Consider the following 56687-nt stretch of genomic DNA (forward strand, 5'->3'; position numbering starts at 1 on the left):
CCTCACCGAGTGGTACGAGACGGCCACCGAGCAGCATCCGATCGTGACCGCGGAGGATGTGCGGCGCACGCTCGACCCCGGGCACATCCAGCCGCGCGGACCGGAGAATCCCCGGCACACCGCGTCGGGCGATGCGTCGCTCACGGTGGGAGAGGAACGGCGCGCGCAGCGTCGACCCCGCCCGGAGGACAAGGAGGCCTGAGCCCGGCGGTCGCCGTCAGGCGGTCATGCGCTCCAGAAGCTCGCGGTAGCGCGCGACCGTCCGCTCGACGATCTCGGCGGGGAGCGACGGCGGCTCGCCCTGCTTGTCCCAGTTCGCGGCGAGCCAGTCGCGCACGATCTGCTTGTCGAAGCTCGCCATGCGCTCGGCGGGCGTCGTCCCGGTCTGCCACGACGCGGCGTCCCAGTAGCGCGACGAGTCGCTCGTGAGCACCTCGTCGGCGAGCCGCAGAACGCCCTCGTCGTCGAGGCCGAACTCGAACTTCGTGTCGGCGAGGATGAGGCCCTTCGCCTCGGCGGCTGCGGCCGCTCGACGGTAGATCTCGAGCGAGCGGTCGCGCAGCGCGGCCGCGCGCTCCTCGCCGACGAGGTCGACGGTCTGCGCGTAGGAGATGTTCTCGTCGTGCTCGCCCATCGGCGCCTTGTACGCCGGGGTGTAGATCGGCTCGGGCAGGCGGTCGCCGTTCTGGAGTCCCTCGGGAAGGGGGATGCCGCACACGGTGCCGCTCTCGACGTACTCGGCCCAGCCCGATCCGGTGAGGTAGCCGCGCACGACGCACTCGACCGGGAGCATGTCGAGCGAGCGGACGATCATCGCGCGTCCGGCGACCTCGGCGGGGATCTCCTCGGATGCGAGGTGGTTGGGGACGCGCTCGCCGCCATCCGCTCCCGCGAGCTGGTCGAACCACCACAGGCTGAGCGTCGTGAGGAGCTCGCCCTTGCCGGGGATGCCCGGAGAGAGCACGAAGTCGAACGCGCTGACACGGTCGCTCGCGACCACGAGCATCCGCTCGGCGCGTTCGCCGTCCGGTGTGTCGGCCGGCACGTACAGGTCGCGGACCTTGCCGGAGTAGACGTGCTTCCAGCCGGGGATCTCGAGGGCGTCGCTCACGGGAACCATTATCGCGGGTGCGGAGGAGGCCTCCGCACCCGCGTGATCGGCGTCACTGCACGGCGACGAACGCCGTGTCGGCGAAGAGCCCGGGGGTGACCGCGATCAGGCCCGACGCGGCGGTCGCGGACGGCACGGCGAGCACGACATTGCCGGTCGCCTGCGCGCCGCTGTAGAGGGTCGCGAGGGTGTCGAGCGCATCGGGCGCGACGGCGATCGTGTCGTAGCCGGCGATGCTCACGCCGTCGGGCGTGACGTACTCGATCTGCACCTCCGCTGCCACGCCCTCGTCCTGGCCGGTGTAGGTCGCGGTGACGCCGACGAGGATGTACTCCTCGCCCTCCGCGGGCGGCTGGTTGATCATGTTCTCCGCGAGCACGGCGTCCGTCGCGCCGAGCGTCACGCTGTTCACGGTGACCGTCCACTCGTCTCCTGAGACGGCGGAGCCGAGCGGGGCGGGATTCTCCCGGGTCCCCTGGGCCGGAGCGGCCTCGGCGACCGGCTCATCGACAGGCTCCTCGGCGGGCTCCTCCTCGACCGGAGTCTCCGCTGCCGGTGAGGCGACGCTCGTGGAGGTGCTCTCCTCGACGGCGGAGCCCACGGCGGCCGCGAGGGACCCCACGAAGACGACGACGCCGATCACGGTGCCCACGACCGACACGATGAGCGCCGCGACGCCCGCCGCCTTCCTGGCCTTCTGGAAGAGCGACACGATCGCGAGGATGAAGGCGATCGGCAGGAGGATCCAGCCGACGACGAGCGCGCCGGGGATCGCCGCGAAGACCGCGCCCACGACGGCCAGGGCGAGCGCGACGAGAGCGATCGTGTTGCGCGGCGGACGCGGCTCGCCCGTGCTCGACGGCGCGGACAGCGGATCGGGGGTCGCAGCGCCCGGCGCGGGCGGCGCGCCGAACGGCGCGGGAGGCGGGGTCGACGGCTGCGGTGCGGGGAGCTGCGGGCTGGACGGGTCGACAGGGGAGTGCGACATGACTGCTCATCTCTGCGATGCGGGTGCCGGTCACCCGGCGGGACCCTTTCACTGTCGAGGCGCGCACGGGCCGCGGACATCGGCCATCCGGCCGCTCGTGGCCAGCCGATCGGCTGGACATCCTCGGCCGCGCGGACGTCGCCCGGCGTCGGCGCCCACCCCTACGCTCGGATCATGCCCGAGACCGCCCCCGCAGCCGACGCATCGACGTCCCGCGCCTGGGAGCGGATGCGGCGGATCTTCACGGGCACGGGGCTCGTCGTGATCGGCTTCGTTGTCGAGACGGTCGGGATCGCCAACGTGCCGATCGCGACGGCGGATGGCCGCCTCACGCAGGCCGGGACGGTGCTGTGGCTCGTCACGACCGCGCTGTGGGCGACCGTGTTCGCGCGTCGCGCCCATCCCGTCCTCCCGCTCATCGCGGGCGCGGTTCTCGCGCTGATCGGCGTCGACTACCTCCTGCTGCTCGTCGCGACGCATCACCTGCTGCTGCGGCTCGACGGCGCCCGTGCCCTGCGTCTCGCGATCGGCGCATCCTGCGCCGTCGCTCTGTTCGTCGCGCGCGAGGTGCTGTCGACCTGGGGTGACGACGGTGTGCTCGCCCGCGGGCTCGCCGGCGACTCGGGCCGCGCGGATCCCGCGGCGCTCGCCGCGTTCGTCATCGTCATCGCGGTCGGCGCGCTCCTCGTGACATTCGGCGCCACGGTCATCCTGCGCTCGCGTCGGGAGAGCGACGTGCAGCGGGCCCGGGCGGACATCGCGCACGACCGGGCGGAGGCCCTCGGCGAGGAGGTCGTCCGGCAGGCCGAGCGCGAGCGGCTCGCGCGGGACATCCACGACGCCCTCGCGCACCGGCTGTCGGTCATCTCGCTGCAGTCGGGCGCCCTCGAGGAGGCATCGCGGTCGCAGGATCCGACGGTCGCGCGGGCCGCTCTCACGCTCCGCCAGCAGGCGCACCAGTCCCTCGAGGACCTGCGCGGCCTGCTGGGCGAGCTGCGGAGCGCGCCGCGCACCGAGCATCCGGAGGCGCCGCCCACGCTCGCGTCGATGCGCCAGCTGGGGCACCTCATCCGGAGCGTCCGCGAGTCCGGAGCGACGGTCGACGCGCTCGTGCTCATCGAGGATGCGGAGGGGGCGGGCGCAGCGCTCGATCGCACGGTCTACCGCGTGGTCCAGGAGTCGCTCACGAACGCGCTCAAGCACGCGCCCGGGGCGCCCGTGAGCGTCTACGTCGAGGCCTCGCCGTGGACGGGCGCGCGGATCCGCGTGAGCAACCCGCTTCCGATCCCGCCGTCCGGCATCACGCCTGGTGCGAGCCGCGGCATCGCGGGCATCCGCGAGCGCGTCGCGATCCTGCAGGGGACGGCGTGGATCGGCGAGGCCGACGGCCACTTCATCGTCGACGTGACGCTGCCGTGGCCCGAGGGGTGAGGCCGCGCGACCGTATCCTCGAGGCATGAGCGCCTCGGATCCGTCTTCCGCCGACGACCCTCGGGCCATCCGCGTTCTCGTCGTCGACGACGACGCGCTCGTGCGCCAGAGCCTCCGGTCGATCCTCGGCGCGGCGGCCGGCATCGAGGTGATCGGCGACGTGTCCAACGGGGCCGATGCGGTGGCGTTCGCACGCGAGCGGCGGCCGGACGTCGTGCTCATGGACGTCCGGATGCCCGGTCTGCCGGGCCCGGAGAGCACGGCCGCGCTCCTGGCCGAGGTGCCGAGCACGAGGGTGATCGCGATCACGAGCTTCGACTCGGAGGACTACGTCTTCCGGATGCTCGAGGCCGGCGCAGCGGGATTCCTCCTCAAGGACAGCGCGACGGCGCACTTCGCGGAGGCCGTCCGCTCCGTCCACGCGGGAGAGGGCTTCGTGTCGCCGCGCAGCACCGTCCATCTCATCGCGCGCTTCGCCGGAGGGCGCGGTCACGCCGTGCGCCGCGAGGCGCAGGAGCGGTTCCAGACACTGACGCGGCGCGAGCAGGACATCGCGGTGCTCGTCGCCGAGGGGGCCTCGAACAGCGAAATCGCTCACGCGCTCCACCTCTCCGTCGCCACCGTCAAGACGCATCTCGAGCAGGCGCGGCAGAAGCTCGGCGCACGGAACCGCGCTCTCATGTGCATCGCCGTCGAGCGTGCGGGGTTCGGGCCGGGCATGGCGTGACGGCTCTCCGTGCACGATGCTGAGGGGATGGCCCAGCATGCGCATTCCATACCGCTCACGATCGACTACATCGAGCTCTCCGTCACCGACATGCGCGCGGCGCAGGACTTCTACGGCGCGGCGTTCGGCTGGTCGTTCACGAACTACGGCGACAGCTACGCCGGCATCCGCACCGCGGCAGAGGCCGAAAGCGAGGCCGACGAGGCGGGCGGACTGCTGCGCGCCGATTCCGTCACTCGGGGCGGTCCGCTCGTGCTCCTGTACAGCGACGACCTCGACGGCACCGTGACGAGGGTGGAGAGCGCGGGCGGCACCATCGTCCGAGGCCCCTACGAATTCCCGGGCGGCCGCAGGTTCCACTTCCTCGACCCGAGCGGCAACGAACTCGGCGTCTGGAGTGAGCGCTGATCCACGGCCCGGGCGAGTGATTCCTCCGCGGCCGCGCCGCGGATCGGCCGATCCGCGGCGGGATCACGGCGAGGACGACGCGGAATCGGCCGGGGCCGCATACCGTGGACACATGGCTTCAACCGATCCGACCGACACGCCCATCGACGGCGAGGGCGAGAGCACGCCGACCTTCTCCGACCTCGGACTCGGCGACGCCGTCCTGAAGGCGCTCAAGGACGTCGGGTACGAGACCCCGTCCGCCATCCAGGCCCAGACCATCCCGCTTCTCCTCGGCGGGCGCGACGTCCTCGGCGTCGCGCAGACGGGGACGGGGAAGACGGCCGCGTTCGCGCTGCCCATCCTCGACCAGCTCGACACGACGCAGAAGACGCCGCAGGCGCTCGTGCTCGCGCCCACGCGCGAGCTCGCGCTGCAGGTCTGCGAGGCGTTCGAGAAGTACGCCGCGCGGATGAAGGGCGTGCACGTCCTGCCGGTGTACGGCGGACAGGGCTACGGCACGCAGCTCTCGGCGCTGCGCCGCGGCGTGAACATCGTCGTCGGCACCCCGGGCCGCGTCATGGACCACCTCGACAAGGGCACGCTCGACCTGTCGGAGCTGCGGTTCCTCGTGCTCGACGAGGCCGACGAGATGCTCAAGATGGGCTTCGCGGAGGATGTCGAGACCATCCTCGCCGACACCCCCGACGACAAGCAGACCGCGCTGTTCTCGGCGACGATGCCCGCGCAGATCCGTCGGATCTCGCAGCAGCATCTGAACGACCCCGAGGAGATCACGGTCAAGAGCAAGACGACCACCTCGGCGAACATCACCCAGCGCTACCTCATGGTGTCGTACCCCCAGAAGGTCGATGCGCTCACGCGCATCCTCGAGGTCGAGAACTTCGACGGGATGATCGTCTTCGTCCGCACGAAGAGCGAGACCGAGACGCTCGCCGAGAAGCTGCGCGCCCGCGGCTACACGGCCGCGGCGATCAGCGGCGACATCGCACAGGCCCAGCGCGAGCGGACGGTCGAGCAGCTCAAGTCGGGCAAGCTCGACATCCTCGTGGCGACGGATGTCGCCGCGCGCGGCCTCGACGTCGACCGCATCACGCACGTCGTGAACTACGACATCCCCATCGACACGGAGTCGTACGTGCACCGCATCGGCCGGACGGGCCGCGCGGGCCGCACGGGTGACGCGATCAGCTTCGTGACGCCGCGGGAGCGCCGCCTGCTCGGCGCGATCGAGAAGGCGACGCGGCAGCCGCTGACCGAGATGCAGATCCCGACCGCCGAGGACGTCAACGTCACGCGCCTCAGCCGCTTCGACGACGCGATCACGGCCGCGCTCGCCGACCAGGAGCGGATCGCGGAGTTCCGCGACATCATCGCGCACTACGTCAACCACCACGATGTCGTCGAGTCCGACGTGGCGGCCGCGCTCGCGGTCGTGGCGCAGGGCGACACGCCGCTCCTGCTGCCGCCCGACCCGCCCCGGCGCGAGCGGGCGCAGCGCGAGGATCGCGAACGCCGCTTCGACGACGACCGCGGCGGACGCGAGGAGCGTCGCCCCCGCGGCGGCGGCCAGTACTCCCCGTACCGCATCGAGGTCGGGAAGCGCCAGCGGGTCGAGCCGCGCCAGATCGTGGGCGCCCTCGCGAACGAGGGCGGGCTGCGTCGCGACGACTTCGGTCGCATCGACATCCGCCCCGACTTCTCGATCGTCGAGCTGCCGGCCGACCTGCCGCAGGAGACGCTCGACCGCCTCGCCGACACGCGCATCAGCGGCCAGCTCATCGAGCTCAAGCCCGACCCGCGTCCGTTCCGCAGCACGGGCGGACCGCGTGGCGGCGGGCGCTTCCGCGACGACCGCGACGGCGGCGGGCGCGGCGGCTACCGCGGGGATCGGGATGGCCGCGGCCGCGGATCGCGCGACGGCGGCTTCCGCGACCGCGACGACCGGCCCCCGCGCAAGCCCCGGCACTGACGCTCGCGCCGCGGCGGCGACGGCCGCGGCGGTGGCGGCGCGGTGGCCGTTCAGGTCGCGGTTGGCGGCCTTAATCGGCCGGTTGGGGCCGCTTTCTGCGATCTGGGTTGGGCGGCGTCGTTCGGGTCGCAGTTGGCGGCCTTGATCGGCCGGTTGGGGCCGCTTTCTGCGACCTGGGTTGGGTGCCGGCTGTTCGGGTCGCGGTTGGCGGCCTTGATCGGCCGGTTGGGGCCGCTTTCTGCGACCTGGGCGGGGCGGTGGCTCCGCCTGACGTCCGACGCGCGTGCTTCGATGGACGCGTGAACGACGTCGACCCCCTCCGCTCCGAGTCCGCCGTGACGGCGGCGTCGTGGGTGTGCTTCATCGTCGGCGCGCTCGCGGGGTCGTCGCTGCTGTGGGGCGTCGCGCGGCCGCTTGCCGGAGAGGGGTCGATCGGCTTCCCCGCGGCGGCCGTGACGGCGCTCGTCGCCGCGGGTGCGTTCGCGATGAGCACCGTGCGCTTCCGCGGTGCGGAGACCGCGGGCATGCCGCCGTGGCAGACCGCCGTGTCGCGTGTCTCGGATGCCGCGGTCGCCCTCGCTGTCGCAGGCGTGAGCGCGCTGGCGGTGCTGTGCGCGGGGGAGGTGCTCGCGATCGGCCTGCACGGGCTCGAGGTGCCGCCGCTCGGCGGAGGGCTCCTCACGGGCATCGCCTCGGCGGCGAGCGGAGGCTTCGCATATGGCCTCGGCATGCGCCTGCGCACCCGCGAGCTCGTCACCCTGCTCTTCGCGTTCCTCATCACGGGGACGCTGTTCTCGATGCTCACCGCGGCCGACCCGCGGTGGTGGGAGCGCAACTTCTCCCAGCTGGGCGCGGGCGGGCAGACGTCCTGGGCCTTCAACGGCACGCTCGTCGTCGGCGGGCTCCTGCTCGCGACGGTCGGCTCGTACGTGGGCCGCGACCTCCACCGGATCCTCGGCGACGACGCGCTCGGCCGCATCGGATGGATCGTCGTGCTGTTCGCGCTCGCCGGCGCCGCGCTCGCGGGCGTCGGGCTGCTCCCGGTCCACCGCGCGCAGCTCGCCCACAACGTCGCGGCCTTCGCCCTCCTCGCACTCCTCGGCGCGCTGGCGGTGGCGACCATCCGGATCATCCCCGGCCGCCCTCGCGCCCTCGCGGTGACGTCGGCGGGCGTGGCCGGGGGCCTCGTCGTCGCGGTCCTGCTGTGGCGGCCCCTTGCGATCTACTCCGCGACCGGTCTCGAGGCGGTCGCGGTGGGGCTCGCGTTCGTGTGGCTCACGACGCTGCTGCGCACGCTCGCTGCGCTCGCACCCGAGGGCTCGAGGCCCTCCGCGCGCGTGCGTCTCGCCGTGCGCTGAGCTGCCGATCCGCGGATGTCGGCGGTCGGCCGTACGGTCTGCGCATGGAGACGAAGGATGTCGGCGATGAGGCCGAGCAGATCGTCCGGGCGCTGTCCGACGGCCTGACGACACCACGCGAGGTCGAGTGCCTCGTGTGCTACCTGAACCGGATGATGACCGAGTTCGGATGCGACGGGACGCTGCGGTTCGCGCGACGGTTCCGAGACGAGCGAGCGCCGCGGGCGACGGGGCTCGAGGCGCGTCTGGAGGGGATGGGCGGGTTCTGCGACTGCGAGGTGCTCTTCAACGCGTACGCGCCTGCGCGCCATCTCTGGACACCCGAGCACTGGAGCATCGATGACGACGGCGAGCCCGTGCTGATCGAGGAGGCGGAGCCGGAGACGATCCCCGCGTGCGCGGGCGTGACGCGAGGCTCCTCGCAGCCCTGCCGCAACTGGGAGCGCGCCCGGCGATGGTGACGCGCACCTGCCGCGAGCAGCGCGCGCCTCCCGCCGCGGGCAGCGCGCGCCTCCCGCCGTGCGTCTCCCGCCGCGCGCCTGCCGCGTCTAGTGGGCGACGCGGGCCGCGATGTCGGTGCGGTGGTGGGAGCCTTCGAGACGGATCTCCGCGATGCCTCGGTAGGCGCGCTCGCGCGCCTCGCGGAAGTCGGCGCCGCGGGCGACGACGTTGAGCACGCGGCCGCCGGTCGCGATGAGTCCGCCGTCGTCGGCCTGCGCGGTCGCGGCGTGCGCGACATGCACCCCGGTGATGGCCTCGGCCTCGACGATGCCCGTGATCGGCCGACCCGTCACGGGCGACTCGGGGTAGCCCTCGCTCGCGACGACGACCGTCACGGCGACGTCGTCGGAGAACGCGGGCGCCGGCTCGTCCTCGAGGGTGCCGGTCGCCGCCGCCAGGAGCAGGCGCGAGAGCGGCGTGACGAGGCGCGGCAGGACGACCTGCGTCTCGGGGTCGCCGAAGCGCGCGTTGAACTCGATGACGCGCACGCCCGCCTCGGTCACGATGAGTCCCGCGTAGAGGAGGCCGATGAAGGGGGTGCCCTCCTCGTCGAGGCGGCGGATGACCGGCAGTGCGACCTCGTCGGTCACGTGCTGGACGAAGGCGTCCTCGCCGCCGAAGCGCTCGGCGAGCCACGGGAGCGGCGAGTAGGCGCCCATGCCGCCGGTGTTGGGGCCCTCGTCGCCGTCGAGCGCGCGCTTGAAGTCCTGCGCGGGGCTCAGGGCGCGCACGGTGTCGCCGTCGCTGAGGAAGAAGAGTGAGACCTCCGGCCCGGAGAGGAACTCCTCGACGAGCACGGGCCCCGTCGGCAGGTACTCGGCGGCGTGGTCGAGAGCCGCCTGTCGGTCGGAGGTGACGATCACGCCCTTCCCGGCGGCGAGCCCGTCGGCCTTCACGACGTGGGGCGCTCCGAACGCGTCGAGCGCTGCGGCGACCTCGTCGAGCGAGCGCGCGTGCGTGGCGCGGCCCGTGGGGACCCCGGCCTCCTCCATGATCCGCTTCGCGAAGGCCTTCGAGCCCTCGAGCGCGGCGGCGGCCTTGCCCGGGCCGAAGACGGGGATGCCGTGCTCGCGCAGCACATCCGCGACGCCGGCGACGAGCGGAGCCTCGGGGCCGACGACGACGAGGTTCACTCCGTGCTCGTTCGCGAACTCGGTGACCGCCGCGCCGTCGAGCATGTCGACGTCGACGATCTCGGCGTCGCGGGCGATGCCGGCGTTGCCGGGGGCGGCGAGCAGCTCGTGGCCCCCGTCCTCCGACTTCAGGGCGAGGATGATGGCGTGCTCGCGCGCACCGGAGCCGAGAACGAGGATCTTCACGCGCAGAAGCCTACCGAGGCGCTTCCGGGCGCGGAAACGCGATGACGCTCACGGCCCCGCGCGGTACTCCGACGGTGTGAACCCGAGGACCGACGAGAACTCGCGCGTGAGGTGGGCGTGGTCGGCGAAGCCGAACTCTGCGGCGATGTCGCGCAGCGGGCGATCCGGCGCGAGCCGGACGGCCTCGGCCGCGTCCTGCAGACGGCGGCGGCGGATGATCGCGGCGGGCGGCAGGCCGAAGCTGCGGCGGGCGAGGCGGTCGAGCGAGCGGACCGAGCGGTGCATGCGCTCGGCGAGGTCGGCGACGCGGAGCAGCGTCGGATCCCCTTCGACCGTCTCGAGGAGCGCGTTCGCCGCGAGATCGTCGTCATCGAGCCGCTCGAGCACGTGGCGGAGCGCCTCGATCAGGGCTTCGCGCGCGGTGTCCGGACGGTCGACCGCTCCGTCGACGGCGACCGGCTCCCACGCGTCGACCAGTGCGGCGAAGGGGCGGGTCGCGAGGTGACGCCCGGCCGCCGGCGTGAGCAGCGCGCCCAGCGCCCAGCCCGTGCCGCGCAGCTCGCGGACCCCGTGCGTCGTGGTCGGACCGTACAGCAGCGCGGCGCCGTCCTCCGCGACGAGATTCGCGACGGGGTAGCCGAGCACGTGCTGCGCGCGCACCTCCCCGTCGGGCAGATCCCACGAGGGCTGCCACCACTGGCGCATGACCGGCGCGAGCTCCGCCGACGCCGCGACCCGCACCATCCGCACGTCTGGGCGCGGCGTGAGATCGCCCTTCCGGAACAGGGGGTCGTCGGCCACGCGTCCGAGTATGGCGCGAATCTTCAAGCGCGGCCTCGAGCCCCCGACCTAGCGTCGGGGCATGGCAGAGAACACGATCGCCGCGAACGGCGAGCACACCGACAACGGAACCCCTCGCACCGTCACCGCGCTCACGCCCTTCCTCGCGCTGCGGGATGCGCGCAGTGCCGTGCGCTTCTACACCGAGGCGCTCGGCGCCCGGCAGCTGTACGCGGTCGAGATGCCCGGCGAGAGCGGCGAGTCCGTCGTCTCGCACGCGACGCTCGACTTCGGCGGGCGCGGGCGGCTCGAGGTGGGGGAGGCGATGGCGGCCTTCGGCACCGTCCCGCAGCCGGACGGCGACGCGGCGCACTTCTCGATCGCCCTCTACGTCCCCGACGTCGATGCCGTCGTCGCGCGCGCCGTGGCCGCGGGTGCGACGGTGCGCGAGGCGCCGCAGGACTTCGTCTCGGGCGACCGATTCGCCTCCATCCGCGACCCGTACGGCGTGCGGTGGTCGATCATGACGCGCATCGAGGACCTCTCCGACGAGGAGAGCGCCGACCGCGTGCTGACCTGGGCCGCCTCCTACGCGGAGGCGACCGTAAGCTGACGGGATGGCACGGAGGATCCCGACGGGCGACGGCCGCGACGCGATCGCGGCCGTCCGCGCCGCCGTCGCGCAGGGGAGCCGGCCGCAGCGGACCGACCTCGCCACGGCCGTCCGCTACCTCCTGCAGCTGCTCGAGGAGCGCGCGCCCGGCGGCAGCGTCGAGGTGCGCGTGCCGCCGTTCGGCGCCGTGCAGGTGATCGAGGGCCCGCGCCACACGCGCGGCACCCCGCCCAACGTCGTCGAACTCGACCCGGTCACGTGGATCGCGGTCGCGACCGGCGAGCGCAGCTGGGAGGACGAGGCCGCAGCGGGCCGCATCTCGGCCTCCGGCACGCGCGCCGACATCTCGATGCTCCTGCCGGTCCTCTTCTGACGGTTCCCGGCTCGTCACCCGATGGGAGACGGTTCCCAGGATGCCGGGGGAGAATACCGACCATGGCCGAGACCTCCGCAGCGCACACCGACGCCGATGTGGCGAAGGTGCGCCGCGCCCCGAAGTACAGCGTGTTCGCCGCGCTCGGGGCCGCCGTCGGCATCATCGCCGCGCTCATCCTGTCGACCGTGTTCGACGGCACGGGGGAGGCGAGCCCCTTCACGAAGGTCGTCTACTCGCCGTCGCAGGCGTTCGGCTTCATCATGCTGTGGTGCGTGCCCGCGGGTGTGCTCCTCGGGATGCTCGTCGCGCTCGTGCTCGACTGGACGATCGGCCGGCGCACGCGCGAGGTGCACGTCGCGCACGAGCAGGTCGACGAAGCCTGAATCCGGGCACAGCGAGCGGCCGCTATCCTTGTCCGGTGGTCTTCGATCCCACCGCAGCTGCGGCTGAAACCCCCTCATCCACCTACGCCCAGGCCGGCGTCGACACGGCTGCCGGCGACCTCGCCGTCGAGCTCATGAAGTCGTCGGTGCGCGCCACGCACGGCCCCGAGGTCCTCGGCGGTGTCGGCGGGTTCGCCGGGCTCTTCGACGCGAGCGCGCTGCGCGACTTCCGTCGCCCGCTGCTCGCGACGAGCACCGACGGCGTCGGCACCAAGGTCGCGATCGCGCAGGCCATCGACAAGCACGACACGATCGGCCAGGACCTCGTCGGCATGGTCGTCGACGACATCGTCGTGGTCGGCGCCCGTCCGCTCTTCATGACCGACTACATCGCGTGCGGCAAGGTCGTGCCGCAGCGCATCGCCGACATCGTGCGCGGCATCGCCGAGGCGTGCGCGGCGACGGGGACGGCCCTCGTCGGCGGCGAGACCGCTGAGCACCCTGGCCTCCTCGGCGTCGACGACTACGACGTCGCGGGTGCCGCGACGGGCGTGGTCGAGGCCGACCGCGTGCTCGGCGCCGAGCGCGTGCGCCACGGCGACGCCGTGCTCGCGCTCTCCTCGAGCGGCCTGCACTCCAACGGCTACTCGCTCGTGCGGCACATCCTCTCCGGCGCGGGCATCGGCTACGCCGACCGCTCCGACGACCTCGGCGCGACCTGGGGCGAGGCGCTGCTCGAGCCCACGCGGCTCTACACCTCGCCGCTGCTGCGCCTCATCGAGTCCCTCGGCGACGACGTGCACGCGCTCAGCCACGTCACCGGCGGCGGCATCGCAGCCAACCTGGCCCGGGTGCTCCCGGTCGGCACGTGGGCCGAGGTCGACCGCTCGACGTGGTCGCCCTCGCCCGTCTTCCGCGTGCTGAGCGACATCGCCGGCACCTCGCTCGAGTCGAGCGAGGGCACGTGGAACCTCGGCATCGGCTTCCTCGCGGTCCTGGCCCCCGAGCGGGTGGACGCGGCCGTCTCGGCGCTCGCCGCCGACGGGATCGACGCGTGGCAGGTCGGAACGGTCAAGACCGGAGAGCGCCCCGAGGGCGCCTTCGAACAGGGCGCCAAGGGCGTCGACGGCGGTGCCGTCCGCCTGGTCGGCGCATACGCGGACGGAGCGAAGTAACCCCACATGTGCGGCATCGTCGGAGCGGTCGGGCGCGGCCCGGTCAACCAGGACATCTACGACGCCCTTCTCCTGCTGCAGCACCGCGGCCAGGACGCCACGGGCATCGCCACGGCCGAGCCGAGCGGCGTCATGCACATGAGCAAGTCGCGCGGGATGGTCCGCGAGGGCTTCCGCACGCGCGACATGCGCTCGCTCCTCGGGAACGTCGGCCTCGGCCACGTCCGCTACGCGACCAAGGGCACTGCCTCGAGTGAGGAGGAGGCCCAGCCGTTCTACGTGAACGCGCCGTACGGCATCATCCTCATCCACAACGGCAACCTCACGAACACCCGCGAGCTCACGCTCGACATGGCGCAGCGCGACCGCCGCCACCTCAACTCGTCGAGCGACACCGAGCTCCTGCTCAACGTGCTCGCGAACGAGCTGCAGGCGACGACGTCGCCCGTCGACCTCGACCCCGAGCGCATCTTCGAGGCCGTGGCGCGCACGCACAAGCGCATCGAGGGCGCGTACGCCGTCATCTCCGTCATCGCCGGGTACGGGCTCCTCGCGTTCCGCGACCCGTTCGGCATCCGGCCGCTCATCCTCGGGCGTCGCACGGCGGAGGACGGCGGCGACGAGTGGGTCGTCGCGAGCGAGTCGCTCGTCCTCGAGAACGCCGACTACGAGGTCGTCCGCGACGTCGAGCCCGGCGAGGCGATCTTCATCACGAACGACGGGCAGCTGTTCTCGAAGCAGTGCGCCGAGTCGCCGCAGCTGTCGCCGTGCTCGTTCGAGTACGTCTACCTCGCGCGCCCCGACTCGATCATGAACGGCATCTCGGTGTACGAGGCGCGCCTGCGGATGGGCGCGAAGCTCGCCGCGACGATCGAGAAGCACGTGCCCGAGGGGGCGATCGACGTCGTCATGCCGATCCCCGACTCGTCGCGTCCGGCGGCGATGCAGGTCGCGCGCGTGCTCGGCATCGAGTACCGCGAGGGCTTCTACAAGAACCACTACGTCGGCCGGACGTTCATCATGCCGGGCCAGGCCGTGCGCAAGAAGAGCGTGCGCCAGAAGCTCAACGCGATGTCGAGCGAGTTCAAGGGCAAGAACGTGCTGCTCATCGACGACTCGATCGTCCGCGGCACGACGAGCAAGCAGATCATCCAGATGGCGCGCGATGCAGGCGCCCGGTCGGTCACCTTCGCGTCGGCAGCGCCGCCCGTCCGCTACCCGCACGTGTACGGCATCAACATGCCGTCGAGCAAGGAGCTCATCGCGCACGGCCGGTCGATCCCCGAGATCGCCGCGGAGCTGGGCTGCGACCACCTCGTGTACCAGGAGGTCGAGGACCTCAAGGCCGCGATCCTCGAGGGAAGCACCGCGGGGCGGGGTCTCGACGACCTCGACATGAGCTGCTTCGACGGGCGCTACGTCACGGGCACCGTGTCCGAGGAGTACCTCGAATGGGTGGAGCAGACGCAGGGTTCCTGAACACCCAGCGCCCTTCGAGATATATCGTGTGGAATCCCGTCATGGAACGGGATGCGATTCAGGCGACCTCGACGGCGGGCGCCCACCTCGACGGGCCGGCTCCGCGGCCATCCGCCCTGGTGCGCGCCGGGCGCGCGACGCGCCGCGCGATCGGGCGCAGCCGCACCATCGAGCGCGCCTACCGGATCGCGGTCGGCACGGTGGGCGGCGTCCTCGCCGTCGGCGGCCTGCTGCTCGTGCCGTTGCCCGGGCCCGGGTGGCTCATCGTCTTCGCAGGCCTCGCGGTGCTCGGCACGGAGTTCGGCTGGGCGAAGCGCGCGGCCGGATGGCTGAGGCGGCAGCTCGAGCGGTTCTGGGCATGGTGGAAGGCGCGTCGAGAGCGGAAGGCCGCCGCCGCGCGCTGACCTCCGCCGTGCGGGGGATCCCCGGAACTCCGCCCCTAGGGGGAGGCGCGCCGGGCGCGCGGCGGGGCACGCTGGGGGCATGACGAGCGCAGAGAGCATGCCGGAGACCACCCGCGTCCCGTGGGGCGCGGTCGCGACCTTCCTCGTGATCGCCTTCGCCCTCGCCTGGGTGGTGACGCTGCCCCTGTGGATCGGCGGAGAGGGGCTCCGCTCGCCGCTCGCGCTGCCGCTCATGGCCGCCATGATGTGGACGCCCACGGTCGCGGCGCTCGTCGCGACGTTCTTCGTGCGGCGACCGCGGCGGCGCGCGCACTACCTCGGGCTCGTGCCCTTCCGGCCGGTGGGCCGCAAGATCGCGCTGTTCCTCCTGTTCCCCGTCGCCTGGACCGCGATCGCGGTGGCGTCGCTGCTGCTCGCGGCGGCACTCGGATGGGCGCACCCCGACTGGAGCCTGTCGCAGATCGCGCCGTTCCTCCCGGAGGGCATGACGGCCGACGTCTACATGGCCGTCACGCTCGCCGCCATCCCCGTCAACACGGTCGTCGCGACCGTGTCGGCGTTCGGGGAGGAGCTCGGATGGCGCGGGTTCCTCACGACCGCGCTCGCGCCGCTCGGATTCTGGCCCTCGGCCATCCTCATCGGCATCGTGTGGGGGCTGTGGCACGCGCCGGTCATCCTGCTCGGCTACAACTTCGCGCGCCCGGATGCCGCCGGCCTCGCGCTCATGGTCGTGTTCACGCTGTTCGTCGGCGTCATCCTGCAGTGGTCGCGGTATTGGACCGGCAACGTGTGGCCCGCCGCGGTCGGTCACGGAGCGCTCAACACGGCTGCATCGGTCGTCGTGCTGTGGAACGGTCCGGGCGACGACGCGGCGATCGCGACCGTGCTCGGCGCGCCCGGCTGGATCGTGATGGGCGTCGTCATCGCGCTGCTCGTCGTCACGGGCCTGCTCGGCCGGCGCACGCGCACCGCGCTCGAGGCCGTCCCGGCCTGACGCTCACGCGCGTTCGCGCCGCCATCCGCCGGCGTCGCGCAGGTACACGACGCGCACGTGGTCGCGATCGTGCGCGGCCTGGAAGAACTCGACGCGATCCGGGCGGATGGCCCACGCCTGCCAGTCGGGATCGACTGCAGCCCCCGCGGTCGGGCGCGCGAGCCAGTCAGCCGCCGATTCGTCTGCGGAGAGCGCGACGGCCTCACCCGACACCTCGACCTGACGGCCGAGCGCCCGCCAGAACACGTGCGCGCCGACGACCGGGCGCTGCGCGAGATGGCAGCCCTTCCGCGAGCTGCGCCGTCCCGCGAAGTGCACGCCGCGCGCGTCGACGTCCTTCATCACGAGCGCGCGGCTTGCCGGGCGTCCGTCGTCGCCCACCGTCGTGAGGGTGAAGGCGTGCGGTGCGCGCTCACCCGACGCGATCGCCTCGTCGAGCCAGGAGCGCAGCAGATCGAGCGGATCGGATGGCGTTGTGGCGGGGTCGAACGCCGGCAGCTCCGCGGGGAACGAGGGAATGGCCCGGAGCCGGTCGCGCAGGTCGCTCATGCCGTCCAGCGTACGAGGCGGGTTTTCCTCGATCGACCTCGCGGCGAAATCCGCCCGTAACGACGACCTGGCTTGATTTCTATCAGTTGATAGAAATTGGAGGTCGCCGTGGACAGCATGGGCCGGAGTGCGGCGCTCGGGAGCGTCGAGCGCGCGAGAGCCGACGCAAGGGAACGCGAGTCGCGGTCGGAGTGGATGCCCTACGTTCCCGCATCCGGCTCGCCGTTCGCGCCGGAGGGGGTGGACGCGGACGCGCTGCTGTGGGCGGAGACGGTCGCCCCGGGTGGATACACCCACCTCCGGGTGCAGCGGGGGACTCGGGTCCGGTTCGACGACCCGACCGGCGAGGCCTGCGCGAGCGTGGTCCTGTACAACTCCGCCAACCCGCAGGAGCGCCTGAACGTCGCCGATACGCAGAAGATCCCCTGGCAGGCCTATCTCTCGACGGGCCATCCCCTGCTCTCCGGCGACGGGCGTGTCCTGGCGACCATCGCGGAGGACACCTCCCGCCATCACGACGCGTTCTGCGGTGCGTCGAGCGATGCCTGGAACGACCGGAAGTACGGGCAGTCCGCCCCCGAGAGCGCGACGCCCTCTGGCCACGCGCTCCTGCGGATGGCGGCTGCGAAGCACGGGCTCACCGCACGCGACATCCCACCCGCCGTCTCCTTCTTCCAGGGAGTGCACGTCGACGCCGACGGCCGCTTCGCCTGGAAGGGCGCCGCAGGTGCGGGGACACATGTCGATCTCGTTGCAGAGCTGCCCCTCATCCTCCTCATCGCGAACGCCCCGCATCCGCTGGACCCACGGACCGACTACGTCGTCGGCCCCCTGAGGGTGCACGCCTGGCGCTCGCGGGCGACTGCGCCCGGTGACGCCGTCTTCAGCGCGTCGCCCGAGCGGGCCCGCGCCTATCGCAACTCGATCGCCTACGCCGCGCTCGCGGGGCTGTGAGGAGCCGGACATGACCATCGCCACCACCGTTCCCCCTCGCCCCGTCTACGTCGAAGGCTCGCCGCTCGACTGGTCGGAGCCGCTCGTCAACGGCGCGATCGTCCTCGACGACGTGATCGCCCCGCGCGCATCATGGTCGGCCGTCGTGCGACAGGGCGACGTCCTCACCCTCGTCGATGTGGGCGGAAACCAGTCGGGCGACTGCCTGATCTTCGCCGCAGACGAGCTGGCCGAGCGCTACAGCGTGCCGGACACCCTCACCTGGCAGGGCAATGCGTACGTGACGGCCGGAACGGTCCTCCGCTCGAATCTCGGACGCCCGCTCATGACCGTCGTCGGCAACGAGATCGACCGTCAGGACACCATCGGGGGCGCGTGCTCGCAGGAGTCCAACACGCTGCGATACGGGCACCACACCGCCTACCAGCATGCCTGCCGCGAGAACTTCCTCTTCGAGGGGGCGAAGTGGGGGCTCACGGCGCGGGACCTCGTCTCGAACATCAACTGGTTCATGAACGTCCCGGTCGAGGCCGATGGGTCGCTCGGAATCGTCGACGGAATGTCGGCGCCCGGACGCCGCGTCGCGTGCCGCGCCGAGCGCGACGTCCTCGTCGTCATCTCCAACTGCCCCCAGATGAACAACCCCTGCAACGACTTCAACGTGACGCCGCTGCGCGCGGTCGTCACCCGTCTGGACGGAGCCCCCGCATGACCTTCGACACGCTCCTCGTCGCGAATCGCGGCGAGATCGCCCGCCGGATCATCCGCTCCGCGAAGGCGATGGGCATCCGCACGGTCGCCGTGTACTCCGACGCCGACCGTGCGGCGCCGCACGTCCGCGAAGCGGACGTCGCCGTCCGCCTCGGGCCGGCGCCTGCGGCCGACTCCTATCTCCGCGTGGACGCCGTGATCGCCGCGGCGCGAGAGCACGGCGCTGGCGCGATCCACCCGGGGTACGGGTTCCTCTCCGAGAACATCGCCGCGGCGCGCGCCGTCGAAGCCGCTGGCATGGTCTGGCTCGGGCCGACTCCCGCGCAGATCGAGACGTTCGGGCTCAAGCACACCGCACGGGCGTTCGCCGAGGCGGCGGGGGTCCCGATGCTGCCCGGCACCGGAATCCTCGCTTCGGCAGACGAAGCCGTCGCCGCCGCCGAGCGCATCGGCCTGCCCGTCATGCTGAAGGCGACCGGCGGCGGAGGCGGCATCGGGATGCGCGTCTGCCGGACGCCCGACGAGGTGCGCGAGGGATTCGCGGCCGTCGAGGCGACGGCGGCGCGCAGCTTCGGTGCAGGCGGGGTCTTCCTGGAGCGGCTCGTCACGCGAGCGCGCCACGTGGAGGTGCAGGTCTTCGGGGACGGCGAGGGCCGCGTCGCCGTCTTCGGCGATCGCGACTGCTCGCTGCAGCGCCGCAACCAGAAGGTCATCGAGGAGGCGCCGGCGCCCGGCCTGCCCGAGGCTGTGCGCCGCGACATGCATGCCGCAGCACGCCGTCTCGCCGAGTCGGTGGGCTATCGCTCGGCCGGCACGGTCGAGTTCATCTACGACCCCGAGCGAGAGGAGGTCGCCTTCCTCGAGGTGAACACGCGTCTCCAGGTGGAGCATCCCGTCACGGAGGCGGTCTTCGGCATCGACCTCGTCGCGCTCATGATCGAACTCGGCAGGAACGGCGCCGAGGCGTTCGACGACGCGTTCTTCGCGGAGCGGCCGATGCGCGGTCACGCACTCGAGGCGCGTGTCTACGCGGAAGACCCCGCGAAGGGGTTCGCGCCGTCACCCGGACTGGTGACCTGCACCGAGTTCCCCTCTGGCGAGGGCGTCCGCATCGACGGCTGGATCGAGTCGGGCCTCGAGGTGACGCCCGACTACGACCCGATGCTCGCCAAGGTGATCGTGCACGCCGACGACCGCGAGAGCGCATTCGACCGGCTCCGCGAGGCGCTCCTCGCCACGCGCATCGACGGTATCGTCACGGGTCTCGGCATGCTCCGTGCGCTGTGCGACGATCCCGACATCCGAGCCGTGCGGCACGACACCGGGACGCTCGGAGAGCCGGACGACCCCGAGCCGCGCATCGACGTCGTGCTCCCGGGCCTCATGAGCACGATCCAGGATCTGCCCGGCCGCATCGGCCTCTGGAGCATCGGGGTGCCGCCGTCCGGCCCGATGGATGCGGTCTCGTTCCGCGAGGCCAACGTCGCGGTGGGGAACGCTCCCGAGGCTCCCGCCCTGGAGATCACGATGTCGGGGCCGCGCCTGCGGTTCTCGTACGACACGGTCGTCGCCGTGACCGGCGCCGATTCGCCCGTGACGATCGACGGCGTCGACGCGGCGATGTGGACTCCGCTCACCGTGCGGGCGGGGTCTGTGCTCGCGATCGGCGCGAGCACGAGCGGCATGCGCGCGTACCTCGCGATCCGGGGCGGATTCTCCGCTCCGCTCTACCTGGGCAGCGCATCCACCTTCACCCTGGGCGGCTTCGGCGGTCACGGTGGCCGCGCACTCGTCGCCGGCGATGTGCTCCGGCCCGCCGATCACGCGGTGTCCGAGCCGACGGCAGCGCGGACCCGCGTGCCGCTCACGCGGGAATGGGTCATCGGGGTCACCGAGGGTCCGCATGCCGCTCCCGAGTTCTTCACGCGAGCCGACATCGACGAGCTCTACGCGGCCGTCTACGAGGTCGACGTGCAGTCGGCCCGGACCGGAGTGCGCCTGCGAGGGCCCAAGCCGGCATGGGCGCGAGAGGACGGCGGCGAGGCGGGCCTCCACCCGTCCAACATCCACGACACCGCCTATGCCGTCGGCGCGCTGGACTTCACGGGCGATACACCGATCATCCTGGGCCCGGATGGGCCGAGTCTCGGCGGCTTCGTGTGCCCGGCCGTCGTCGCGAGCGGCGAGCTCTGGAAGGTCGGACAGCTGCGCCCGGGCGACACCGTGCGGTTCGCGCCCGTTCGGGAGGAGGACGCGTCGGTGTTCGGGGCGGTGCTCGTCCACGGTCGCGGCGCCGGCGACGGAGACGACGGCGTGCTCGCGCGGCGCGAGGCGGTCGTCCGCGACGGAGCTCTCGCGGCACCGAAGGTCGCCTACCGGCGCGACGGAGACGCGAACATCCTCGTCGAGTACGGCGACAACATCCTCGACCTCGGGCTCCGCATGCGCGTGCACGCGTTGCAGCAGGAGGTGATCGCCCGCGGTCTGCCGGGCGTGCGCGACATCACACCGGGCATCCGCTCGCTGCAGATCCAGACCGACCCGTCGGTCGTCCGCGCCTCGCAGCTGCTCGACGCGCTCCAGGAGATCGAGGCCGAGCTCCCGCCGACCCGCGACCTCGTCGTGCCGTCGCGGACGGTGCACCTTCCGCTGTCCTGGGACGACCCCGCCACGCGCGTCGCAATCGAGCGGTACATGTCGAGCGTGCGCGACGACGCCCCGTGGACGCCCTGGAACATCGAGTTCATCCGGCGGGTGAACGGGCTGGAGTCGGTCGAGGACGTGCAGCGCATCGTCTTCGACGCCGAATACCTGGTGATGGGGCTCGGCGACGTGTACCTCGGCGCGCCGGTGGCGACCCCGGTCGACCCGCGGCATCGGCTGGTCACGACGAAGTACAACCCCGCCCGCACGTGGACCGCGGAGAACTCGGTCGGGATCGGGGGCGCGTATATGTGCATCTACGGGATGGAGGGACCGGGCGGCTACCAGTTCGTGGGCCGCACGGTCCAGATCTGGAATCGCTTCCGTCGCGGTGGCCTGTTCCGGGAGAACCCGTGGGCGCTGCGCCCGTTCGATCGGATCCGCTGGTACCCGGTCTCGGCCGAGGAGCTGCTCGAGCTCCGTGCGGAGGTGGACGCAGGGCGCGGGGACTTCCGCACGGAGGACGGCGCCTTCGTCCTCGCCGATCACGAGGACTTCCTCCAGCGCGAGGCCGCCTCGATCGCGGACTTTCAGGCCACGCAGCAGGCGGCGTTCACCGCCGAGAAGGAGCGGTGGCGCGCAGCCGGAGAGTTCGACCGGGTCTACGAGCAGCCGGCAGCTCCCGCCGACGAGGTCGTCATCCCGCCCGGGTGCGTGGCGGTGACCGCGCCCTTCGCCGCGTCGGTCTGGCGTGTGGACACCGAGGCCGGGGCGTGGACGAGCGAGGACGACCGACTCGTCGTGCTCGAGGCCATGAAGATGGAGAATCCCGTGCTCGCCCCGGCGGCAGGTCGGGTCGTGGAGGTCTACGTGTCGCAAGGTGAGCAGGTGGCGGCGGGCCAGGTGCTCGCTGCTGTGGAGGTGGCGTGATGACGAGGACGGCGACGGTGCGCGTGGCCGAGGCGTACGCGCGGATGGCCGAAGCCGATCGACCCGAGGTGTGGATCGCCCTGCGGCCGCAGGCGGAGGTCGAGGCAGAGGCGGCGGCCGTCGACGAGCGGCTGCCGCTTGCAGGCGTGCTCGTGGCCGTGAAGGACAACATCGACGTGGCGGGACTCCCGACGACCGCGGGCTGCCCTGCATACGCGTACCTGCCGGAGGCCGATGCGCCGGCCGTCGCACGACTGCGCGCAGCCGGTGCGGTCGTCATCGGGAAGACGAACCTCGACCAGTTCGCCACGGGCCTCGTCGGAACCCGGAGCCCCTATGGCGCCGTGCGAGGCGCCTGGCGTCCGGATCGGATCTCCGGGGGGTCGAGCTCGGGCTCTGCGGTCGCGGTTGCGCTCGGATTCGCCGACATCGCGCTCGGCACCGATACGGCCGGTTCCGGGCGGGTGCCCGCGGCACTCAACGGCGTGTTCGGAGTCAAGCCGACGGTGGGGCTCGTCCCCACCACGGGCGTGGTCCCCGCCTGCCGCTCCATCGACGTGGTCACCGTGTTCGCCAGGGACCTCCGGCTCGCCCGGAGAGCGACCGAGATCATGGCGGGACCGGACGGCGTCGACCCGCTGGTCCGCGTCGATCGTCCCGGGCCAGGGCTCAGCGCGGCGCCACGCGTCGCCGTGCCCACGCAAGAGCACCTGGACGGCCTCGCCGACGGGTGGGCCGAGGCGTTCGACACGGTCGTCCGCCGACTCGAGGCGACCGGCGTGGAGATCGTCCCCGTCGACATCGCCCCTCTCGTCGAGGCGGCGCTCCTGCTGTACGGCGGCGCCTTCGTCGCCGAGCGGACGGCAGCGGTAGGCGACTTCATCCGCAGCCACCGCGATCTCGTCGGAGCCGACATCGATCCGACCGTCGCCGAGATCGTCCTGGGCGGTGACCGCTTCAGCGCGGCGGACGTGTTCCGCGATCGCGAGCGCCTCGAGCGCCTCGGCCTCGAGGGCGCTGCGCGCCTGGCGGGCACGGACGCGCTGCTCACCCCGACCACCGTCTGGCATCCGACGCTCGCCGAGGTCGCGGCCGATCCGATCGGCGCGAACAGCCGGATGGGGCGGTTCACGAACTTCGCGAACCTGCTCGACTACGCGTCGCTCGCCGTGCCGGCCGGCGCGGTGGACGGCGGCCCCTTCGGCGTGATGCTCACCGGGCCGGCGTTCTCCGATCGGCGGCTCGCCGAACTCGCCATGCGGCTCGCCGACGCGCCGACCGACATCCTCGTGGTCGGGGCGCACCTCTCCGGGCAGCCGCTCAACCATCAGCTCATCGCGGCAGGCGGGACGTTCCTCCGGGAGGTGCAGACGGCACCCGAGTACCGGCTCCATGCTCTCGCGACGGTTCCCGAGAAGCCGGGTCTCCGACGCATCGGCGAGGGCGGCGCGTCGATCTCCGGGGAGGTCTGGCGACTGCCCTCTTCCGGGTTCGGGGGGTTCGTCGCGTCCCTCCCGCGGCCGATGGCCATCGGGCAGGTGGAGCTCTCGGACGGCTCGTCCGTATCCGGCTTCCTCGCCGAGCCTGCCGCGTTCGACGCGGCGGCCGACATCACCGCGTTCGGCGGGTGGCGGGCGTACCGGAGGTCGCAGGCAGAATAGGACGATGCGCGCATCGACCCCCGGACGGCCCCGAGCAATACCCGGCCGGCCGGGGGTCGAGCCGCGCCAGGAGATCCTCGATGCCGCCGCCGCCCTGTTCGCCGAGCGCGGCTACGCGGCGACGAGCACGCGGCAGATCGCCGAGCGGGCGGGCATGCGGCAGGCGAGCCTCTACTACCATTTCGGCGGCAAGGAGGAGATCCTGCTCGCCCTGCTGCAGGCATCCGTGCTGCCGACCCTCGAGCGCGCGGCGGACTTCCTCGATGAGCCGGATCCGCGGGAAGCGCTGCGAGAGCTCGCGATGGCGGACGTGCGCACGCTTCTCGAGGAACCGCACAACATCGGGACGATGTACCTCTCGCCGGAGACGGCGGCTGAACCGTTCGCGCCGTTCCGCGCTGCGCGCGCCGAACTCGCACGGGTGTACGGCACGCTGGCGCAGCGGATCGACCCGACGGTCGACGGTGCATTCGCGGGCGCCTGCTGCATGCAGCTCGTCGAGCTGGTGATCACCCTCCGCCGCGACGGCGCCGCCACGGACGGCATCGCGGAGCGCATCGCCGACGCGTGCCTGCGCGTCGTCGATGCGCCCGCCTGACACGGCCGATCGGCCCATCGGACGGCCGATCGGCTTCGGCGTCCGCGTCAGGCCATGACGGGTTGGGGCACGGCGGCGAGTTCCTTCTCCTGCTCGCGGCGCAGGTCCTCTTGGACCACGGCTTCGTCGGCCAGCTCTGCGGCGCTGCGAGGGCTCACCCACGCGGTGACGAGGAAGACCGCCAGACCGATCGCGAACGACAGCAGCGTCGCCCAGCCGTCGAACGTGCCGTCGACGATCGTGTTCGGGATGTAGAGGATGTCGTTCTCGACCCCGTACAGCGTCGGCTGGAGGGCCAGGAACACGATCCGGACGACGAAGCCGACGCCGGCCGAGGCGAGGATCGCGACCGCGCCTGGCCGTCGCCAGTAGACGCCGAGGATGAACGGAGCCGCGAGGCAGGCAAGCATGATGTCGAACGCGAGGGTGAGCAGCACGCCGGTCTGACTGATCTGGATGGCCATCATCGCGCCCACGACGACGATCGGCACCATGGCTGCTCGCGTCCACACGAGCAGCGGGTCGCGGCGTCCGGCGCCGATCGGCCTGCGCACTCGGAAGACATTGCGGACGATCACGGCTGAGGTGGCGAGGATCGCGCCGGAGGCCGTGGAGAACGAGGCGGCAACGATGCCCGAGAGCACGAGGATCGAGAGGATGGGCGGTGCCCATCCGTCGAGGAGCTGGTAGAGAACCGGACCGTTCTCGGCCGTGAGCCCGAGTGCGCTCGCGGCGGCGAGGGCGACGAGTGCGAAGACCGTGCCGACACCTGCCGTAAGGGCGGCTGCGGTGAAGCACGCTCGCCGGGCGATCTGCGGCGTGCGTGCGCCGAAGACCCGCTGCATGAAGTCGATCGCGACGATGTCTCCGATCCCGAGGGCGATGAGCGTGGCCCAGTTGATCGGGGCCCCGGCTGCGGGGTCGGCCAGCTGCTCGAGATCGAAGGGGCCCATGCCCTCCGGGACGACGATCCCGAAGCTGAGCGCTGTCCAGACCAGGAGCGCGACGCTGGCGACGACCGTGATCGTCGTCTGGATCGCGGCCGTGTAGGCGTCGGAGACGAGGCCGCCCGCGACGGTGTACGCGAGCACCAGCACGACGGAGATCACGACGCCCCATGCGTAGGGGATCCGGGCGAAGCGCTCCATCAGGAATCCGCAGGCGACGAGGTTCCCGGCGAGAAGCGTCGTGAACGAGACGACCATGATTGCGCTCGCCACGATCTCGGTCGCCCTGCCGTAGCGGAGACGGAAGAAGTCGCCGAGCGTGAACAGCTTCATCGCGTTCAGCGGCTTGGCGAGGAACACCCCGACGACGACGAGGCAGATCGCGAGGCCGATGGCGAGGGAAGCGCCCGACCAGAACCCGAAGTCGGCGGTGAGGTCCGTGTTCCCGACGGTCGCATTGGCATCGACCGCCGCGGCCGTGAGCGAGACGGCCACGAGCGGAACGCCGAGACGCCTTCCCGCGACGAGGAAGTTCTCGCTGTCGCCGTCAACGCGCCGGGCGACGACGATTCCGACGACGAGGATCACGAGGACGGTGACGCTCACTCCGAGGATGATCATGGCTGCTCCCGCACGAGGGTCGATTTCTGTCGGTTGATAGAAACCGATCCTCTCGACAGCCGGGTCCTCCCCGTTTTCGCGGATGTATCGATCGTGTGAAATCAGCCCGCGGTAGCATCGCCCTGCCGGCGTCCTCGTCTGACGCACCATCCCATCCGCCTCGCAGAGGAGCGCCATGCCCATCGCCGCCGACGACCCCCGCCTGCACGCGCCGCACGTCGCCTCGGCGTCGCGCTACGACGACGTGCCGTTCCTCCGCGCCGGCGCGAGCGGGGTGAAGCTGCCGCGCGTCTCGCTCGGCCTCTGGCAGAACTTCGGGCGTGACCGCTCGATCGAGAGCCAGCGCGAGATCCTCCTGCACGCCTTCGATCGGGGCGTCGTGCACATCGACCTCGCGAACAACTACGGGCCGCCCTACGGCGCCGCCGAGTCGACCTTCGGCACGGTGCTCGACTCCGACCTGCGGCGCTACCGCGACGAGCTCTTCGTCACGAGCAAGGCCGGCTATGACATGTGGCCGGGGCCCTACGGGGACGGCGGCTCGCGCAAGTACCTCATGCGCTCGCTCGAGCAGAGCCTGACGCGCATGCGCACCGACTACGTCGACGTCTTCTACTCGCATCGCGTCGACCCCGAGACGCCCATCGAGGAGACGATGCAGGCGCTCGTCGACATCGTGCGCAGCGGCAAGGCGCTCTACGTGGGCATCTCGAACTACCCCGCGCCCCTCGCGCGGCGCGCCCACGAGCTGCTCGCCGGAGAGGGCGTGCGCCTGCTCCTGCATCAGCCGCGGTACTCGCTCTTCGACCGCACGCCGGAAGCCGAGCTCTTCCCGCTCCTGCGCGAGCTGCAGGTCGGCAGCGCCGTGTTCTCGCCGCTCGCGCAGGGTCTGCTGACCGGCAAGTACATCGACGGCGTCGTCCCCGCCGACTCTCGCGCGGCGGGGAGCTTCTTCCTGAACGAGTCGGCGATCACCGACGACTACCTGCGGCGCATCCGGGGGATCGACGCGATCGCGCGGGAAGCCGGTGTGTCGATCCCGCAGCTCGCGATCGCCTGGGTGCTGCGCGATCCCGTCGTGACGACGGCGATCATCGGAGCCTCGCGTCCCGCTCAGATCGACGATGCGATCGCGGCGAGCCGCCTCGAGCTCTCGACCGAGGCGATCGAGGCACTCGAGGAGTTCGCGGCGCCGAGGGGCGCCGCCACCGCCTGAGGGGTCAGCGCGCGCGGGGCGGCGCGACCGATTCCCGCCAGACGACGCGCTGCAGCACGGCCTCCTGCTCGGGCGGCGTCTCACCGCGGATCGCCGCGATCAGGCGGCGCATGGAGTCGGTGCCGAGCCGCTGACGGTCCTGGAACACCGTCGTGAGCGACGGGATGAAGTGCGCGCTCATCGTGAGGTCGTCCCAGCCGGTGACGCTCACATCGCCCGGCACCGACCATCCGCGCGACACAGCCGCCCGGATCGCGCCGGCTGCGAGGACGTCGTTCGCCGCGAGGATCGCCAGCGGCGGGGCGTCGTCGGGCAGCTCGCTCACGCATCGGCTCGCGGTGATCCCGCTCCAGTCGCCGCCGACGACGCCGAGCGACTCCACGCCGAGCCGGTCGATCGTCGCGAGATAGGCGTCGCGTCGGGCGACGGCGGCGGGGAAGTCGGAGGGGCCGGCGACGTGGAGGAAGCGGCGATGCCCGAGCTCGACCAGCCGCTCCATCATCTCGACGACCGGGCGGGCGTCGCTGAACGCCCCCGTCGCGTGCATCTCCTCGTCGAACTCGGAGAGCGAGAGGAAGACCGGCGCTGCGGCATCGGACGCGACGCGCGGGGTCCGCATGGGGCTGAAGGAGAGGACGCCCTCGTACTCGGTCGAGTCGATGAGCGACGCGAGCTCGCCCTCTCGCTCCTCGGGTGAGCGGGAGAGGCTGAGGACCTCCACGACGTAGCCGGCATCGCGGGCGGTCGAGACGGCGCCCTCGAGGACGGGGAAGAGGTTCAGGCCTGTCACCGGGATGACGACCGCGATGCGGCCGGTGCGCTGAGTGCGCATCGATCGCGCCGCCAGATTGGGGCGGTAGTTCAGGTCGGCAGCCGCCTTCAGGACCCGCTCGCGGGTCGCCTCCGAGATGCCGCTGCGCCCCGTGAACACGAACGACACCGTCGACTGCGACACCCCCGCTCGTCGCGCGACGTCGTGGCTGGTCGGGCGCTTCGCCATCCCTCGATCCCCCATCTTCGACATCCTGCCCCGAAAAACCTCTTGACCGAGCGGACGCGATGTGTCCATACTACCTACTACGTCTTAGTAATACGTAGTAGAACTTGCGAGGAAGCAATGCTCAGAATCGGGATCATCGGCACGGGCAGCATCGCGAGTGCCCACATCAGCGGGTATCTCGCGTTCCCGGAGGAGTGCGAGATCGTCGCGCTCGCCGACGTGATGCCCGGGAAGGCCGCGCAGAAGGCGGCGGAGTTCCGGCTGACCGACGCCGTGGGGTACGACGATCCTCTTCGCATGATCGCCGAGGCGGGGCTCGACCTCGTGAGCATCGCGACGCCGCCGTCGACGCACGCCGCGCTGTCGATCGCGGCCCTCGACGGGGGCGTGAATGTACTCGTGGAGAAGCCGATGGCGCCGTCTCTCGAGGAGTGCGACGCGATGCTCGCGGCGCAGGAGCGCTCGGGCAAGGTGCTGTCGGTCGTGGCTCAGAACCGGTTCCGCGACGATCTCGCGACCCTGAAGGAGGTCGTGGAGTCGGGCCTGCTCGGCACGATCTCGCATGTGCGTGTGGATTCGGCGTGGTGGCGCGGTCTTCCGTACTACGACCTCTGGTGGCGGGGCACGTGGGAGAAGGAGGGCGGCGGCTGCACCCTCAACCACGCGATCCACCACATCGATCTGCTGCTGTGGCTCCTCGGTCGTCCGACCGAGATCACCGCGATGCTCGCGAACGCGCAGCACGACAACAGCGAGGTCGAGGATCTCTCGGTCGCCGTGTTCCGCTATGAGCGGGGCCTGGCGCAGCTGACGAGCTCCGTCGTGCACCACGGCGAGGAGCAGGAGATCGTCATCCAGGGCGAGAAGGCGCGGGTCTCGCAGCCGTGGAAGGTGATCGCGGAGCGCGCGGATGGCGGCGGCTTCCCCGCGAAGGGCGGCGACGCCGATCTGGTCGCCGAGATCGAGGCGGTCGCGGCGGCGAAGGAGCCCCTGGGGCACTACGGGCACGAGGGGCAGATCGGGGATCTGCTCGGCGCGATCCGCGACGGGCGCGCGCCGATCGCGGATGGGCGGGATGGTCGCAACGCGATCGAGGTCGTCACGGCGATCTACAAGGCGGGCATCGAGCGCGCGTTCGTCGAGCTGCCCCTCAAGGCCGACGACCCCTATTACCGTGCCGGCCAGCTCGTCGAGCACGCTCCGCACTTCTACGAGAAGCAGGCGTCCCTCGTCGAGGCGGCATCATGAGCGCCTCATCGTTCCCGGGCGGCACCTCGCTGTCGCACCTCGACATCTACGACGGCGCGGCGCCCGACGGCATCTGCGGCGGCAGCCCGCACATGCATCTCGTGTCGACCGAGGCGTACCTCGTGGTCGAGGGGCGCGGCGCGCTGCAGACGATCGACGGCGACGGTTTCCGCGAGACGGACCTCGAGCCCGGGGCCGTCGTGTGGTTCACCCCCGGCACCATCCACCGCGCGGTGAACCGCGGAGGGCTGAAGGTGCTCGTGCTGATGAGCAACGCGGGTCTTCCCGAGGCGGGCGACGCCGTGATGACGTTTCCCGCCGAGATCGTCGGGAACGCCGACGCGTACGCCGAGGCGGCGTCGCTGGGCGAGGCGGAGGGGCGCGCCGAGCGCGCCGCCCGTCGCCGCGATCTCGCGGTGACCGGGTTCGAGGTGCTGCGCGACGCGGTCGTCGCGGGCGACCGCCGGCCCCTTGAAGACTTCCATGCGGCGGCCGGTGCACTCGTCCTGCATCGCGCCGCCGCATGGGGGCAGCTCGTGCGCGAGCGGCCGCTGGCCCAGGCGGAGCGCTCCCTCGCGCTCACCGAGGCGATCGCGCGGGGCGACGTCGCCCACCTGCGCGAGGCCCGGGTGCACGAGGCGTCCTCGCCCGCGGGCGAGCGCGCCTTCGGAATGTGCGGACGGATCCGCGCCTACGACGTGACAGACCAGGAGAACCCCCGATGAGCCATCCGTACACCTTCGACCCGCTTCCGCAGCCCGCCGTCGCGCCGGGGGAGTTCGCCTTCGCGGCCGTCGGCCTCGACCACGGTCACATCTTCGGGATGACCGACGGACTCCTCGGCGCCGGCGCGACGGTGACGTGGGTCTTCGACGAGAACCCCGAGCGCGCCGCCGCGTTCGCCGAGAAGTACCCGACGGCCCGCATCGCATCCAGCGAGCAGCAGGTTCTCGACGACCCCGACGTGCGGCTCGTCGCGACCGCGGCGATCGCCTCCGAGCGTGCTCCCATCGGGTTGCGCGCGATCGAGGCGGGCAAGCACGCGTTCGTCGACAAGGCGCCGCTCACGACCTTCGCGCAGCTCGAGGCGGTGCGCGAGGCCACCGCGCGGACGGGCCTGAAGTACGCCGTCTACTACGGCGAGCGCGTGCACTCGGAGGCCGCGATCCTCGCCGATCAGCTCATCCAGCGCGGGGCGATCGGGCGGGTCCTGCAGGTGGTGTGCTTCGGCCCGCACCGCATCGGAGGAGGCCGGCCCGACTGGTTCTACGACCCGGCCCACTACGGCGGCATCCTCTGCGACATCGGCAGTCACAACTTCGACCAGATCCTCCACTACACCGGCGCGGCGGACGGCCGCGTGTCGACCTCGACGATCGCGAACTACGCGCACCCCGAGACCCCGGGCCTCCAGGACTTCGGCGACGCGCACGTCATCCTCGACAACGGCGCCACGGGGTACGTCCGCGTGGACTGGTTCACACCGGATGGCCTGGGCGTGTTCGGCGACGGACGCACCCTCCTGCTCGGCACCGACGGGTACATCGAGCTGCGCAAGTACATCGACATCACCACCGACAACGGCGGCGGCCAGGTGCTCCTCGTCAACCAGGAGGGGCAGTACCGCTTCAACGCGAACGGCATGGCCGGGTTCCCGTACTTCGGGCAGCTCATCCGCGACTGCATCGACGGCACCGAGACCGCCATGAGCCAGGCGCACGCGCTGAAGGCGGCCGAGCTCAGCCTGCAGGCGCAGGCCGACGCGACCGTCCTCACCTCGCCGTCCGAGGCCATCCTGCTCACTCCCTAGCGGCGACCCGTTCGCCTGAGAACCACGAGGATGTGGAGTTCCGAATGACGCAATCCGTTGACGCGCCCCTGCGGCTCGGGGATGCCCCGCCCGCAGGGGGCGCGACGCGCCTCATCACGACAGCGCGCGCGAAGCGGCGGCTGTTCCGGCGCGATCGCACGCCGCGCGCGAAGCAGACGTGGCGGCGCGCTCTCGCCCGCGACTGGCGCCTCTACACGTTCCTGATCGCACCGGTGATCTTCCTGCTCATCTTCCGGTACGTGCCGATGCTCGGCAACGTCATCGCGTTCCGACGATTCCGCCCCGGCGGCTCGATCTTCGGCGACGAGTGGGTCGGCTTCTACTACTTCGAGGCGTTCATCTCGAACCAGCAGTTCTGGACCGTGTTCTGGAACACGGTGATCCTCGGAGCGCTCACGCTCCTGATCACCTTCCCGCTGCCGATCGTCCTCGCGCTCATGCTCAACGAGCTGCGCTCGCGGCGGTTCAAGCGGATCGTCCAGACCATCTCGTACCTCCCGCACTTCATGTCGATCGTCATCGTCGCGGGTCTCGTGCTCCAGCTCACCGCGCTCAACGGCACGATCAACCAGGTCGTCGAGGCGATGGGCGGCGACCCCGTGCCGTTCATGCAGCGGCCCGAGTGGTTCCGCTCGATCTACGTCTCGTCGGAGGTGTGGCAGACCGTCGGATGGGGGACCATCCTCTACCTCGCGGCCCTCACGACGATCGACGATCAGCTGTACGAGGCCGCCCGCATCGACGGCGCGAACCGCTGGCAGCAGACCTGGCACATCACGCTGCCCGGCATCCAGCCGACCATGATGGTGCTCCTCATCCTCAACATCGGCTCGTTCATGGCGGTCGGATTCGAGAAGGTGCTGCTCCTGCAGAACCCCCTCATCTACTCGACGGCCGACGTGATCTCGACCTACCTCTACCGCGTCGGCATCCAGTCGGCCCAGTTCTCGTACGGAACCGCGATCGGCCTCTTCGAGGCGGTCATCGGCCTCGTGCTCGTGCTCGGCGCGAACGCCCTCTCTCGTCGAATGGTGGGTACCTCGCTGTGGTGACCGAAGCCCTTCCCCAGAAGCCCGACATCGCGCACGTCCGCCGGGAGACCGGCATCATCCGCGAGTCGCTCGGGTACCGCGTGTTCCGCGTGGTCAACGCGATCGCCCTCGTGCTCGTGTGCGCCGTCACGCTCTACCCGTTCATCAACCTCGTCGCGAAGGCGTTCTCGTCCGAGGGGTACATCGCGGCCGGCGAGGTGAACCTCATCCCGCGCGGCTTCAACATCGACACGTTCCGCGTGGTCATGAGCGATGAGATGTTCTGGACGAACTACGGGAACACGTTCCTGTACACGATTGTCGGCACGATCATCGCGATGGCGATCACCACGACGTACGCGTATGCGCTCAGCAAGCCGTACCTCAAGGGACGCACGTTCTTCGTGGGCATCGCGGTCTTCACGATGTTCTTCGGCGGCGGGCTCATCCCGAACTACATCCTCATCGCCAACTACCTCGGCTGGCGCAACAGCATCTGGGCGGTCGTCGTCCCGGGAGCGCTGAGCGTCTTCAACCTGCTCGTGATGAAGTCGTTCTTCGAGAACTTCCCCGAGGAGCTCGAGGAGGCCGCCGCGATCGACGGGCTCACGACGTACGGCATCTTCTTCCGGATCGTGCTGCCGCTGTCGAAGGCCGTGCTCGCGACGATGACGCTGTTCTACGCCGTGAGCATCTGGAACTCGTGGTTCAGCGCCTTCCTCTTCATGGATGACAAGTCGCTCTTCCCCGTGACCATCTACCTGCGCAACCTCATCGCCGCGGCGACGGGTGCGCAGGAGGCCGTGGGCGGCGAGGCCGCGCAGATCGCCTCGAACATCCAGGCCGTGACGATGCTGCTCACCGTCCTGCCCATCATCTGCTTCTACCCCTTCATCCAGCGCTACTTCGTCTCGGGCGTGATGCTCGGGTCGGTCAAGGGCTGATTCCCCACGTCGAACGACGACGTTCACCTAGAGGAGAAACACAATGAGAATCACTCGCCACACCCTCGTCGGTGCTGCGGGCCTCGCCGCCGTCGCGGTCGCGCTGTCCGCCTGCTCCGCCACGCCGAGCGAGGAGGCCGTCGGAGACGACGGCGTCACGATCGACGAGGCGCACTCCGTGGGCGCCATGGAGGACTTCGAGGCCGGTGTCACCTTCAAGGCGACCGAGCCCGTGAACTTCTCCCTCATGTACCGGGATCACCCGAACTACCCGGTGAAGGACGACTGGTCGGTCTTCCAGCACCTCGAGGAGGACCACAACGTCACGTTCTCCCGCACCGACATCCCGATGGCCGACTACGACCAGAAGAAGTCCCTGCTCATCGGCAGCGGCGAGGCGACCGACATCATCTCGTCGACGTACGCCGGCACGGAGACGCAGTTCGTCTCGGGCGGAGCGATCCTCCCTGTCTCGGACTACTTCGACTACATGCCGAACTTCCAGCAGAAGATCGAGGACTGGGGTCTGGAGGAGGACCTGCAGAACCGTCGTCAGGAGGACGGGAAGATCTATCACCTCCCTGGCCTCCGCGAGGTGCCGGACGTCCAGTACTCGGTCGTCATCCGCGAGGACCTCTGGGAGAAGGCGGGCATCACGGAGGACCCGGCGACCTGGGACGAGTACCTCGAGCAGCTCGAGCAGGTCAAGGAGGCCAACCCCGAGCTCGACTACGCGATGTCGGACCGGTGGACCGACGCCACGCCCCTCGGCTCGCTCCTGAGCGTCATGGCTCCCAACTACGACACCGCAGCCGGATGGGGATACGCGAACACCTGGTACGACGAGGAGGCCGGGGAGTACGTGTTCACCGGCACGTCCGATGAGTACAAGGAGCTCGTGGCGGACGCCGCCGCGCTCGTCGAGGCGGGCGTCCTCGACCCCGAGATCACCCAGAGCGACGACCAGGCCGTGCAGAAGTTCATCTCGGGCAAGTCCGCCGCGATCTCGGGCAACACCCAGGTGATCGCGGAGTACCGCCAGAAGTTCGCCGACTCGGGGCAGGGCGACGTCCCGATCCGCCTCATCTCCATCCCGGGCGGCCCCGCCGGCGACAACCTCCCGAGCGGTCGATTCACGTCGGGCATCCTCATCTCGAGCGAGGCCGCCGAGAAGCCGTACTTCAAGGCGCTCCTGCAGTTCGTCGACTGGCTCTACTACTCCGACGAGGGCCTCGAGTTCGCGCAGTGGGGCGTCGAGGGCGAGACGTTCACGCGCGAGGCGGATGGCACGCGCAAGCTCATGGACGACATCGCCTGGAGCTCCATCAACGCCGGCGCCCCCAAGCTGCTGAACGCCGACTACGGCTACAGCAACGGCGTCTTCCTGCTCGCCAACGGCTCATCCGAGGAGCTCGTGCTCTCGATGATGACCGACGAGATCGCCGAGTGGACCGCGCAGCAGCTCGAGAAGAAGGAGCAGCTGCCGACGGCTCCCGCGCCGCTGCTCAACGAGATCGAGCTCGAGCAGACCTCCCTCCTGCAGACGCAGCTCACGGACGCCGTCCACGCCGCGACCGCCTCGTTCATCACGGGGCAGCGCTCCGTCGAGGACGACTGGGACGCGTATGTGACCGAGCTCGAGGGACTGGGGTCGACGCAGCTCGTCGACACGATCAACGCGGCGCTCGAGCGCACGCAGAGCGAGGGCTGATCGGAGGCGGCCGGCCGTCCGCACCGGCCGGCCGCCTTCCCTCACGCAAGGGAGCTGAGGACATGGACACACAGAACCGCACGTCGTCGCGCGGCGACAGCGCCGACGAGATCGGCCGCGGGCCCCTCTCGCGGGGCGCGGCGGCCATCTACCGGATGATCGTGCTCGAGGCGCAGCTGCTGCTCGCCGCGCTGCCCTCGATCGTCGCGGTGATGCTGCTCGACCGCGACCCGTCGAATCTTCCCCTGTTCGTGATCGCGCTGCTCCCCGTCGCTCCCGCCCTCGTCGCCGGGGTCGCCGCGGTGAGGGTCCCTGGCACCGACCTCTCCCCGGGGCGGCACTTCTTCCGTGCGTATCGGCGTGATGCCGTCCAGACCCTTCGTTGGGCGACCCCTGCGACCGCAGCGCTCGCGCTGCTGACCTTCAACCTCATCCATCTCGACAGCGTCGACGGCGGCGGGGCGCTCCGGCCCGCGCTCGTCGTGCTCGGCACGCTGATCCTCCTGTGGGGTGGCCACATGGTCGTCCTCACCGCAGGCTTCCGCTTCCGCACGCGCGACGCCGCGCGCATCGCCGTCGTCCAGATCGCGTCGCAGTGGCGGTTCTCGCTGGGCGTCCTGTCCCTGCTGGTCGTGGCGGGGTTCCTCGTCCTCGCGGCGTCGGAGCTCCTCGTCCTGCTTCTCCTCTGGGCCTTCGCGGCCCTCCTCGCCCTCATGGCGCGCCCCGTGCTCGCCGACGTCACGAGAAGGTTCACGCGCGATGCCTGAGCGGCGCCCCCGCCCCGTCCCGTCCCGCTCTGTCCTCGGCCATCCCGTCGCCCCTCCGTCGCCTGCGCGCCTGCCGCGCCTCGACCGCATCGCGTACGGAGGCGACTACTCACCCGAGCAGTGGGACGGCGATGTCTGGGACCGCGATCACCGGGCCTTCGACGCCGCGCACATCTCGACCCTCACGGTCGGGGTCTTCACGTGGTCTCTCACCGAGCCAGAGGAGGGACGATTCGACTTCTCGACGCTCGACGCGATCATCCGGCGCGCGGCCGACGAGGGCCGCACCGTCTGCCTCGGGACCGGCACGGGCGCCATCCCGCCGTGGATGGCGCGTGCCTACCCCGACACGACGCGCGTCGACTTCGACGGCCGTCGGCACCGCTATGGACAGCGGCACAACGCGTGCTGGAGCTCCCCGGACTTCCGACGGCTCGCCGCGCGGATGGCCGAGCGCCTCGCGGAGCGGTACGGAGACCATCCTGCCGTCGTCGCCTGGCACGTCGGCAACGAGTACGGCGGCCGCTGCTACTGCGACCTGTGCGCGGCCGAGTTCCGACAGTGGCTGCGCCGCCGCTACGGCACGCTCGACGAGCTCAACACGGCGTGGAACACGACGTTCTGGTCGCATCGGTTCACCGACTGGGACGAGATCGAGGCGCCGAGCGCGCTGACCGAGCACTGGGGTGGAGAGGGGAAGACCGCGTTCCAGGGCATCACGCTCGACTATCGGCGGTTCTCGACCGACAACGCGATCCGACAGTTCGCCGACGAGAAAGCGGCGATCCGGGCGCACTCCGACCGCCCCGTGACGACGAACTTCATGGGGTTCTACGAGCCGCTCGACTACCACCGCTGGGCGCCGCATCTCGACTTCGCCTCCTGGGACAACTACCCGCGTCGGATGGACGAGCCGTGGGGCACCGCGCTCGCGCACGATCTCATGCGCGGGCTCAAAGACGGGGCTCCGTTCTGGCTCATGGAGCAGACGCCGTCGGTCACGGCCTCGCGCGACGTGAACCCGCAGCGGAGACCCGGCATCATGCGGCTCTGGTCCTGGCAGGCCGTCGCGCATGGCGCCGACTCCGTGCTCTTCTTCCAGATGAGGGCCTCACGCGGAGCCTGCGAGATGACGCACGGGGCGGTCCTCGATCACTCCGGGCGACTCGATACGCGCACGTTCCGCGAGGTCGCCGCACTGGGCGGCGAGCTCGCCTCGGTCGGCGACGCCCTGCTCGGCGCGCGGACCAGCGCGCGCTGCGCGATCGTCGTCGACTGGGAGTCCTGGTGGGCGGTCGAGATGGCGGATGGTCCCAATCGCCTGCTGAGGTACCTTCCGACGGTCACGGAGTGGGCGCGCCCCTTCTGGGAGGCCGGCGCGCAGCTCGACGTAGTGCCGCCGACCGCGGACCTCGGCGCCTACGACGTCGTCGCGGCGCCCCTGCTCCATCTCGTCGCGGGCGATACGGCTGAGCGGCTGCACGCGGTCGCCGAGCGAGGCGGAACGGTGATCATCGGCTGCCTGTCGGGGCGAGCCGATGAGGACGATCTGCGCTTCCTGGGCGACGTCCCCGGACCGCTCGTGCGGATGGTCGGCGCGCGGGTCGCCGAGACCGATGCCGCCGAGCCGGCCGTGGCGAATCCCGTGCGGTTCTCGGACGGGGCGACGGCGAGGGGCCGGATGGTGTTCGAGGTCCTCGTGCCGGAGGGCGCGGAGGTGATGGCGCGATACGGCGCCGACTACTACGCGGGAGAGCCCGCGGTGACGCGGAACGTCATCCGGGGCCCCGAAGGCGAGGGCCACGTCTGGTACGTGGGGAGCGTCCTCGACGAGGAGGGGATGACCCAGGTCGCGCGGTCGGCGATCGAGCGCCACGGGCTCGCCGGCCCCTACGCCGGTGTCCCTGGTCTCGAGTTCGCGACGCGCGAGGCTCCGTCGGGCGCGGTCATCGACTTCCTGCTGCATCACGGTGCGGAGGCCGTGACGGTGCGCCTCCACGCCGACGGCACCGACCTGCTGACCGGTCGCGTGCTCCGCGAGGGGGAGGCCGTTGTGCTGAACCCCACGGACGTGATCGTCCTCCGCCGCTGACGCGGTGCTGTCCGCACCACTCGAGAGAAAGAGAGAATGCCCATGGCAACGACGCCATCCTCCGACGGCATCAGCCGACGCACCGTCCTGGCGGGCGGTGTCGCCGCCGTGCCCATCGTGCTCGGCCTCGCGGCTGGGCCTGCGCACGGCGCGGCCCCCGCCGTCCGGCCCCGTTCCCTCGTGATCCAGCCCACGCAGCGCCGACAGGTGATCCGCGGCTTCGGCGGCATGACCCACGCGGGGTGGATCGGCGAGCTGACGCTGAGCCAGTGCGCGACCGCCTTCGGCAACGGCGTCGACGATCTCGGGTTCACGATCCTCCGGATCCCCGTCCCCGAGGACTCGGCCAATTGGGCGCGCGATCTCGCCTCGGCGCAGGCGGCGGTCGCGAAGGGCGCGCTCGTGTTCGCGTCGCCGTGGAACCCTCCGGCCGACCTCGTGGAGCTCTTCGAGCGCGTGGACGACGTGCCGCGCGGCAGCCAGTACGAGGCCGAGGCCGCGGCGCTCGTGAACGCGCACGTCGCGACGGACCTGTCCGGCTACCAGGGCGAGGGCTACGTGCAGTTCGACGGCGCGACGGGCGCGAGCGTCGAGTTCAGCGGCGTCATCATCGGGTCGTCGGGCACGAAGAACCTCGCCTTCCGCTACGCGGCGCCGACGGGCGACGTGCACGTCGACATCCACGTCGCCGGTGCGCTCGTGGCGGAGAACGTGCTCTTCCCCGCGACGGCAGCAGGACAGTGGTCGTGGAAGTCGATCCAGGCGGTCATGACGCCCGGGCAGTGGACGGTCAAGGTGGAGACACGGGGCGAGGGCGGCCCTGCCCTGGACTACGTCATGGCGGCCCCCTACACGCCGCCCGCGCAGGCGCGGCGCCTCCGGCACGACGCCTATGGCGCGTACGCGGACCACCTGAACGCGTTCGTGCACTACATGCGCGACAACGGGGTGGAGCTGTACGGCATCTCGGTCCAGAACGAGCCCGACTACGCGCACGAGTGGACGTGGTGGACGACGGAGGAGATGAACCGATTCCTGCGCGACTTCGCGGGGCGCATCGACTGCCGGGTGATCGCGCCCGAGTCGTTCCAGTACGTCAAGGAGGTGTCCGACCCGATCCTGCAGGACCCGGCCGCGCTCGCGAACGTCGACATCATCGGCGCGCACCTCTACGGCACCGCCTACGAGGACTTCCCGTACCCGCTGTTCGAGGAGAAGGGCGCGGGCAAGGAGCTGTGGATGACCGAGGTCTACCACCCGAACAGCTCCAGCTCCGCGGACCTCTGGCCCGAGGCGCTCAAGGTCGCCGAGCACGTCCATCACGCGATGACCGACGCCGAATTCCAGGCGTACGTCTGGTGGTACATCCGCCGCTTCTACGGCCCGATGCGCGAGGACGGCACGATCAGCAAGCGCGGTCGGATGCTGTCGCACTACGCGAAGTTCGTCCGCCCCGGGTTCACGCGCGTCGAGGCGCCGCGCGAGCCGCAGCCCGGCGTCCTCACCTCCGCGTACATCGGCCCGGACGGCCTTCTCGTGCTCGTCGCCGTCAACATGTCGGAGTCGACGGCGAACCCGTCACTCGAGGTGCAGGGGCGGCGCGTGCGCAGTGCGCGATCGTGGCTGACCGACGCCACGCGCGACCTCGAGGAGCAGCCGGTGATCACAGGAAAGGCGGGCGGCTTCGTCGCGACCCTTCCGCCGCAGAGCGTGACGACCTTCGTCATCCACTCCTGACACGACGAAGCGCCGGCCGCTCGAGAGCGCGGCCGGCGCTTCGTGTGTCGCGACGCGCTCAGCGCTCGAGCGTCGCGGCGCGGACGATCTGGATCACGCCGAAGACGAGCAGCGAGGCGCCGATGAAGAGCCAGAGCCACACGGCGGCGAGCATCGGCGAGACGAGCAGCACGATGCCCGCGAGGATGCTGACGATCGCGTACGCGATCGTCCAGCCCTTCGAGCGGACGACCGGGCTGAACGGGTCCTTGGGGCCGCCGAGCGCGAACAGGGTGACGACACCCTCGAAGATCCACGCGATGCCGAGGAACGTCGAGACGAAGACGCCGAGGAGGGCCGTCGTCGACGCGAGGTTCGAGAAGGCGACGATCGAGGCGACCACGAAGAGGACGCCGAGGAGCGCCAGGCCGACTCTCAGCCATCCGCTCAGCCCCTTCGAGACGACCGCGAGCGCGATGTCGATGATGCCCGCGACGAGGGTGTAGATCGCGATGAGAACCGTGACGGCGACGGCCGACTTGAACGGCCAGATGACGATCACGAGGCCCGCGATGAGCGAGATGACGCCCGTGACGATGGCGATCGTGCGCAGGGTGCGGGCGAGTCCGATGGGCTGGTGCTGGGTGTCCGTCACGGTTCCTCCTGGTGTGCGCCGATTCTCCGACTGCCTCGACGCTATCGCGCTGGCCGCGCGAAGTGCAGGAGCGCCCCGTGTCGTGCGCCGTGCGGACGAGCGATCGACGAATAGGGTGCGCCTATCTGACTGAGAGCGAATACGTCTTGGACGTGAACGATCGCCTGCGCGGATAGTGGTGGCACGACGACCGAAGGAGCTCGTTCATGACATCTCTGAGTACGCCTCCGCGTATACCCGGTGCAGGAAGCCGACCGCCGACCGACGTGATCAGGACGCTGATGGGCGGTGCGACCTATCGCAGTCTGAGCGAACAGCGGCTCTCTCCCGCCGAGGAGCGGTTCGAGACCGGTCGCCGCATGACAGGTTTCTTCGCGGCGCCCGCCGCAGCGCTGCTCCTCTGGTTCCTTCCCCTCGGCATCGACGCGACGCAGCAGAAGCTCGCAGCCGTGATCGTCGGCGTCGTCGTGCTGTGGCTGTGCGAGTCGGTGCCCATCCCCGTCGGAGGTCTCATCGGGGTCGCGGCGATCGTGCTCACCGGCGTCGCGCCAGCCGGCGACGTGCTCGCACCGTTCGGCTCGACGACGATCTTCACGTTCATCGGCGCGTTCATCCTCGCGCAGGCGATGCTGAAGCACGGGGTTGCGCGACGGCTCGCCTTCTGGGTGCTCGGCCTCCCCGGAGTGGGGCGCTCGACCATCCGCATCATCCTCGCTTTCGGCGCCATCACCTGCGTTCTGTCGGCGTTCGTCTCGAATACCGCGACGGTGGCGATGCTCCTGCCGACAGCGTTGGGAATCCTCACTGTCATCGCGAAGCTCATGCAGGATCGTGGAGTGGTCAAGCCGGACTTCGACCCGATGCGTCTGCGAGTCGGTGCCGCGCTCATGCTCATGCTCGCGTACGGCGCATCGGTTGGCGGCATCATCACTCCGATCGGCGCCCCGCCCAACCTCATCGGCCGCGGTCTCATCGAGGAGCTCACCGGCGAGAGCATCTCGTTCGCTCAGTGGACTCTGGCTGCGCTTCCCATGGCCCTCGCAATGTTCGCGGTCCTCGCGGTTGTCCTGCTGCTCATCAACCGTCCCGAGATCCGCCGCATCGAGGGTGCTGAGGAGTACATCGCTGCGCAGCGCCAGGAGCTCGGGCCGATCAGCAGAGCCGAGTGGAACACCATCGGCGCGTTCGCGCTCACCATCGTGCTGTGGTTCCTGCCGTCGCTCGCTGCCCTGTTCCTCGGGCCACAGCATGATCTCGCGGTCGCGCTCGACGAGATCCTCAATGAGGGCATCGTGGCCGTCGTCGGTGCCTCCCTCCTCTTCGTCCTGCCCCTGAACTGGCGGCGGCAGGAGGCGACGCTCTCATGGGGAGATGCTGCGAAGATCGACTGGGGCACCATCCTGCTGTTCGGCACGGGCATGATCTTCGGAGCCATGCTCTCGGAAAGCGGCCTCGCAGACACGATCGGCACAGGACTGTCGGATGCGCTGGGAGCGACGTCCGTGGTCGCCATCACGGCGATGGCCGTCGGGCTGGCGATCCTCATCTCGGAGACGACAAGCAACACAGCTTCGGCGGCCGTCACCGTTCCCATCGTCGTGCCGCTCGCCATAGCGGCAGGGGTCGATCCTCTCATCCCCGCTCTGGCGGCCGCGTTCGCTGCGTCTTTCGGGTTCATGCTCCCGGTGTCCACGCCCCAGAACGCAATCGTCTACGGCTCGGGATGCGTGCCGATCACGCGGATGGTCCGCAGCGGCATCGCCTTCGACATCCTGGGCGGCGTGCTCATCATCCTCGTCCTGCCGCTCACCGCCGCGATGGCGGGCATCGGAGGCTGAGGGATTCCGGAGCTGGGCTGTTCCTCGTTCGAGGAACGGCCCAGCTTCGCGCCTGGGTAGGGTGACGCGCATGGACGTCCGGCAGCTGCGCTATTTCCTCGCGATCGTCGACCACGGCGGGTTCGGGCGCGCCGCCGAGCAGCTGCTCATCTCACAGCCGTCGCTCTCGCAGTCGATAGCGTCCCTCGAACGCGAACTCGGCATTGAGCTCTTCCACCGCGTCGGGCGGCGTGTCACGCTCAGCGCCGCGGGGGAGGAGCTCGTCGGCCACGCCCGTGTCGTCGTACGCGACCTGGAGTCGGCTCGCGCGGCGATGGACGCCGTGCGCGGTGTGCGCACGGGACGCGTGGACATCAGCTCCATGCCTTCGCCCGGTATCGAGCCGCTGACGACCATCATCGCCACCTTCCGAGATCGGCACCCGGAGATCGCGATCTCGGTTGACGGCGCATTCGACGTCGACGACGTCATCTCGGCAGTGCGCTCGGGGACCTCCGAGATCGGGTTGCTCGGCTCGGCCGTGCAGCTCCGCACGCCCGGAGTGCGTTCGTTCTCGCTCGGCAGTCAGCCGCTCGTGCTCATCGTGAACCCCGCCGATGATCGATTCGGGCCGGGGGACGTGATCGCGCGCGAGCAGCTCGCAGGAGCCCGGTTCATCGTCTCTCAACGAGGCGCGCTCATGCGCACCATGGTCGATGAGCTCGTCGCGTCCGGAATCGACGTCGAGATCGTCGTCGAGGTCGCGCATCGGACATCCATTCTCCCCCTCGTGATTCGAGGGATCGGGCATGCCGTGATGCCGGCGTCGTGGACGCCTCTCGCCGAGCACGCGGGCCTGCGCACGCTGCGAATCGATCCGCCGACCCTGCTTCACGTGTCCGTCATCAGCCGCATGGACCATCTGTCGCCTGCGGCACGCGCCTTCCTCGCCGTCGCCCGCGAGGTGGCTGCCTGACGCTCGATAGCTTTTCCCTATCCGGAGGATTGAAACTGCGTCTTGGACGAATGCCTTGATCGTGCCCCCTAATGGAGGGAACAGGCAATGTCGCCGCTCGTGATGAGGAGAGAAGATGACTGCAGAGAAGACATTCCGGATCGCCGCGATTCCCGCCGACGGCATCGGCGTCGAGGTCGTCGCGGCAGGGCGCCGGGTTCTGGACGAGGTCGCTCGTCAGTCGAACGGCGCGTTCGCGTTCGAGTGGACCGATTTCGACTGGGGCAGCGAGTACTTCGCGCGAACCGGACGGATGATGGCCGAGGACGGGCTCGAGACCTTGAAAGCGTTCGATGCGATCTACTTCGGAGCGGTCGGGTGGAAGAACGTTCCAGACCACGTGAGCCTCTGGGGCCTGCGCCTCGCGATCACTCAGAACTTCGACCAGTGGGCGAACGTCCGGCCCGTGAAGTTCCTCCCCGGCGTGACGAGCCCGTTGCGCAAGGCCGACGACACGGAGCTCGACTGGGTTGTCGTCCGCGAGAACAGCGAGGGCGAGTACGCCGGCTTCGGCGGCCGCAATCTCAGCGGCCGCGGCCCGGGCAACGAGGTCGCCCTGCAGACGGCGCTCTTCACCGAGAAGGGCTGCGAGCGCATCATGCGCTTCGCCTTCGACCTGGCGCGGACGCGCGCGGTGAAGAAGGTGTCCAGCGTCACGAAGTCCAACGCTCAGCAGTACGGAATGGTCCTGTGGGACGAAGTCTTCGCCCGGGTCGCTCAGGACTATCCCGACGTGCAGACCGAGAGCGTGCTCGTGGACGCGATGAGCGCGAAGTTCGTTCTGCACCCGGAGGAGCTCTCCGTGGTCGTCGCTTCGAATCTCAACGCCGACATCCTCTCCGACCTCGGTTCAGCGTTGGCCGGAAGCCTCGGACTCGCCGCCTCTGCGAATCTCAACCCAGAGCGGCGCTTCCCGAGCATGTTCGAGCCGGTCCATGGTTCGGCCCCGGATATCGCCGGGCTCGGGATCTCCAATCCGATCGGCGCGATCTCGAGCGCGGCGCTCATGCTCGCTCATTTCGGGCTCCACGATGCCGCGGCCCGTGTCGAGGCGGCGGTCGCATCCGCGACAGGCGCCGGGCACCTCACTCGCGAACTCGGGGGCGCCGCGACGACCGAGCAGGTCACCGAGGCCATTGTCGCGGCTCTGAACCCTGCACTGGTCTGAGCGGGATGCTGCCGGGACGATTCGCTCGTCCAGCCCGCTTGCCGTGGAGACTCGCGTGACTCGTCTTCGTGTCCTGATCGCGCCGGACAAGTTCAAGGGATGCCTCGATGCGGCACAGGTCGCGGACGCCGTGGCATCCGGTTTTCCGCCCGAACGGTTCGACGTCCGGCGAATGCCGTTCGCAGACGGGGGCGATGGAAGCGTCGCCGCCGCGGCTTTCGGCGGCGCTCGCACGCTTGCGCTCGTGGTCAGGCCCGGCGCATGGGAGTCCACTCGGTCTACGCGCTCAGCGAGATGACGCATCGCGCGACAGCTGACGATCCGGAGTTGAGCGTGGCTCTCCTCAGCTGTGCCGGCGAGTCCATCGCGCGATCGATTCAGCAGCCACGTCCGCAGTGCCTCTGAGACCGCACAGGTCGCGCTGGCCGCGCGAAGTGCAGGAGCGCCCCGTGTCTCACGGACACGGGGCGCTCTCTGTCATGCGCTGGCGCGCGATCACAGACGCGCGTCGGCGTAGACCGTCAGCGCGTCGCGCACGAACGTCGCACCGGCCGTGCCGCCATAGTTCGCGGCGAACCGGTCGTCGGCCACGTACATCTCGGCGAGACCGAGCACGTAGGCCTTGACGTCGCCGCCGGGCACGGCCGCGGGGGTGCCGGGGATGCCGGTCAGCCACTCGACGTGGCGCTGCGCCAGAGCCTGTGCGTCGTCGGACGCGGGATCGACGCCGGCCTCGGCGGCCGCCGTCCAGTCGCGCGCGAGCTGCGACGTGCGCTCGCCCCAGGCGCTGCGCTCCGCATCGCTCATCCCGCGCCACCAGGCGTCGCCCCGCGCGTACGCGTCGCGACCCCAGCGCTGCTCGACCTCGTCCTTGTACTGCGTGTGGTCGAAGCCGTCGAACATGTTCTCTGCCATGAGCTCCTTCCCCTCCTTCAGGGATCCGATGGTCGACGTCACCGCGCGGATCTGCCGCTCGAGTCGACCCTTCTCTTCCTCCAGCCACGCCAGATGCGTCTCGAGCGCGCGGGCGGGGCTCGTCTCGCGAGCCAGCACGTCGCCGATCTGCGGCAGACCGAGCCCGAGCTCGCGCAGCAGCAGGATGCGCTGCAGGCGGACCAGGGCCGACTCGTCGTAGTAGCGGTAGCCGTTGTGGCCGACGCGCGACGGCGGCAGCAGCCCGATGTCGTCGTAGTGACGCAGCGTGCGGCTCGTCGTGCCCGTCAGGCGGGCGATCTGCTGGATCGACCATTCCATGGCGGCTCCCTCTCCTCTGTCGTGGTGGTGAGAATCACGCTAGAGGTTGACGTTGCGTCAATGTCAACCGTCGATTTCCCGAAGACGCTTGCAGATCGAGATATATCGTGTTTGACTGCTCTCAAGTCGAGATATATCTCGAGTCGGATGCCCGTGCCGGGGCAGACAGGAGCAGATCATGACAGACGAGAAGTGGGTCATCCATCCGGGGGAGACCCGCATCATCGACGTCGAGGGCGTCCGCCGCCTCAAGGTGGGCCTCATCGGCGGCCAGGTCGACATCATCGGACACGACGAGCCGCATGCGCGGGTCGAGGTGCACGGCGTGACCGTCAAAGACCTTCGCATCGAGCTCACGGGAGACGAGCTCGAGATCGACCACCCGCAGCTGCGCTGGGACAACTTCCTCGAGGTCTTCCGCAACTTCGGCGCGGCCGGTCCGCGTGCGGAGATCAGCGTCGCCGTCCCACGCGCGGTCGCCCTCACGCTCGGCGTCGTGAGCGCGGGCGCGCTCGTGGCGGGGCTCGAGCAGCCCGCGCGTCTGAACACCGTGTCGGGCGACGTGCTCGTCGACGGCCTGCGCGGCGATCTCGGGGCGAATGCCGTCTCGGGCGACGTGCAGGTGCGCGACCTCGAGGGCGCCTTCTCGGCCAACACCGTCTCCGGCGATGTCGCCGTCTCGGGCGCCGTGTCGCGGGTCGACGTCGACACGGTCTCGGGCACCACCTTCGTCGACGCGGTCGGACAGGTCGAGCGCGTGTCGATCAACGGCGTGAGCGGCGCGGTGACGCTGCGCCTGGACAAGGGATACGCCGCGAACTACGTGGCGCGCTCGGCGAGCGGCCGCGTGCGCATCGACGGCGTCGCGTACGCGTCGTCCGGGCCGGTGAGCTACACGGACTCGGTGGGCGAGCTGTCGAGCCGCTTCGTCGACGTGCGGATCAACACGGTCGCGGGCGACATCACGGTCGTGCGCCGCGAGGACGGCTCGGTGCCCGATGCCGCGGCCGAGACGGATGGCGAGGTGCAGTGGCCGGGGCAGGCGGCGGCCGGCGAGGGAGAGGCCCGCTGATGCCTCCGGTCTTCTCGCACGGCGACCTGCGCCTCTACCTCCTGAGCCTCCTCGACGAGACGCCGCGTCACGGCTACGACATCATGCAGGCGTTCGCGGAGCGCACGGGCGGCACGTACACGCCGAGCGCGGGCACGATCTACCCCCGCCTGGCGAAGCTCGAGGAGGAGGGGCTCGTCACGAAGAGCGTCGACGGCCGCAAGACGATCTACGCGATCACGGATGCCGGGCGCGCCGAGGTGCGTGCGCGCGCGGCCGAACTCGACGGCATCCAGGAGGGGCTCGCCGACTCCGTCCGGATCATCGCCGACGGCGTGCGCTCGAGCGTGAGTGAGGCGATGAAGAGCCTGCGCGCCGACCTCGCGGCGGCCGCGAGCGCGACCGCGGAGGCGCCCCGCCCGCACCGGGGGGATGACCCGCGCGTCCGCGCGCGCGAGCAGCTGCAGCGCGCCGAGGTGCTCGTGGGCGAGTTCCGCGGTCGCATCCGGGCTGACCTGCGCACGCACGTGGCGCGCGGAGGCGAGCTCGCGTCATCCGTCGTCGACGACCTCGGCCGTGCGCTCGAGGACGCAGCCGCCGCCCTCGAGCGCGCGCTCGGCGGCCGCTGAGGCCTACTCCTCGAGCGGCCAGTCCTCGTCGTCCGCGAGCGGCTCGCCCACGGGCACCACGAGGATGTTGCGGTGCTGCCGGTGCGACAGGCGCGCGGCGACCGATCCGGTGAAGAACTCCCGGATCGAGTCGCCGATGCCGCGCTTGCGCGTGCCGACGACGATCAGGCGCGCGTCGATCTTCTCGGCGAAGTGCTTGAGGGCGAGCGCCGGGTCGCCGACGAGCTGGCGGACCGTCCAGCGGACGTCCTTGCCGGCGAGGTTCTCCTCGGCTGCTCGGCGGACGGCCTCGAGCTCCTCGGCGCCGGCGTCGATGTGGATGTCGACGGGTGCGGTCTGCACGAATCCGTCCGGATCTTCGTAGGTCACGAAGCGCGTCACGTCGACGTGGGCCACGACGAGCGGCGCGTGCAGAAGGGCCGCATAGCGGGCCGCCTCCTTCATCACACGGGGTGCCTGGCCCGGGATCGCGCCCACGATGACGGCCCCATGCAGGGACTCGTCGGCTGCCGCGTCGGGTGCCTCGTCGGCGGGGAAGACCTCGTTATCGCTCATGGCCCGTCCTCTCTGTGCCGCAGCCCGGCCGGTGCCCGAGGGCCGCGTGGTATCCTGGATCCTACTCTTTCCCGGCATCAGCCGGCTGTCGGAAGTTATGCATACGGGCCGGCGCATGAAGCCCGATGCTGCTCAACATAAGGGGGTCTCGCGCATGGGGCGTGGCCGTCAGAAGGCGAAGCACACAAAGCTCGCCCGCGAACTCAAGTCGTTCAGCCCGAGCGTCGATTATCGGGCCCTGGAACGCGAACTCGCGCATCCGGATGACGACCCGTACGTCGACCGCTGGGCTGACCAGTACGCCGACGAGGACGAGGACGAAGACGAGCTCGAGAAGGCCTAGCCCTTCTCAGATCATCATGGAAAGTCGCCGCGGAGCACCCTCCGCGGCGACTTTCGTGTGCCTGCGCGACGGGCACCGGCGCACGTGCGTCGAGCCGGTAGTGTCTCGCTCGTGACGCGTGCACCCATCCGCTGGGAGCTGCTGCCCCTCGTCTGCGCGGGCGGCGCGATCGGCGTCGCCGCACGGCACGTGCTGACCGCGCTCGTCCCGGACGGCTCCGTCGTCTGGATGACGGCCGTCATCAACGTGGTCGGATCGCTCCTGCTCGGGTTCGTCGCGGGCGTATGCGGTGCCCGGCATGCACGATGGCGTGGCTTCCTCGGGACGGGCGTGCTGGGCGGCTTCACGACCTACAGCGCGTTCGCCGTTCAGGTCGCGGGCGCGACCCCTGGCCCGCAGATCGCGCTCGTGCTCGCCGGCTCGGCCCTGCTCGTGATCCTCGCGGTCGGCGCGGCGCTCGCGGGTCTCGTCGTCGGCGCGCGCGTCGCGCGCGGGGCCGCAGCGTGACCCCCGGTCTCGTCGCGCTTGTCGCCCTGGCCGGCGGGATCGGCGCCGGCCTGCGCTGGCTCGTCGACGTGCTGCTCTCGCGCGTCGTCCCACGCGGCTTCCCCTGGGCCATCCTCGCGGTGAACGTGTCGGGTTCGCTCGCGCTCGGGGTGCTCACGGGCGCCGCGCTCGGATGGCCGTGGCTCGCGATCGTGGGGACGGGGCTGCTGGGTGGCTACACGACCTTCAGCACGGTGTCGCTCGATGCGGCGGCGTTCCTCCGTGAGGGCCAGGTGCGGAAGGCGCTTCTCGACGCGCTCGGGACCCTCGCGCTCTGCGTGGCGGCCGCCGCGGCCGGTGTCGCGATCGGTGCCCTGGTCTGATCAGGATCATCCCGTAGGTGGAGGCGCCGGTGCGCGCCCCGTTGAGAGAATGACGACGCGGATACAGGACCGTATCGGTCCGTCCGCTCCCGCGTCACGCTCCACCAACGAGAGAGATCCGTGTCGAAGCTCGCCGTCCTCAGCCTCAAGAACCGCGCCCTCATCGCGCTCATCACGATCTGCGCAGCCGTCTTCGGCGGGCTGTCGCTCACGAGCCTCAAGCAGGAGCTGATCCCGTCGATCGAGCTCCCGACGCTCGTCGTGATGACGACCTACCCCGGGGCATCGCCCGAGGTCGTGGAGTCCGATGTGTCGACGCCGATCGAGACGGCCGTGCAGGGCGTCGCGGGCCTCGAGTCGACCACGGCGACATCGACGACCGACGCGTCGATCGTGCAGGCGACGTTCGCCTACGGCTCGAACCTCGCGACGGCCGAGCAGAAGATGCAGCAGGCGATCAACCGCATCTCGAGCCAGCTGCCGGAGAACGTCGAGCCGCAGGTGCTGTCGGTCAGCATCGACGACCTGCCCGTCATCCAGGTCGCGGTCTCCGGTCTCGGCGAGGACGCGCAGGCGCAGCTCGAGAGCATCGCCATCCCCGACATCGAGGACGTCGACGGCGTCGGCTCGGCCGAGATCGTCGGAGGAACGGGCCAGCGCATCACGATCACCCCCGACGCCGAGGCGCTCGCGGCGAACGGCCTCACGCAGCAGGCGATCTCGGATGCGCTGCAGCAGAATGGCAACCTCTTCCCCGGTGGCGAGATCACGGAGGGCGACCGCACCCTCACCGTCCAGACCGGGGCGAAGATCGAGGATCTCGACACGCTGCGCGAGCTTCCGCTCGCCGCGGCCGCCGCCCCGACGGTCGACCCGACGACGGGGCAGCCGATCGTGCCGCCCGCGCTGACGATCGACGATGTGGCCGAGGTCGAGCAGACCGACGATCCGGCCACCTCGCTGTCGCGCGTGAACGGCGAGGACGCGATCTCGATCTCGATCACGAAGCTGCCTGCGGCGAACACGGTCGAGGTGTCGGAAGGCGTGCAGGCGGTCATCGACGACCTGCGCGAGACCTTCCCCGACGCCGAGTTCACGATCGTGTTCGACCAGGCGCCGTACATCGTCGAGTCGATCGAGACGCTCGCCACGGAGGGACTGCTCGGCCTCGTCTTCGCCGTGCTGGTCATCCTCGTGTTCCTGCTGTCGATCCGCTCCACGATCGTCACGGCCATCTCCATCCCGACGAGCGTGCTCGTCACGTTCATCGGGATGCAGGCCTTCGGGTACTCGCTCAACATGCTCACGCTCGGCGCGCTCACGATCTCCATCGGGCGCGTGGTCGACGACTCGATCGTGGTGATCGAGAACATTAAGCGGCACTACGTGCGCGGCGCCGAGAAGGGCGCGGCCATCCGCCTCGCCGTCCGAGAGGTCGCGGGAGCCGTCACGGCGTCGACGATCACGACGGTCGCGGTGTTCCTGCCGATCGTGTTCGTAGGCGACATGGTCGGCGAGCTCTTCCGGCCGTTCGCGCTCACGGTCACGATCGCGATGAGCGCGTCGCTCCTCGTCGCGCTCACGATCGTGCCGGTGCTCGCGTACTGGTTCATGCGCCCCGGCAAGCCGCTGCTCGACGCGGAGGGGCGCCCGATCGACCCCGAGCACCCCGACGCTCCGCCGTCGCGACTGCAGCGCGCGTACCTTCCGGTGCTCGGATGGACCCTCCGGCATTCGGGCATCACCCTCGTGCTCGCCGTGCTGGTGCTCGTCGGCACGGTCGCGGCCGCGCCGCTCATGAAGGTCAACTTCCTCGGCGACTCGGGTCAGAACACGATGACCATCTCGCAGGACCTGGGCGACACGGCGAGCCTCGAGGCGAAGGATGCCGCGGCTCGCCAGGTCGAGGACGCGCTCGACGGGATCGACGGCATCGAGGCCGTGCAGGCCTCGATCGGCTCGAGCGGATCCGCGCTGTCCGACGCGTTCCGCGGGGGCGGCGGCGTCACCTACTCCGTCATGACCGAGGACGGCGTCGACCAGGAGGCTCTGCGCGCCGAGGTCGAGGAGGCCCTCGACGGCCTCGAGGGAGCCGGCGAGATCACTGTCGCCGGCTCGTCCGGATTCGGCTCGTCCGACATCGAGATCAGTGTGGAGGCGCCGACCTCCGACGCGCTCGCCGATGCCACCGCGGCGATCGTCGCCGAGCTCGAGGGGCGCGAAGGCGTCGGCACCGTGACGGACGACCTCGCATCGTCGCTGCCGTACATCGCCGTCGAGGTCGACCGCGCGGCCGCTGCCGAGGCCGGCCTCTCCGAGGCCGCCATCGGCTCGATCGTCTCGTCCGCGATGCAGCCGCAGCAGGCGGGCACGGTCGAGTTCGGCGAGACCGCGCTGACGGTGTACATCGCCGCCGAGGACCCGCCCGCGACCGTCGAGGAGCTGCGCGAGCTGGCCATCCCGACAGCCCGCGGCGTCGTGCCCCTCGAAGATCTCGCCGTGATCGAGGAGAGCGAGGGCCCCGCCTCGATCACGACGGTCGGCGGACGCCGCACGGCCACGATCACGGTGCCGCCCTCCGTCGACGACCTTGCGGTCGCGACCGGCTCGGCCTCCGCCGCGATCGCCGCGGCCGACCTGCCCGACGGCGCGACCGCCTCGGTCGGGGGTGTGGCGGAGCAGCAGGCGGAGTCGTTCGCGCAGCTCGGCCTCGCCATGCTCGCGGCCATCCTCATCGTCTACGTCGTCATGGTCGCGACGTTCAAGTCGCTGCGGCAGCCCATCCTCCTCCTCGTCTCCGTCCCGTTCGCGGCGACCGGCGCCATCCTGCTGCAGGTCGTGACGGGCGTGCCCCTGGGCGTCGCCTCGCTCATCGGCGTGCTCATGCTCATCGGCATCGTCGTGACGAACGCGATCGTGCTCGTCGACCTCGTGAACCAATACCGCGAGCGCGGGCTGTCTGCGCACGACGCGACGCTCGCGGGGGCGTCGATGCGTCTCCGGCCGATCCTCATGACCGCGCTCGCGACGATCTTCGCCCTCACGCCGATGGGCCTCGGGATCACCGGCCACGGCGGATTCATCTCGCAGCCGCTCGCGATCGTCGTGATCGGCGGCCTCGTCTCGTCGACCCTGCTCACGCTCATCGTGCTGCCCACGCTCTACAACCTCGTCGAGGGGGCGAAGGAGCGCCGTGCCGCCAAGCGCGCCGGCCGCGGCGGCTCGGATGGCGAAGGCACGGCCCCGGACGAGCCGACCGACGACGGGCCGGCTGACGGCGCCACGGCGGATGGCGGTGCGCGAGCCGGCCACGGCGCGGCGGCTCCCGAGGTGCGCGCGGGGGAGCGGGTCGGCGCCGCGGTGTACGTCGCGCCGACGGCGACTCCGACCCAGACGGCGACGATCGCGGGCGGTCTGCCGTCGGCCGCACCGGTGCAGCACCGACCGCAGTAGGTGGGGCTGGCGCGGGCGCGGCGGGGGCCCGCGGGTTTCCGGTGTCTGGAATCGGATCGCTGGGGCTGGTGTGCGCGTGTCGGGCTCATGAGTCGACAGGGGCACCACGGGTCCGATTCGGGGGACGGCGGGCTTGTGTCGGGAATCGGATCACTGGGGCTGGTGCGCGCGTGTCGGGCTCATGAGTCGACAGGGGCACCACGGGTCCGATTCGCGTGACGGCGGATGGCCTGCCGGGCGGTTTCCCAGACCGGTCCGGTAGTGTCGTCCGGTCGGCTTCGGACACCGCGCGCGCAGCGCGGACGTTTTGGCAAGGTGTGAGTCCAGGGGCCGATGGTGAGCGTCGATCGACGCGCATGAACCATCACATGAATGGCCCCCGGCCGACGACTGTCCGGGTCTGCTCGCGCCTGCGTGCGTCGAGCGCTGTTCTCGTGCGAGAACCCGAAGGACACACCCATGCCCAAGAACAAGAAGCCCGCCGGCGGTCGTCCGGCTCAGAACTTCGACCCCCGCTACGCCAAGAAGAAGCCCGGCGGCCCCTTCCGCGGCAACGACGGGGCGTCTCGCGGCCCGCGTCGCGACGACGCGCGCCCCGCGCGTGACGGCGACCGCTTCGACCGCTCGTCGAGCGACCGCTTCGAGCGTCGCGACGACCGCGGTTTCGGTGGTCAGCGCCGTGAAGGCGGATACGCCGGCCAGCGCCGCGAGGGCGGCTACGAGCGCCGCGAGGGTGGCTTCAACGGCCAGCGTCGTGAGGGCGGTTTCGCCGGTCGTGACAACGGTCAGCGTCGCGAGGGTGGCTTCGAGCGTCGCGAGGGTGGCTTCAACGGCCAGCGTCGTGAGGGCTTCGCCGGTCGCGTCGGCGGTCAGCGTCGCGAGGGCGGTTACGAGCGTCGTGAGGGCGGTTACGCCGGCCAGCGTCGCGAGGGCGGCTTCGAGCGTCGGGAGGACCGCGGTTTCGGCGGCCAGCGTCGCGAAGGTGGCTACCAGCGTCGCGAGGGCGGTTACGAGCGCCCGCGCTTCAACCGCGACGACCGTACCGAGCGCCCGCGCTTCGCCCGGGACGACCGCGCGCCCCGCGCGGACCGCCCGTCGTTCCGCGACGACCGTCCGCGTCGGGACGAGCGCCCCGCGCGCTCGGCCGCACAGGAGCAGCAGATCGACGTCGTCCACGAGCGTCTCGAGGCCCAGGCGATCCAGACGACCGAGGCCGTCGACGTGTCGTTCGGCGAGCTCGGCCTTGGCGACAACATCGAGCGCGCGCTCGCCGAGCTCGGCGCGGCCAAGCCGTTCCCGATCCAGGCTGCGACCATCCCGTCGATCATCGAGGGCCGCGACGTCCTCGCTCGCGGACGCACGGGCTCGGGCAAGACCATCGCCTTCGGCGCACCGCTCGTCGAGCGCGTGCTCCGCTCGAAGGCCGGCCAGAAGCGCGAGTTCGGCCGCGCGCCGGTCGCGCTCATCCTCGCCCCGACGCGCGAGCTCGCCCTGCAGATCGACCGGACCATCCAGCCGATCGCGCGCAGCGTCGGCCTCTTCACGACGCAGATCTACGGCGGCGTGCCGCAGGCCCGCCAGGTGGGCGCGCTGAAGAAGGGCGTCGACATCATCATCGGCACTCCCGGGCGCATGGAGGATCTGCACGCGCAGGGCAAGCTCGACCTCTCGCAGATCAGCATCGCCGTCCTCGACGAGGCCGACCACATGTGCGAGCTCGGCTTCCTCGAGCCCGTTCAGCGTCTCCTCCGTCTCACGGCCGACGGATCGCAGAAGCTGCTGTTCTCGGCCACGCTCGACCGCGAGGTCGCCGCGCTCGTCGACGAGTTCCTCGTCGAGCCGTCGGTCTACGAGGTCGCCGGCGAGACGCAGGACTCGGGCACGATCGACCACCGCGTGCTCGTGATCGACCAGCGCAGCAAGGGCGAGATCCTCGAGACGCTCGTCGACCGCGAGGGCAAGACGCTCGTCTTCTCGCGCACCCGCGCCTACGCCGAGCAGCTCGTCGAGCAGTTCGAAGATGCGGGACTCACGGCCGTCGCCCTCCACGGCGACCTGAACCAGGCCAAGCGCACGCGCAACATCGAGAAGTTCTCGAAGGGTCGCGCGCAGGTGCTCGTCGCGACGGATGTCGCCGCGCGCGGAATCCACGTCGACGACGTCGATCTCGTGGTCCAGGCCGACGCGCCGACGGAGTACAAGACGTACCTGCACCGCGCGGGCCGCACGGGTCGTGCCGGCCGCGAGGGCCGTGTCGTCACGCTCATCACGCGGATGCGCCAGCGCCGCATGAGCGAGCTGCTCGAGCGGGCCGAGATCGACGCGCCCTTCGATCAGGTGCGCCCCGGCGACGACCTCCTCGAGGAGCTCGCGGGCGCCCCGACCGCGGAGCAGCTCACCGCGTAGCCCCCGTACATGCAGAACGGCCCCGTCATCCGACGGGGCCGTTCTGCGTCAGCGGTCCGGTCAGCGCTCGCCGCGGCTGAGCTTCGACGGCCACCAGACGGCACGGCCGATGTCGTATGCGAGCGCCGGCACGAGCAGCGACCGGACGACGAACGTGTCGAGCAGGACGCCGAACGCGACGATGAACGCGAGCTGCACGAGGAACAGCACCGGGATCACCGACAGCGCCGTGAACGTCGCAGCGAGCACGAGGCCAGCCGACGTGATGACGCCGCCCGTGATCGCGAGACCGCGCAGGACGCCGTCGCGGGTCCCGTGCGCGAGCGACTCCTCGCGCACGCGCGTCATGAGGAAGATGTTGTAGTCGATGCCGAGCGCGACGAGGAAGACGAACCCGTAGAGCGGCACCGCGGGGTCGGCGCCCGGGAAGCCGAGGAGCTCGTTGAAGACGAGCGCCGAGACGCCCATCGCCGTTCCGAACGACAGCACGGTCGTGAGGATGAGCAGCACGGGCGCAAGGATGGCGCGCAGCAGCAGCATGAGGATCACGAGGATGACCGCGAGGATCACCGGGATGATGAGGTTGCGGTCGTGGATCGAGGCGTCGTTCGTGTCGACGTCGGTCGCCGTGACGCCTCCGACGAGCGCACCCGGAACGGCGTCCTCGAGGGTCGCGCGCAGGTCGCGCACCGTCTGCTCCGCATCGGCCGAGTCGGCGGCATCCGCGAGCGTCCCCTGGAGCAGCACATCGCCATCCGCCACCGTCGGCGCGGGCGCGGGCGTTCCGGGAGGGCCGAATGCCGTGACGCCGTCCTCCGTGACGGGCGCCGTGCCGCTGTCGGTGTCGGCCGACACGGCCACGCCGTCGATCCCGTCTTCGGCGAGGAGCACGTCGGCCGCGGCCTGCAGGTCGTCCTCCGCGACGACGACGTACACGGGGCTGCCCGAGCCTGCCGCGAAGTGCTCGCCCAGCACCGCCTGCCCGTCGCGCGCCTCGGACGAGCCGAGCACGAGCTCGGACTGCGGCACGCCCGACGCCTGGAACTGGGTGAAGCCGAGCGATCCCGCCGCGAGGACGAGCGCCGTGACGATCCAGATGAGTCGGGGCCGTCGCTCCACGAGACGCGAGACACGCGCCCACAGCCCGCGCGACGGCACGGCGGCCGACGGCGCGTTCGGCGCGTAGACCGGGCGGCGGGGCCAGAACGACGCCCGCCCGAACACATACAGCAGAGCGGGCAGCAGCGTCAGCGCCGAGAGCATCGCGAAGACGATGCCGATGGCGGCCACCGGGCCGAGGGTGCTGTTCGACTTGAGGTCGCTCAGGAGGAGGCAGAGGAGCCCGGCGATCACGGTGCCGCCCGACGCGAGGATCGGCTCGAACGACCCGCGCAGCGCGCGCATCGAGGCGGTCCAGCGGTGCTCCTCGTGGATGAGCTCGTCGCGGTAGCGGGCGACGTAGAGGAGCGAGTAGTCGGTCGCGGCCCCGATGACGAGGATGAAGAGGATGCCCTGCGTCTGCCCGCTCAGCAGCAGGACGCCCGCCTTGGCGAGCCACCACACGGTGAGCAGCGCGACGCACAGCGCGAAGAGGCTCGTCGACAGCACCGCGAGCGGCAGGAGGAGCGATCGGTAGACGATCACGAGGATGACGAGCACGGCCAGCAGCGCGACGAGCAGCAGGATGCCGTCGATGCCGGCGAACGCCGACACGAGGTCGTTCGAGAAGCCCGCCGGGCCCGTGATGTGGACCTCGACCCCGTCAGGGAGTCCGTCGCGGAGCGTGCTCCCGAGCTCGGAGATCGCCTCCCCGAGATCGGCCTCCGACGACACGGGCACGAACGCCTGCGCCGCGAGCTCGTCTTCCGAGGGGATGGCCGGCGACACCTCGTCGACGGCGGGCAGGTCGGCCGCGGCGGCGAGCCGGTCGTCGATCGCGGCGAGGGCATCGCCGTCGAGGGGCTCATCCGACGAGAACACGACGACGGCGGGGATCGCGTCGCCGTCCGTGAAGTCGGACAGGCGCTGCTGCACGGCGGTCGCGTCGGCGCTCTCCGGCAGGTACGTCGTCTGATCGTTCGACGACACCTCGTCGACCTTGCCGAAGTACGGTCCGCCGATGGAGGCGGCCGCGAACCAGACAAGGATGAGGATCGCCGGGAGAAGGATGCGCAGCCACCGCGGTGCGCGCGGGGTGCTGCCGTCCTGCGGCCTCACCGTCTGGACCCGGGGTGCGGAGGGAAGGTCGACGGGCGTGCGGCGGTCGCGCATGGAGCTCCTGTT

51 protein-coding genes (1 of these 51 running past the window's edge) are annotated in these 56687 nt (G+C 70.8%); 40 read left to right on the forward strand and 11 right to left on the reverse strand.

The genetic code is table 11. The annotated features are described in order from the left end of the window. On the forward strand, window positions 1-202 hold the 3' portion of the coding sequence (locus ACOWU6_RS05590; protein ID WP_421075008.1) for a BCCT family transporter. It extends 1772 nt beyond the left edge of the window; only the last 202 of its 1974 coding nucleotides appear in the window; its start codon lies beyond the left edge, outside the window; it ends in the stop codon at window positions 200-202. 15 nt (window positions 203-217) lie between these two features. Here ACOWU6_RS05590 and ACOWU6_RS05595 read toward each other — a convergent pair whose 3' ends face one another. Together ACOWU6_RS05595 and ACOWU6_RS05600 are read right to left on the reverse strand one after the other, a co-directional pair. Continuing rightward, on the reverse strand, window positions 218-1120 hold the full coding sequence (locus tag ACOWU6_RS05595) for a phosphoribosylaminoimidazolesuccinocarboxamide synthase (RefSeq protein ID WP_419775782.1): 903 nt from the start codon (window positions 1118-1120) through the stop codon (window positions 218-220). 43 nt (window positions 1121-1163) lie between these two features. Further along, window positions 1164-2099 carry a hypothetical protein gene (locus ACOWU6_RS05600; RefSeq protein ID WP_421075009.1) on the reverse strand — a complete coding sequence of 312 codons (936 nt, stop codon included), beginning with the start codon at window positions 2097-2099 and terminating at the stop codon, window positions 1164-1166. A gap of 174 nt (window positions 2100-2273) precedes the next feature. Here ACOWU6_RS05600 and ACOWU6_RS05605 point away from each other — a divergent pair, with 174 nt between their 5' ends. From ACOWU6_RS05605 to ACOWU6_RS05630, 6 genes are all read left to right on the forward strand, one after another. Continuing rightward, complete coding sequence (locus tag ACOWU6_RS05605; RefSeq protein WP_421075010.1) at window positions 2274-3530, forward strand: sensor histidine kinase; 1257 nt, start codon at window positions 2274-2276, stop codon at window positions 3528-3530. 25 nt (window positions 3531-3555) lie between these two features. Further along, window positions 3556-4257, forward strand: coding sequence for a response regulator transcription factor (locus tag ACOWU6_RS05610; RefSeq protein ID WP_421075011.1), 702 nt, complete (start codon window positions 3556-3558; stop codon window positions 4255-4257). Window positions 4258-4284: 27 nt separating this feature from the next. After that, window positions 4285-4665, forward strand: a complete 381-nt coding sequence (locus tag ACOWU6_RS05615) for a VOC family protein (RefSeq protein WP_421075012.1) — start codon at window positions 4285-4287, stop codon at window positions 4663-4665. 112 nt (window positions 4666-4777) lie between these two features. Beyond that, window positions 4778-6637, forward strand: coding sequence for a DEAD/DEAH box helicase (locus ACOWU6_RS05620; RefSeq protein ID WP_271173465.1), 1860 nt, complete (start codon window positions 4778-4780; stop codon window positions 6635-6637). Window positions 6638-6936: 299 nt separating this feature from the next. Next, window positions 6937-7995 carry a DUF998 domain-containing protein gene (locus ACOWU6_RS05625; protein WP_421075013.1) on the forward strand — a complete coding sequence of 353 codons (1059 nt, stop codon included), beginning with the start codon at window positions 6937-6939 and terminating at the stop codon, window positions 7993-7995. A 44-nt stretch (window positions 7996-8039) separates the two neighbouring features. Next, a complete protein-coding gene (locus ACOWU6_RS05630; protein WP_421075014.1) occupies window positions 8040-8456 on the forward strand; it encodes a DUF2695 domain-containing protein in 417 nt (138 codons plus the stop codon). Between the two features lie 87 nt (window positions 8457-8543). Here the strand turns inward: ACOWU6_RS05630 and purD are convergent, their stop codons facing one another. Then, complete coding sequence (purD, locus tag ACOWU6_RS05635) at window positions 8544-9815, reverse strand: phosphoribosylamine--glycine ligase (RefSeq protein WP_421075015.1); 1272 nt, start codon at window positions 9813-9815, stop codon at window positions 8544-8546. 48 nt (window positions 9816-9863) lie between these two features. Continuing rightward, complete coding sequence (locus ACOWU6_RS05640) at window positions 9864-10616, reverse strand: helix-turn-helix domain-containing protein (RefSeq protein ID WP_421075016.1); 753 nt, start codon at window positions 10614-10616, stop codon at window positions 9864-9866. A gap of 61 nt (window positions 10617-10677) precedes the next feature. Between ACOWU6_RS05640 and ACOWU6_RS05645 the strand changes: the two genes are divergently transcribed. The 7 genes from ACOWU6_RS05645 to ACOWU6_RS05675 all read left to right on the forward strand — a co-directional run bounded on the left by ACOWU6_RS05645 (window position 10678) and on the right by ACOWU6_RS05675 (window position 16019). Next, on the forward strand, window positions 10678-11208 hold the full coding sequence (locus ACOWU6_RS05645) for a VOC family protein (RefSeq protein ID WP_271173470.1): 531 nt from the start codon (window positions 10678-10680) through the stop codon (window positions 11206-11208). Window positions 11209-11212: 4 nt separating this feature from the next. Beyond that, a complete protein-coding gene (locus ACOWU6_RS05650; protein WP_271173471.1) occupies window positions 11213-11581 on the forward strand; it encodes a sterol carrier family protein in 369 nt (122 codons plus the stop codon). Window positions 11582-11643: 62 nt separating this feature from the next. After that, window positions 11644-11967 (forward strand): potassium transporter Trk, encoded by a 324-nt coding sequence (locus tag ACOWU6_RS05655; RefSeq protein WP_271173472.1) that lies wholly within the window; start codon window positions 11644-11646, stop codon window positions 11965-11967. Between the two features lie 35 nt (window positions 11968-12002). Next, entirely contained in the window at window positions 12003-13142 is a 1140-nt protein-coding gene (purM, locus tag ACOWU6_RS05660; RefSeq protein ID WP_421075017.1) for a phosphoribosylformylglycinamidine cyclo-ligase, read from the forward strand. Between the two features lie 6 nt (window positions 13143-13148). Further along, window positions 13149-14621, forward strand: coding sequence for an amidophosphoribosyltransferase (gene purF / locus ACOWU6_RS05665; protein WP_421075018.1), 1473 nt, complete (start codon window positions 13149-13151; stop codon window positions 14619-14621). Window positions 14622-14662: 41 nt separating this feature from the next. Beyond that, window positions 14663-15025 carry a TIGR02611 family protein gene (locus ACOWU6_RS05670; RefSeq protein ID WP_271173475.1) on the forward strand — a complete coding sequence of 121 codons (363 nt, stop codon included), beginning with the start codon at window positions 14663-14665 and terminating at the stop codon, window positions 15023-15025. Window positions 15026-15104: 79 nt separating this feature from the next. Further along, window positions 15105-16019 carry a CPBP family intramembrane glutamic endopeptidase gene (locus ACOWU6_RS05675; RefSeq protein ID WP_421075019.1) on the forward strand — a complete coding sequence of 305 codons (915 nt, stop codon included), beginning with the start codon at window positions 15105-15107 and terminating at the stop codon, window positions 16017-16019. Between the two features lie 3 nt (window positions 16020-16022). Here ACOWU6_RS05675 and ACOWU6_RS05680 read toward each other — a convergent pair whose 3' ends face one another. Beyond that, entirely contained in the window at window positions 16023-16568 is a 546-nt protein-coding gene (locus tag ACOWU6_RS05680) for a pyridoxine/pyridoxamine 5'-phosphate oxidase (RefSeq protein ID WP_421075020.1), read from the reverse strand. Between the two features lie 195 nt (window positions 16569-16763). Here ACOWU6_RS05680 and ACOWU6_RS05685 point away from each other — a divergent pair, with 195 nt between their 5' ends. The 5 genes from ACOWU6_RS05685 to ACOWU6_RS05705 are packed head-to-tail and all read left to right on the forward strand — an operon-like array spanning window position 16764 to window position 24065. After that, entirely contained in the window at window positions 16764-17522 is a 759-nt protein-coding gene (locus ACOWU6_RS05685) for an urea amidolyase associated protein UAAP1 (RefSeq protein ID WP_421075021.1), read from the forward strand. A gap of 10 nt (window positions 17523-17532) precedes the next feature. Next, entirely contained in the window at window positions 17533-18234 is a 702-nt protein-coding gene (locus ACOWU6_RS05690; protein ID WP_421075022.1) for an urea amidolyase associated protein UAAP2, read from the forward strand. Continuing rightward, window positions 18231-21806, forward strand: a complete 3576-nt coding sequence (gene uca, locus ACOWU6_RS05695) for an urea carboxylase (RefSeq protein WP_421075023.1) — start codon at window positions 18231-18233, stop codon at window positions 21804-21806. The genes ACOWU6_RS05690 and uca overlap by 4 nt, the downstream gene beginning before the upstream one ends. After that, window positions 21806-23467 (forward strand): allophanate hydrolase, encoded by a 1662-nt coding sequence (gene atzF, locus ACOWU6_RS05700; protein ID WP_421075024.1) that lies wholly within the window; start codon window positions 21806-21808, stop codon window positions 23465-23467. The genes uca and atzF overlap by 1 nt, the downstream gene beginning before the upstream one ends. 4 nt (window positions 23468-23471) lie before the next feature. Continuing rightward, window positions 23472-24065, forward strand: coding sequence for a TetR/AcrR family transcriptional regulator (locus ACOWU6_RS05705; protein ID WP_421075025.1), 594 nt, complete (start codon window positions 23472-23474; stop codon window positions 24063-24065). 47 nt (window positions 24066-24112) lie between these two features. Here ACOWU6_RS05705 and ACOWU6_RS05710 read toward each other — a convergent pair whose 3' ends face one another. Beyond that, on the reverse strand, window positions 24113-25633 hold the full coding sequence (locus ACOWU6_RS05710) for a sodium:solute symporter family protein (protein ID WP_421075026.1): 1521 nt from the start codon (window positions 25631-25633) through the stop codon (window positions 24113-24115). Window positions 25634-25808: 175 nt separating this feature from the next. Here ACOWU6_RS05710 and ACOWU6_RS05715 point away from each other — a divergent pair, with 175 nt between their 5' ends. Next, window positions 25809-26849 carry an aldo/keto reductase gene (locus ACOWU6_RS05715; protein WP_421075027.1) on the forward strand — a complete coding sequence of 347 codons (1041 nt, stop codon included), beginning with the start codon at window positions 25809-25811 and terminating at the stop codon, window positions 26847-26849. A gap of 4 nt (window positions 26850-26853) precedes the next feature. Here ACOWU6_RS05715 and ACOWU6_RS05720 read toward each other — a convergent pair whose 3' ends face one another. Further along, window positions 26854-27849 (reverse strand): LacI family DNA-binding transcriptional regulator, encoded by a 996-nt coding sequence (locus ACOWU6_RS05720; protein WP_421075028.1) that lies wholly within the window; start codon window positions 27847-27849, stop codon window positions 26854-26856. 117 nt (window positions 27850-27966) lie between these two features. Here ACOWU6_RS05720 and ACOWU6_RS05725 point away from each other — a divergent pair, with 117 nt between their 5' ends. From ACOWU6_RS05725 to ACOWU6_RS05765, 9 genes are all read left to right on the forward strand, one after another. Continuing rightward, a complete protein-coding gene (locus ACOWU6_RS05725; RefSeq protein WP_421075029.1) occupies window positions 27967-29097 on the forward strand; it encodes a Gfo/Idh/MocA family protein in 1131 nt (376 codons plus the stop codon). Beyond that, window positions 29094-29822: a cupin domain-containing protein gene (locus tag ACOWU6_RS05730; protein ID WP_421075030.1), complete on the forward strand. Its 729-nt coding sequence runs from the start codon at window positions 29094-29096 to the stop codon at window positions 29820-29822. The genes ACOWU6_RS05725 and ACOWU6_RS05730 overlap by 4 nt, the downstream gene beginning before the upstream one ends. Then, entirely contained in the window at window positions 29819-30907 is a 1089-nt protein-coding gene (locus ACOWU6_RS05735; RefSeq protein ID WP_421075031.1) for a Gfo/Idh/MocA family protein, read from the forward strand. The genes ACOWU6_RS05730 and ACOWU6_RS05735 overlap by 4 nt, the downstream gene beginning before the upstream one ends. Before the next feature lie 44 nt (window positions 30908-30951). Then, on the forward strand, window positions 30952-31980 hold the full coding sequence (locus tag ACOWU6_RS05740) for an ABC transporter permease (protein WP_271173483.1): 1029 nt from the start codon (window positions 30952-30954) through the stop codon (window positions 31978-31980). Beyond that, window positions 31974-32903 carry a carbohydrate ABC transporter permease gene (locus ACOWU6_RS05745; protein ID WP_416383278.1) on the forward strand — a complete coding sequence of 310 codons (930 nt, stop codon included), beginning with the start codon at window positions 31974-31976 and terminating at the stop codon, window positions 32901-32903. Before ACOWU6_RS05740 ends, ACOWU6_RS05745 begins: the two co-directional genes overlap by 7 nt. A 43-nt stretch (window positions 32904-32946) precedes the next feature. After that, window positions 32947-34614, forward strand: a complete 1668-nt coding sequence (locus tag ACOWU6_RS05750; RefSeq protein WP_282979319.1) for an extracellular solute-binding protein — start codon at window positions 32947-32949, stop codon at window positions 34612-34614. Between the two features lie 62 nt (window positions 34615-34676). Next, window positions 34677-35381 (forward strand): hypothetical protein, encoded by a 705-nt coding sequence (locus ACOWU6_RS05755; protein WP_421075032.1) that lies wholly within the window; start codon window positions 34677-34679, stop codon window positions 35379-35381. Beyond that, complete coding sequence (locus tag ACOWU6_RS05760; RefSeq protein WP_421075033.1) at window positions 35374-37473, forward strand: beta-galactosidase; 2100 nt, start codon at window positions 35374-35376, stop codon at window positions 37471-37473. Before ACOWU6_RS05755 ends, ACOWU6_RS05760 begins: the two co-directional genes overlap by 8 nt. A gap of 42 nt (window positions 37474-37515) precedes the next feature. Continuing rightward, entirely contained in the window at window positions 37516-39210 is a 1695-nt protein-coding gene (locus ACOWU6_RS05765; RefSeq protein WP_421075034.1) for a CBM35 domain-containing protein, read from the forward strand. A gap of 58 nt (window positions 39211-39268) precedes the next feature. On the opposite strand, the gene ACOWU6_RS05770 is transcribed toward ACOWU6_RS05765, so the two are convergent. Continuing rightward, a complete protein-coding gene (locus ACOWU6_RS05770; protein ID WP_271173489.1) occupies window positions 39269-39844 on the reverse strand; it encodes an HdeD family acid-resistance protein in 576 nt (191 codons plus the stop codon). Window positions 39845-40203: 359 nt separating this feature from the next. Here ACOWU6_RS05770 and ACOWU6_RS05775 point away from each other — a divergent pair, with 359 nt between their 5' ends. The 4 genes from ACOWU6_RS05775 (at window position 40204) to ACOWU6_RS05790 (ending at window position 44142) form a co-directional block, all read left to right on the forward strand. Next, entirely contained in the window at window positions 40204-41682 is a 1479-nt protein-coding gene (locus tag ACOWU6_RS05775; RefSeq protein ID WP_421075035.1) for an SLC13 family permease, read from the forward strand. Between the two features lie 70 nt (window positions 41683-41752). Further along, entirely contained in the window at window positions 41753-42637 is an 885-nt protein-coding gene (locus ACOWU6_RS05780; protein ID WP_421075036.1) for a LysR family transcriptional regulator, read from the forward strand. Between the two features lie 115 nt (window positions 42638-42752). Then, a complete protein-coding gene (locus ACOWU6_RS05785) occupies window positions 42753-43844 on the forward strand; it encodes a tartrate dehydrogenase (RefSeq protein WP_421075037.1) in 1092 nt (363 codons plus the stop codon). 55 nt (window positions 43845-43899) lie between these two features. Then, window positions 43900-44142 (forward strand): glycerate kinase, encoded by a 243-nt coding sequence (locus ACOWU6_RS05790; RefSeq protein ID WP_421075038.1) that lies wholly within the window; start codon window positions 43900-43902, stop codon window positions 44140-44142. A gap of 197 nt (window positions 44143-44339) precedes the next feature. Here the strand turns inward: ACOWU6_RS05790 and ACOWU6_RS05795 are convergent, their stop codons facing one another. Further along, entirely contained in the window at window positions 44340-45098 is a 759-nt protein-coding gene (locus ACOWU6_RS05795) for a MerR family transcriptional regulator (protein WP_282979324.1), read from the reverse strand. Window positions 45099-45276: 178 nt separating this feature from the next. Here ACOWU6_RS05795 and ACOWU6_RS05800 point away from each other — a divergent pair, with 178 nt between their 5' ends. Together ACOWU6_RS05800 and ACOWU6_RS05805 are read left to right on the forward strand one after the other, a co-directional pair. Then, a complete protein-coding gene (locus ACOWU6_RS05800; RefSeq protein ID WP_324012826.1) occupies window positions 45277-46170 on the forward strand; it encodes a DUF4097 family beta strand repeat-containing protein in 894 nt (297 codons plus the stop codon). Beyond that, complete coding sequence (locus tag ACOWU6_RS05805; RefSeq protein WP_324012825.1) at window positions 46170-46778, forward strand: PadR family transcriptional regulator; 609 nt, start codon at window positions 46170-46172, stop codon at window positions 46776-46778. Before ACOWU6_RS05800 ends, ACOWU6_RS05805 begins: the two co-directional genes overlap by 1 nt. A 3-nt stretch (window positions 46779-46781) precedes the next feature. On the opposite strand, the gene ACOWU6_RS05810 is transcribed toward ACOWU6_RS05805, so the two are convergent. Then, a complete protein-coding gene (locus ACOWU6_RS05810) occupies window positions 46782-47333 on the reverse strand; it encodes a universal stress protein (protein ID WP_271173493.1) in 552 nt (183 codons plus the stop codon). Between the two features lie 154 nt (window positions 47334-47487). Between ACOWU6_RS05810 and ACOWU6_RS05815 the strand changes: the two genes are divergently transcribed. The 5 genes from ACOWU6_RS05815 (at window position 47488) to ACOWU6_RS05835 (ending at window position 54404) form a co-directional block, all read left to right on the forward strand. Beyond that, window positions 47488-47676, forward strand: coding sequence for a DUF3073 domain-containing protein (locus ACOWU6_RS05815; RefSeq protein WP_282979377.1), 189 nt, complete (start codon window positions 47488-47490; stop codon window positions 47674-47676). 111 nt (window positions 47677-47787) lie between these two features. Continuing rightward, window positions 47788-48183 carry a CrcB family protein gene (locus tag ACOWU6_RS05820; protein ID WP_324012823.1) on the forward strand — a complete coding sequence of 132 codons (396 nt, stop codon included), beginning with the start codon at window positions 47788-47790 and terminating at the stop codon, window positions 48181-48183. Beyond that, a complete protein-coding gene (locus ACOWU6_RS05825) occupies window positions 48180-48545 on the forward strand; it encodes a fluoride efflux transporter FluC (RefSeq protein WP_421075039.1) in 366 nt (121 codons plus the stop codon). Before ACOWU6_RS05820 ends, ACOWU6_RS05825 begins: the two co-directional genes overlap by 4 nt. Window positions 48546-48665: 120 nt before the next feature. Next, window positions 48666-51998 carry an efflux RND transporter permease subunit gene (locus ACOWU6_RS05830; protein WP_421075040.1) on the forward strand — a complete coding sequence of 1111 codons (3333 nt, stop codon included), beginning with the start codon at window positions 48666-48668 and terminating at the stop codon, window positions 51996-51998. 459 nt (window positions 51999-52457) lie between these two features. After that, the gene (locus tag ACOWU6_RS05835) at window positions 52458-54404 is read left to right on the forward strand and encodes a DEAD/DEAH box helicase (protein WP_421075041.1); all 1947 of its coding nucleotides are present in this window, start codon (window positions 52458-52460) and stop codon (window positions 54402-54404) included. A gap of 60 nt (window positions 54405-54464) precedes the next feature. Here the strand turns inward: ACOWU6_RS05835 and ACOWU6_RS05840 are convergent, their stop codons facing one another. Continuing rightward, window positions 54465-56675, reverse strand: coding sequence for an MMPL family transporter (locus ACOWU6_RS05840; protein ID WP_421075042.1), 2211 nt, complete (start codon window positions 56673-56675; stop codon window positions 54465-54467). Window positions 56676-56687 lie beyond the last annotated feature (12 nt).

This window comes from Microbacterium sp. SA156, assembly GCF_049065455.1.
GTDB lineage: Bacteria > Actinomycetota > Actinomycetes > Actinomycetales > Microbacteriaceae > Microbacterium > Microbacterium barkeri.

Bases quoted from the DNA above. Each gene is read 5' to 3' on its own strand.
- ACOWU6_RS05595 (WP_419775782.1), bottom strand. From the start codon at position 1,120: ATGGTTCCCGTGAGCGACGCCCTCGAGATCCCCGGCTGGAAGCACGTC.
- ACOWU6_RS05600 (WP_421075009.1), bottom strand. From the start codon at position 2,099: ATGTCGCACTCCCCTGTCGACCCGTCCAGCCCGCAGCTCCCCGCACCG.
- ACOWU6_RS05605 (WP_421075010.1), top strand. From the start codon at position 2,274: ATGCCCGAGACCGCCCCCGCAGCCGACGCATCGACGTCCCGCGCCTGG.
- ACOWU6_RS05610 (WP_421075011.1), top strand. From the start codon at position 3,556: ATGAGCGCCTCGGATCCGTCTTCCGCCGACGACCCTCGGGCCATCCGC.
- ACOWU6_RS05615 (WP_421075012.1), top strand. From the start codon at position 4,285: ATGGCCCAGCATGCGCATTCCATACCGCTCACGATCGACTACATCGAG.
- ACOWU6_RS05620 (WP_271173465.1), top strand. From the start codon at position 4,778: ATGGCTTCAACCGATCCGACCGACACGCCCATCGACGGCGAGGGCGAG.
- ACOWU6_RS05630 (WP_421075014.1), top strand. From the start codon at position 8,040: ATGGAGACGAAGGATGTCGGCGATGAGGCCGAGCAGATCGTCCGGGCG.
- ACOWU6_RS05645 (WP_271173470.1), top strand. From the start codon at position 10,678: ATGGCAGAGAACACGATCGCCGCGAACGGCGAGCACACCGACAACGGA.
- ACOWU6_RS05650 (WP_271173471.1), top strand. From the start codon at position 11,213: ATGGCACGGAGGATCCCGACGGGCGACGGCCGCGACGCGATCGCGGCC.
- ACOWU6_RS05655 (WP_271173472.1), top strand. From the start codon at position 11,644: ATGGCCGAGACCTCCGCAGCGCACACCGACGCCGATGTGGCGAAGGTG.
- purF (WP_421075018.1), top strand. From the start codon at position 13,149: ATGTGCGGCATCGTCGGAGCGGTCGGGCGCGGCCCGGTCAACCAGGAC.
- ACOWU6_RS05670 (WP_271173475.1), top strand. From the start codon at position 14,663: ATGGAACGGGATGCGATTCAGGCGACCTCGACGGCGGGCGCCCACCTC.
- ACOWU6_RS05675 (WP_421075019.1), top strand. From the start codon at position 15,105: ATGACGAGCGCAGAGAGCATGCCGGAGACCACCCGCGTCCCGTGGGGC.
- ACOWU6_RS05680 (WP_421075020.1), bottom strand. From the start codon at position 16,568: ATGAGCGACCTGCGCGACCGGCTCCGGGCCATTCCCTCGTTCCCCGCG.
- ACOWU6_RS05685 (WP_421075021.1), top strand. From the start codon at position 16,764: ATGCCCTACGTTCCCGCATCCGGCTCGCCGTTCGCGCCGGAGGGGGTG.
- ACOWU6_RS05690 (WP_421075022.1), top strand. From the start codon at position 17,533: ATGACCATCGCCACCACCGTTCCCCCTCGCCCCGTCTACGTCGAAGGC.
- uca (WP_421075023.1), top strand. From the start codon at position 18,231: ATGACCTTCGACACGCTCCTCGTCGCGAATCGCGGCGAGATCGCCCGC.
- atzF (WP_421075024.1), top strand. From the start codon at position 21,806: ATGACGAGGACGGCGACGGTGCGCGTGGCCGAGGCGTACGCGCGGATG.
- ACOWU6_RS05705 (WP_421075025.1), top strand. From the start codon at position 23,472: ATGCGCGCATCGACCCCCGGACGGCCCCGAGCAATACCCGGCCGGCCG.
- ACOWU6_RS05710 (WP_421075026.1), bottom strand. From the start codon at position 25,633: ATGATCATCCTCGGAGTGAGCGTCACCGTCCTCGTGATCCTCGTCGTC.
- ACOWU6_RS05715 (WP_421075027.1), top strand. From the start codon at position 25,809: ATGCCCATCGCCGCCGACGACCCCCGCCTGCACGCGCCGCACGTCGCC.
- ACOWU6_RS05720 (WP_421075028.1), bottom strand. From the start codon at position 27,849: ATGGCGAAGCGCCCGACCAGCCACGACGTCGCGCGACGAGCGGGGGTG.
- ACOWU6_RS05725 (WP_421075029.1), top strand. From the start codon at position 27,967: ATGCTCAGAATCGGGATCATCGGCACGGGCAGCATCGCGAGTGCCCAC.
- ACOWU6_RS05730 (WP_421075030.1), top strand. From the start codon at position 29,094: ATGAGCGCCTCATCGTTCCCGGGCGGCACCTCGCTGTCGCACCTCGAC.
- ACOWU6_RS05735 (WP_421075031.1), top strand. From the start codon at position 29,819: ATGAGCCATCCGTACACCTTCGACCCGCTTCCGCAGCCCGCCGTCGCG.
- ACOWU6_RS05740 (WP_271173483.1), top strand. From the start codon at position 30,952: ATGACGCAATCCGTTGACGCGCCCCTGCGGCTCGGGGATGCCCCGCCC.
- ACOWU6_RS05750 (WP_282979319.1), top strand. From the start codon at position 32,947: ATGAGAATCACTCGCCACACCCTCGTCGGTGCTGCGGGCCTCGCCGCC.
- ACOWU6_RS05755 (WP_421075032.1), top strand. From the start codon at position 34,677: ATGGACACACAGAACCGCACGTCGTCGCGCGGCGACAGCGCCGACGAG.
- ACOWU6_RS05760 (WP_421075033.1), top strand. From the start codon at position 35,374: ATGCCTGAGCGGCGCCCCCGCCCCGTCCCGTCCCGCTCTGTCCTCGGC.
- ACOWU6_RS05765 (WP_421075034.1), top strand. From the start codon at position 37,516: ATGGCAACGACGCCATCCTCCGACGGCATCAGCCGACGCACCGTCCTG.
- ACOWU6_RS05775 (WP_421075035.1), top strand. From the start codon at position 40,204: ATGACAGGTTTCTTCGCGGCGCCCGCCGCAGCGCTGCTCCTCTGGTTC.
- ACOWU6_RS05780 (WP_421075036.1), top strand. From the start codon at position 41,753: ATGGACGTCCGGCAGCTGCGCTATTTCCTCGCGATCGTCGACCACGGC.
- ACOWU6_RS05785 (WP_421075037.1), top strand. From the start codon at position 42,753: ATGACTGCAGAGAAGACATTCCGGATCGCCGCGATTCCCGCCGACGGC.
- ACOWU6_RS05795 (WP_282979324.1), bottom strand. From the start codon at position 45,098: ATGGAATGGTCGATCCAGCAGATCGCCCGCCTGACGGGCACGACGAGC.
- ACOWU6_RS05800 (WP_324012826.1), top strand. From the start codon at position 45,277: ATGACAGACGAGAAGTGGGTCATCCATCCGGGGGAGACCCGCATCATC.
- ACOWU6_RS05805 (WP_324012825.1), top strand. From the start codon at position 46,170: ATGCCTCCGGTCTTCTCGCACGGCGACCTGCGCCTCTACCTCCTGAGC.
- ACOWU6_RS05810 (WP_271173493.1), bottom strand. From the start codon at position 47,333: ATGAGCGATAACGAGGTCTTCCCCGCCGACGAGGCACCCGACGCGGCA.
- ACOWU6_RS05815 (WP_282979377.1), top strand. From the start codon at position 47,488: ATGGGGCGTGGCCGTCAGAAGGCGAAGCACACAAAGCTCGCCCGCGAA.
- ACOWU6_RS05835 (WP_421075041.1), top strand. From the start codon at position 52,458: ATGCCCAAGAACAAGAAGCCCGCCGGCGGTCGTCCGGCTCAGAACTTC.
- ACOWU6_RS05840 (WP_421075042.1), bottom strand. From the start codon at position 56,675: ATGCGCGACCGCCGCACGCCCGTCGACCTTCCCTCCGCACCCCGGGTC.